This is a genomic window from Streptomyces sp. NBC_01233 (assembly GCF_035989305.1).
Taxonomy (GTDB): domain Bacteria; phylum Actinomycetota; class Actinomycetes; order Streptomycetales; family Streptomycetaceae; genus Streptomyces.
The window spans coordinates 951,977-1,008,203 of the sequence record NZ_CP108514.1 but is presented as its reverse complement, the minus strand read 5'-3'; the positions used below and the strand labels follow the sequence as shown (position 1 = coordinate 1,008,203).

Annotated in this window: 52 protein-coding genes and 2 pseudogenes (2 of these 54 cut by a window edge); 30 read left to right on the top strand and 24 right to left on the bottom strand. The window is 73.2% G+C overall.

The window, feature by feature from the left end:
• On the bottom strand, positions 1-863 hold the 5' portion of the coding sequence (locus OG332_RS05090) for an MFS transporter (protein ID WP_327412295.1). The gene continues 400 nt to the left of window position 1, outside the view; only the first 863 of its 1,263 coding nucleotides appear in the window; it begins with the start codon at positions 861-863; its stop codon lies beyond the left edge, outside the window.
• A gap of 153 nt (positions 864-1,016) precedes the next feature.
• Between OG332_RS05090 and OG332_RS05085 the strand changes: the two genes are divergently transcribed.
• Together OG332_RS05085 and OG332_RS05080 are read left to right on the top strand one after the other, a co-directional pair.
• A complete protein-coding gene (locus tag OG332_RS05085) occupies positions 1,017-2,636 on the top strand; it encodes an IS1634 family transposase (protein WP_327412294.1) in 1,620 nt (539 codons plus the stop codon).
• Between the two features lie 90 nt (positions 2,637-2,726).
• Complete coding sequence (locus OG332_RS05080) at positions 2,727-4,307, top strand: IS1182 family transposase (RefSeq protein WP_327412293.1); 1,581 nt, start codon at positions 2,727-2,729, stop codon at positions 4,305-4,307.
• A 60-nt stretch (positions 4,308-4,367) separates the two neighbouring features.
• Here the strand turns inward: OG332_RS05080 and OG332_RS05075 are convergent, their stop codons facing one another.
• From OG332_RS05075 to OG332_RS05065, 3 genes are all read right to left on the bottom strand, one after another.
• Complete coding sequence (locus OG332_RS05075) at positions 4,368-4,958, bottom strand: RICIN domain-containing protein (protein ID WP_327412292.1); 591 nt, start codon at positions 4,956-4,958, stop codon at positions 4,368-4,370.
• Between the two features lie 169 nt (positions 4,959-5,127).
• Complete coding sequence (locus OG332_RS05070) at positions 5,128-7,944, bottom strand: helix-turn-helix transcriptional regulator (protein ID WP_327412291.1); 2,817 nt, start codon at positions 7,942-7,944, stop codon at positions 5,128-5,130.
• Positions 7,945-8,151: 207 nt separating this feature from the next.
• Positions 8,152-8,880: an SIR2 family NAD-dependent protein deacylase gene (locus tag OG332_RS05065; RefSeq protein WP_327412290.1), complete on the bottom strand. Its 729-nt coding sequence runs from the start codon at positions 8,878-8,880 to the stop codon at positions 8,152-8,154.
• A 163-nt stretch (positions 8,881-9,043) separates the two neighbouring features.
• Here OG332_RS05065 and OG332_RS05060 point away from each other — a divergent pair, with 163 nt between their 5' ends.
• Genes OG332_RS05060 through OG332_RS05050 form a run of 3 tightly spaced genes read left to right on the top strand, consistent with a single transcriptional unit; the run spans position 9,044 to position 11,340 of the window.
• Positions 9,044-9,484, top strand: a complete 441-nt coding sequence (locus OG332_RS05060) for a hypothetical protein (protein ID WP_327412289.1) — start codon at positions 9,044-9,046, stop codon at positions 9,482-9,484.
• A 42-nt stretch (positions 9,485-9,526) separates the two neighbouring features.
• Positions 9,527-10,453 (top strand): ATP-grasp domain-containing protein, encoded by a 927-nt coding sequence (locus tag OG332_RS05055; protein WP_442816110.1) that lies wholly within the window; start codon positions 9,527-9,529, stop codon positions 10,451-10,453.
• Positions 10,450-11,340, top strand: a complete 891-nt coding sequence (locus tag OG332_RS05050) for a GNAT family N-acetyltransferase (RefSeq protein ID WP_327412288.1) — start codon at positions 10,450-10,452, stop codon at positions 11,338-11,340. The genes OG332_RS05055 and OG332_RS05050 overlap by 4 nt, the downstream gene beginning before the upstream one ends.
• A 101-nt stretch (positions 11,341-11,441) precedes the next feature.
• Here OG332_RS05050 and OG332_RS05045 read toward each other — a convergent pair whose 3' ends face one another.
• Positions 11,442-11,885, bottom strand: coding sequence for an SSI family serine proteinase inhibitor (locus tag OG332_RS05045; protein ID WP_319732430.1), 444 nt, complete (start codon positions 11,883-11,885; stop codon positions 11,442-11,444).
• A 327-nt stretch (positions 11,886-12,212) separates the two neighbouring features.
• Between OG332_RS05045 and OG332_RS05040 the strand changes: the two genes are divergently transcribed.
• Both OG332_RS05040 and OG332_RS05035 read left to right on the top strand, forming a co-directional pair.
• Complete coding sequence (locus OG332_RS05040; RefSeq protein ID WP_327412287.1) at positions 12,213-12,950, top strand: ABC transporter ATP-binding protein; 738 nt, start codon at positions 12,213-12,215, stop codon at positions 12,948-12,950.
• Positions 12,944-14,687 (top strand): annotated as a pseudogene (locus OG332_RS05035) (ABC transporter permease). The gene OG332_RS05040 and the pseudogene OG332_RS05035 overlap by 7 nt, the downstream one beginning before the upstream one ends.
• 24 nt (positions 14,688-14,711) lie before the next feature.
• On the opposite strand, the gene OG332_RS05030 reads toward OG332_RS05035, so the two are convergent.
• From OG332_RS05030 to OG332_RS05010, 5 genes are all read right to left on the bottom strand, one after another.
• Positions 14,712-15,377: a DUF4190 domain-containing protein gene (locus tag OG332_RS05030; RefSeq protein ID WP_327412286.1), complete on the bottom strand. Its 666-nt coding sequence runs from the start codon at positions 15,375-15,377 to the stop codon at positions 14,712-14,714.
• A 321-nt stretch (positions 15,378-15,698) separates the two neighbouring features.
• Positions 15,699-16,496, bottom strand: coding sequence for a hypothetical protein (locus OG332_RS05025; RefSeq protein WP_327412285.1), 798 nt, complete (start codon positions 16,494-16,496; stop codon positions 15,699-15,701).
• A 119-nt stretch (positions 16,497-16,615) separates the two neighbouring features.
• Complete coding sequence (locus tag OG332_RS05020; RefSeq protein WP_327412284.1) at positions 16,616-17,077, bottom strand: Crp/Fnr family transcriptional regulator; 462 nt, start codon at positions 17,075-17,077, stop codon at positions 16,616-16,618.
• Between the two features lie 143 nt (positions 17,078-17,220).
• Complete coding sequence (locus OG332_RS05015; protein WP_327412283.1) at positions 17,221-17,523, bottom strand: hypothetical protein; 303 nt, start codon at positions 17,521-17,523, stop codon at positions 17,221-17,223.
• Positions 17,524-17,636: 113 nt separating this feature from the next.
• On the bottom strand, positions 17,637-19,121 hold the full coding sequence (locus OG332_RS05010) for an MFS transporter (protein ID WP_327412282.1): 1,485 nt from the start codon (positions 19,119-19,121) through the stop codon (positions 17,637-17,639).
• Between the two features lie 102 nt (positions 19,122-19,223).
• Here OG332_RS05010 and OG332_RS05005 point away from each other — a divergent pair, with 102 nt between their 5' ends.
• The 3 genes from OG332_RS05005 to OG332_RS04995 all read left to right on the top strand — a co-directional run bounded on the left by OG332_RS05005 (position 19,224) and on the right by OG332_RS04995 (position 23,814).
• Positions 19,224-19,823 carry a helix-turn-helix domain-containing protein gene (locus OG332_RS05005; RefSeq protein WP_327419119.1) on the top strand — a complete coding sequence of 200 codons (600 nt, stop codon included), beginning with the start codon at positions 19,224-19,226 and terminating at the stop codon, positions 19,821-19,823.
• 185 nt (positions 19,824-20,008) lie between these two features.
• Complete coding sequence (locus OG332_RS05000; protein WP_327412281.1) at positions 20,009-22,741, top strand: DNRLRE domain-containing protein; 2,733 nt, start codon at positions 20,009-20,011, stop codon at positions 22,739-22,741.
• Positions 22,742-22,902: 161 nt separating this feature from the next.
• Positions 22,903-23,814 carry a YihY/virulence factor BrkB family protein gene (locus OG332_RS04995; protein WP_327412280.1) on the top strand — a complete coding sequence of 304 codons (912 nt, stop codon included), beginning with the start codon at positions 22,903-22,905 and terminating at the stop codon, positions 23,812-23,814.
• Here the strand turns inward: OG332_RS04995 and OG332_RS04990 are convergent.
• Positions 23,808-24,104 (bottom strand): hypothetical protein, encoded by a 297-nt coding sequence (locus tag OG332_RS04990; protein WP_327412279.1) that lies wholly within the window; start codon positions 24,102-24,104, stop codon positions 23,808-23,810. The genes OG332_RS04995 and OG332_RS04990 overlap by 7 nt on opposite strands.
• A 135-nt stretch (positions 24,105-24,239) precedes the next feature.
• On the bottom strand, positions 24,240-24,761 hold the full coding sequence (locus OG332_RS04985; protein ID WP_327412278.1) for a lamin tail domain-containing protein: 522 nt from the start codon (positions 24,759-24,761) through the stop codon (positions 24,240-24,242).
• Between the two features lie 670 nt (positions 24,762-25,431).
• Here OG332_RS04985 and OG332_RS04980 point away from each other — a divergent pair.
• The 6 genes from OG332_RS04980 (at position 25,432) to OG332_RS04955 (ending at position 33,503) form a co-directional block, all read left to right on the top strand.
• Entirely contained in the window at positions 25,432-26,916 is a 1,485-nt protein-coding gene (locus tag OG332_RS04980; protein ID WP_327412277.1) for an aldehyde dehydrogenase family protein, read from the top strand.
• A gap of 72 nt (positions 26,917-26,988) precedes the next feature.
• A complete protein-coding gene (locus tag OG332_RS04975) occupies positions 26,989-28,515 on the top strand; it encodes a GMC family oxidoreductase (RefSeq protein ID WP_442816333.1) in 1,527 nt (508 codons plus the stop codon).
• On the top strand, positions 28,512-29,627 hold the full coding sequence (locus tag OG332_RS04970; protein WP_327412276.1) for a quaternary amine ABC transporter ATP-binding protein: 1,116 nt from the start codon (positions 28,512-28,514) through the stop codon (positions 29,625-29,627). The genes OG332_RS04975 and OG332_RS04970 overlap by 4 nt, the downstream gene beginning before the upstream one ends.
• Positions 29,628-29,856: 229 nt before the next feature.
• Positions 29,857-31,743, top strand: coding sequence for an ABC transporter permease subunit (locus OG332_RS04965; protein WP_442816332.1), 1,887 nt, complete (start codon positions 29,857-29,859; stop codon positions 31,741-31,743).
• A gap of 115 nt (positions 31,744-31,858) precedes the next feature.
• Positions 31,859-32,740: an ABC transporter substrate-binding protein gene (locus tag OG332_RS04960; protein ID WP_327419116.1), complete on the top strand. Its 882-nt coding sequence runs from the start codon at positions 31,859-31,861 to the stop codon at positions 32,738-32,740.
• A gap of 553 nt (positions 32,741-33,293) precedes the next feature.
• Positions 33,294-33,503, top strand: coding sequence for a hypothetical protein (locus OG332_RS04955; RefSeq protein WP_327412275.1), 210 nt, complete (start codon positions 33,294-33,296; stop codon positions 33,501-33,503).
• Positions 33,504-33,732: 229 nt separating this feature from the next.
• On the opposite strand, the gene OG332_RS04950 is transcribed toward OG332_RS04955, so the two are convergent.
• Entirely contained in the window at positions 33,733-34,158 is a 426-nt protein-coding gene (locus OG332_RS04950; protein WP_327412274.1) for an STAS domain-containing protein, read from the bottom strand.
• A gap of 188 nt (positions 34,159-34,346) precedes the next feature.
• On the opposite strand from OG332_RS04950, the gene OG332_RS04945 reads away from it, so the two are divergent.
• The gene (locus OG332_RS04945; RefSeq protein ID WP_327412273.1) at positions 34,347-35,540 is read left to right on the top strand and encodes a winged helix DNA-binding domain-containing protein; all 1,194 of its coding nucleotides are present in this window, start codon (positions 34,347-34,349) and stop codon (positions 35,538-35,540) included.
• A 228-nt stretch (positions 35,541-35,768) separates the two neighbouring features.
• On the opposite strand, the gene OG332_RS04940 is transcribed toward OG332_RS04945, so the two are convergent.
• Together OG332_RS04940 and OG332_RS04935 are read right to left on the bottom strand one after the other, a co-directional pair.
• Entirely contained in the window at positions 35,769-35,984 is a 216-nt protein-coding gene (locus OG332_RS04940) for a DUF6243 family protein (RefSeq protein WP_327412272.1), read from the bottom strand.
• Positions 35,985-36,480: 496 nt separating this feature from the next.
• Positions 36,481-37,083, bottom strand: a complete 603-nt coding sequence (locus OG332_RS04935; RefSeq protein ID WP_327412271.1) for a TIGR03086 family metal-binding protein — start codon at positions 37,081-37,083, stop codon at positions 36,481-36,483.
• Positions 37,084-37,222: 139 nt separating this feature from the next.
• Here OG332_RS04935 and OG332_RS04930 point away from each other — a divergent pair, with 139 nt between their 5' ends.
• On the top strand, positions 37,223-37,945 hold the full coding sequence (locus OG332_RS04930; protein ID WP_327419577.1) for a hypothetical protein: 723 nt from the start codon (positions 37,223-37,225) through the stop codon (positions 37,943-37,945).
• On the opposite strand, the pseudogene OG332_RS04925 reads toward OG332_RS04930, so the two are convergent.
• Positions 37,875-38,099: pseudogene (locus OG332_RS04925) on the bottom strand (histidine phosphatase family protein); the annotation flags it as partial. The gene OG332_RS04930 and the pseudogene OG332_RS04925 sit on opposite strands and share 71 nt — an antisense overlap.
• 213 nt (positions 38,100-38,312) lie before the next feature.
• On the opposite strand from OG332_RS04925, the gene OG332_RS04920 reads away from it, so the two are divergent.
• Positions 38,313-39,059 (top strand): class I SAM-dependent DNA methyltransferase, encoded by a 747-nt coding sequence (locus tag OG332_RS04920; RefSeq protein ID WP_327412270.1) that lies wholly within the window; start codon positions 38,313-38,315, stop codon positions 39,057-39,059.
• 47 nt (positions 39,060-39,106) lie between these two features.
• Here the strand turns inward: OG332_RS04920 and OG332_RS04915 are convergent, their stop codons facing one another.
• Complete coding sequence (locus OG332_RS04915; RefSeq protein ID WP_442816109.1) at positions 39,107-39,295, bottom strand: hypothetical protein; 189 nt, start codon at positions 39,293-39,295, stop codon at positions 39,107-39,109.
• Between the two features lie 352 nt (positions 39,296-39,647).
• Between OG332_RS04915 and OG332_RS04910 the strand changes: the two genes are divergently transcribed.
• The 3 genes from OG332_RS04910 (at position 39,648) to OG332_RS04900 (ending at position 42,716) form a co-directional block, all read left to right on the top strand.
• Positions 39,648-40,298: a hypothetical protein gene (locus OG332_RS04910; protein WP_327412269.1), complete on the top strand. Its 651-nt coding sequence runs from the start codon at positions 39,648-39,650 to the stop codon at positions 40,296-40,298.
• Between the two features lie 166 nt (positions 40,299-40,464).
• Positions 40,465-42,072, top strand: a complete 1,608-nt coding sequence (locus tag OG332_RS04905) for a phospholipase (RefSeq protein ID WP_327412268.1) — start codon at positions 40,465-40,467, stop codon at positions 42,070-42,072.
• Positions 42,073-42,323: 251 nt separating this feature from the next.
• Complete coding sequence (locus OG332_RS04900) at positions 42,324-42,716, top strand: hypothetical protein (RefSeq protein WP_327412267.1); 393 nt, start codon at positions 42,324-42,326, stop codon at positions 42,714-42,716.
• A gap of 99 nt (positions 42,717-42,815) precedes the next feature.
• Here OG332_RS04900 and OG332_RS04895 read toward each other — a convergent pair whose 3' ends face one another.
• Positions 42,816-43,226, bottom strand: coding sequence for a DUF3224 domain-containing protein (locus OG332_RS04895; RefSeq protein ID WP_327412266.1), 411 nt, complete (start codon positions 43,224-43,226; stop codon positions 42,816-42,818).
• A 115-nt stretch (positions 43,227-43,341) separates the two neighbouring features.
• Between OG332_RS04895 and OG332_RS04890 the strand changes: the two genes are divergently transcribed.
• Positions 43,342-44,316, top strand: a complete 975-nt coding sequence (locus OG332_RS04890; protein WP_327412265.1) for a helix-turn-helix transcriptional regulator — start codon at positions 43,342-43,344, stop codon at positions 44,314-44,316.
• Positions 44,317-44,325: 9 nt separating this feature from the next.
• Entirely contained in the window at positions 44,326-44,829 is a 504-nt protein-coding gene (locus tag OG332_RS04885; protein ID WP_442816108.1) for a GNAT family N-acetyltransferase, read from the top strand.
• Between the two features lie 236 nt (positions 44,830-45,065).
• On the opposite strand, the gene OG332_RS04880 is transcribed toward OG332_RS04885, so the two are convergent.
• Positions 45,066-46,418, bottom strand: coding sequence for a hypothetical protein (locus tag OG332_RS04880; protein WP_327412264.1), 1,353 nt, complete (start codon positions 46,416-46,418; stop codon positions 45,066-45,068).
• Between the two features lie 9 nt (positions 46,419-46,427).
• Positions 46,428-46,889 (bottom strand): hypothetical protein, encoded by a 462-nt coding sequence (locus tag OG332_RS04875; RefSeq protein WP_327412263.1) that lies wholly within the window; start codon positions 46,887-46,889, stop codon positions 46,428-46,430.
• 164 nt (positions 46,890-47,053) lie between these two features.
• Between OG332_RS04875 and OG332_RS04870 the strand changes: the two genes are divergently transcribed.
• Entirely contained in the window at positions 47,054-47,350 is a 297-nt protein-coding gene (locus OG332_RS04870; RefSeq protein ID WP_327412262.1) for a hypothetical protein, read from the top strand.
• 12 nt (positions 47,351-47,362) lie between these two features.
• Here OG332_RS04870 and OG332_RS04865 read toward each other — a convergent pair whose 3' ends face one another.
• Together OG332_RS04865 and OG332_RS04860 are read right to left on the bottom strand one after the other, a co-directional pair.
• On the bottom strand, positions 47,363-48,202 hold the full coding sequence (locus OG332_RS04865; RefSeq protein WP_327412261.1) for a MerR family transcriptional regulator: 840 nt from the start codon (positions 48,200-48,202) through the stop codon (positions 47,363-47,365).
• Between the two features lie 65 nt (positions 48,203-48,267).
• Positions 48,268-48,696, bottom strand: a complete 429-nt coding sequence (locus tag OG332_RS04860; RefSeq protein WP_327412260.1) for a hypothetical protein — start codon at positions 48,694-48,696, stop codon at positions 48,268-48,270.
• A 423-nt stretch (positions 48,697-49,119) separates the two neighbouring features.
• Between OG332_RS04860 and OG332_RS04855 the strand changes: the two genes are divergently transcribed.
• Complete coding sequence (locus OG332_RS04855; protein ID WP_327412259.1) at positions 49,120-49,575, top strand: hypothetical protein; 456 nt, start codon at positions 49,120-49,122, stop codon at positions 49,573-49,575.
• A 264-nt stretch (positions 49,576-49,839) separates the two neighbouring features.
• Complete coding sequence (locus OG332_RS04850; protein WP_327412258.1) at positions 49,840-50,580, top strand: peptidoglycan-binding domain-containing protein; 741 nt, start codon at positions 49,840-49,842, stop codon at positions 50,578-50,580.
• Positions 50,581-50,623: 43 nt separating this feature from the next.
• On the opposite strand, the gene OG332_RS04845 is transcribed toward OG332_RS04850, so the two are convergent.
• Complete coding sequence (locus OG332_RS04845; protein ID WP_327412257.1) at positions 50,624-51,370, bottom strand: SDR family NAD(P)-dependent oxidoreductase; 747 nt, start codon at positions 51,368-51,370, stop codon at positions 50,624-50,626.
• A gap of 206 nt (positions 51,371-51,576) precedes the next feature.
• On the opposite strand from OG332_RS04845, the gene OG332_RS04840 reads away from it, so the two are divergent.
• From OG332_RS04840 to OG332_RS04830, 3 genes are all read left to right on the top strand, one after another.
• The gene (locus OG332_RS04840) at positions 51,577-52,653 is read left to right on the top strand and encodes an RNA ligase (ATP) (RefSeq protein ID WP_327412256.1); all 1,077 of its coding nucleotides are present in this window, start codon (positions 51,577-51,579) and stop codon (positions 52,651-52,653) included.
• Between the two features lie 27 nt (positions 52,654-52,680).
• On the top strand, positions 52,681-53,277 hold the full coding sequence (locus tag OG332_RS04835; RefSeq protein WP_327412255.1) for an HD domain-containing protein: 597 nt from the start codon (positions 52,681-52,683) through the stop codon (positions 53,275-53,277).
• 282 nt (positions 53,278-53,559) lie between these two features.
• The gene (locus OG332_RS04830; protein ID WP_327419114.1) at positions 53,560-54,477 is read left to right on the top strand and encodes an NADP-dependent oxidoreductase; all 918 of its coding nucleotides are present in this window, start codon (positions 53,560-53,562) and stop codon (positions 54,475-54,477) included.
• On the opposite strand, the gene OG332_RS04825 is transcribed toward OG332_RS04830, so the two are convergent.
• Positions 54,444-56,227, bottom strand: partial view of a poly(A) polymerase gene (locus tag OG332_RS04825; protein WP_327412254.1) — the 3' portion only. It continues 1,141 nt past the right edge of the window; only the last 1,784 of its 2,925 coding nucleotides appear in the window; its start codon lies off the right edge, out of view — the gene reads right to left on this strand; its stop codon occupies positions 54,444-54,446. The genes OG332_RS04830 and OG332_RS04825 overlap by 34 nt on opposite strands.

Below are 56,227 nucleotides of genomic sequence, written 5' to 3'. Positions count from 1 at the left end.
AGCGCGGCCAGCAGGAACACGGCCGCCGTGCCCACCGGCAGCAGCGGAAAGTACGCGGCGGACAGGTCGAGCCGGCGCTGGAGCAACAAGTAGAGGAAGGCGTCGCCGACGGTGAACAGGCCGAGCACGGCGGCCGTCAGGCACAGCCGCCGCAGGCCGGAGAGCCGTAGCAGGGTGCGTACGGGGGGCAGCGCGGCCCGGGGCGCGGCCGGGGCGGGAGCAGGGGCGGGTGCGGGGGCCTCCCGTACGAAGAGCGCGAGCAGCACCACCCCCAGCACGGCGACGCAGCAGCTCACGGTGAACACGGCCTCGTACCCGTCCACCGCCACCCACAGCACCCCGAACGCGGCCAGCGGCCCCAGCAGCGCCCCCGCCGTGTCCAGCGCGCGGTGCACCCCGAAGGCGCGGCCCTGCTCCTCCGGCGGCACGGACAGCGAGATCAGCGCGTCGCGCGGGGCGGTGCGCAGGCCCTTGCCGGTCCGGTCGGCGGCCAGCACCGCGGCGACCGACCAGGGGGTGGTGACGGCGAGCAGGGCGGCCTTGCACACGGCGGAGAGCGCGTAGCCGGTGCCCGCGACGAGCTTGCGGCGGTGGGTGCGGTCGGCGATCCGGCCGCCCGCGAGGCGCAGCAGCGCGGTGGCGCCCTGGTGAAGCCCGTCCAGGGCGCCGAACGCGAGCGGGGACATGCCGAGTCCGGCCATCAGGTACAGCGGCAGGACCGCGGTGACCATCTCCGCGGAGACGTCCGTGACCAGGCTGACCAGTCCGAGCGCGAACACCGTGCCGGGAACGGCCCGCAGGGGGCCCTTCGGAGCCGGGGTGTCCCCGGCGATGTCCGCGGCCCGGCTGGTCGACAGGTACACGGATGCCTCCTCGGAGCGGCTAGATCCGTACTTCGCGGGTGGCTGAGTCAGGTGGAGTTGGTGTCTGGCCGTGTCCGGTCCGGGGGTGGCTGTGTTGATCCGGGTGTGACGAAGTCTTCCCGGTCCCCACGGCTGCGGACGGTGCGCCCGCGCATGGAATGTGTGGTCACCTCCGTGGTGGAGAAGCGTCTGGGCGCTCTGCCTGTCGCTGCCGAGTTTCTGCGCCGGCTTGATGTGGCCGGGACCGTCGACCGGCTGTGCCCGGGCCGCGACATCGCCCATGTGACGCACGGCCAGGTCATCGAGGTGCTGGTGGCCAACCGGCTGACCGCACCCGCACCCCTGTGGCGGGTGGACCGCTGGGCCCGGGAGTGGGCGGTGGAAGAAGTATTCGGAATTGAGGCGGAACTGCTCAACGACGACCGTCTGGGCCGGGCCCTGGACGCCATCGCCCCGCGGCTGAGAGAGCTCACCGACAGCATCGGGGCCCAGGCGATCGGCGAGTTCGGCATCGATGTGTCCACGTTCCACTGGGACATGACATCCATGTCGCTCTACGGCGCCTACCCGGCCGATGACCAGGACGAGGAGTATCCCCGCATCAGACACGGCCATCCCAAGGACCGCCGCTACGACCTCAAGCAGATCCAGACCGGCCTGGCGGTGACCGGCGACGGCGGTATCCCCCTGCTGTCCCGCGTCATCGACGGCGGAGCCGCGGAGATCTCCCAGATCACCGGCACCATGAACGCTCTGCGCGCGATGGCCGGACCGAAGAAGTTCCTGCTGATCGCCGACTCCAAGCTGATCTCATACGGCAACGTCACCGCCCTGATCGGGGCCGGGACCGATTTCATCGCCCCGGCCCCCGCTTCCAGGGTCGACGACGCCGTCTACGCCGCCCTCGACCTCGAGACGGCCACCGTCGTGGACTACACCCCCGCCCGCGACGAGAACACCCCCGCCGCAGCGCGTGAGACCTACCGGGTCCTGGAAGACATCCACCTTGTGACCGGGCCCCGCAAGAGCGATCCCCCGCTCCAGGTACGCCGGATCCTGGTGCACTCCACCGGCAACGCCAAAGGCCAGCAGCGGGCCCGCGAGAAACGCCTGGCCAAGGCCCGCGAAGACCTCGACAAGCTCCAGCACTCTGCCGGCGGCCGCTACTACAGCACCGCAGAGAAGATCGCCGCACGCCTCGGCGTGATCACCCGCACCCGCCGGGTCTCCGGCTGCCTGCACACCGAGATCACCACCGACGAAACCGGACGGCCCGCCCTGTCCTGGCACTTCGATCAGGACGTGCTCCAGGCCGAAGCCGCCGTCGACGGCTGGTACGCGCTGCTGGCCACCCTCACCCCCGAACAGGCCGATCCCGGCGAAGTACTACGCCGCCACAAAGGCCAGGGCACCGTCGAGCGCCGATACAGCGACTTCAAGGGCCCCCTGGCCGTCACCCCTGTCTTCGTGCAGGACAACAAACGCGTCGCCGCACTGATCACAGTGATCTGCCTGGCCCTGCTGCTGTTCTGCCTGATCGAACGCCAGGTCCGCCGAGCCCTCGGCGGCGACCAGAAGATGCAGGGGCTCTACCCCGGCAACCAGAGGGTGCGGCCCACCGGCCGGATGATCCTCTACCACCTGTCCGACCTGCGGCTACGGGTCGGCAGCGCCACCGACCCACCCGTCATCGCCATCACCCGGGGCATCCAGCTCCACCTCCTCGACCTCCTCGGCCTGGAACCCACACATCCCCGCTGGCCAGAGACCTGAACGAACTACCCGCGAAGTACAGAGCTAGAAGATCACTGAAAATCTGGGTTCTGGCCTCGCGTGTGCTGACGCGGGGCCAGACTGCTGTGTATGCAGGGGGAATGGGATGGCGAGAGCGTCGGCGAGGACGTGTGGGAGACCTGCCGGGAGTTGATCCCGGCCGGGGGTGTGTTCGCGTTCCTGGCCGAGCACCGCGGGGTGCTGTTCCCCGGGTCGATGTTCGCGGACATGTACCCGTCCACGAACGGGCGGCCGTCGCTGCCGCCGCAGGTCCTGGCCGTGACGGTGGTGCTGCAGAGCCTGCACGGGCTCTCCGACTTCGAGGTCGTTCAGGAACTGCGCTGTGACCTGCGGTGGAAGGCCGCCTGCGGGCTCGGCTTGCACGACACTGCGTTCGATCCGTCCCTTCTGACCTACTTCCGCCGCCGCCTGCAGCGCTCCAGTGACCCGAACCGGCTGTTCCACAAGGTCAGAGAGGTCATCGCGGCCACCGGCGTCCTCAAAGGCAAGCAGCGCCGTGCCCTGGACTCCACCGTGTTGGATGACGCGGTCGCCACCCAGGACACCGTCACCCAGCTCATCGCCGCGATCCGCAGGGTCATCCGCGAGGTCCCCCACGCCGAGCGGACCGCCGCGACCTGGTGCACCGCCCACGACTACACCGACCCCGGCAAGCCGAAGATCGCGTGGAACGACGAGCAGGCCCGCACCCGCCTGGTCGACGCCCTGGTCACCGACGCACTGAACCTGCTGGGCCGCCTGCCCGAGCAGGAACTCGGGGAAGCCGCGGCGAACGCCGTCGGGCTGCTGGCCCTGGTCGCGGGCCAGGACGTGGAGCCCGCCGACGACTCCGACGGCCGCGACGGGCGCTGGCGCATCGCCCGGGGCACCGTCCGCGACCGCACCGTGTCCACGGTCGACCCCGAAGCCCGTCACATCCACAAGAACCGGACCCGCCACCAGGAAGGATTCCGCGCCCACGTGGCCTTCGAGCCCGAGGCGGGAGTGTTCACCGAGGTCGCGCTGACCGCCGGCAGCGGGGCCGGCAACCACGAGGCAGCCGTCGCCCGCGACCTCCTCGCCGACGAGGACGCGCCGGTCACCGCCCTGGGCGATGCCGCCTACGGCACCGGCGACCTGCGCGAACACCTCCAGGACCTGGGCCACGACCTGGTCCTGAAGCCCCCACCGCTCAAACCGGCGGTCCCCGGCGGGTTCACCGCCGATGAGTTCACCGTCGACACCGAACAGGGACACGTCACCTGCCCCGCCGGACACACCGCACGGCTCGGCCGGCCACTGGCCAACGGCGCACGCCAGGCCCAGTTCAAGAAACTGTGCGCCACCTGCCCGCTCAAGGACCGCTGCACCCGCTCCAAGACCGGCCGTGTCTTCAGCGTCCACGCCCAGTACGACCTGCTCAAAGCCGCCCGCGACCAGGCCGCCACCGACCCCCACTGGCAGGCCGAGTACCGCCGATGGCGACCACCGGTCGAGCGTGCCATCGCCTGGCTCGTCGCCAAAGGCAACCGCCGCGTCCCCTACCGAGGCGTCATCAAGAACAACACCTGGCTCCACAACCGCGCCGCCGCCCTCAACCTCCGCCGCCTGATCAACCTCGGACTCACCCGCACAGGCGGCACCTGGACGATCACCCCGGCCACCGCATAACGCGAGGAGCCACCCAGCCCAACACCGGACGGCCCCTCAGACAAGATTTTCAGGAGCGTTCTAGACGCACTCCCACAGGGCGGCCTGCGTGCCGGAGGACGTGCTGGCGCCGGGCATGTCCAGGCACATCCAGGTGGGGGCACCGCTCGGGGTGGTTCCGCTGATCCACCAGCCGGGGTTGCCGTCGATGTTGTCCGTGTCCCACCACTTCTGGTTCAGGCCGCCGTTGCAGTCCCACTGGATGATCTTGGCGCCCTTGCGCGCCGTGCCCCCCGAGATGTCGAGGCACTTGCCGGAGTTGGCGTTGCGCAGCTGAATGAACGTGCCGCCGTCGGTGACCTCCGACTTCCACAACTGCTCGCTCGCGGTTCCGCATTCGGCCTGGACCACCGGAGCGCCGCTGTCGTTCGAGCCGCCCTTCACCTTCAGGCACATGCCGCTGTGGACATTGGCGATCTCGTAGCGGCTGCCCCGCTTGCGCAGCTGCCACAGCTCGTTCGGAGCCAGCATGACCCCCAGGTCCGAGGCGGTCTGCGCCGTGGGAACGGTGGCGGGGCGGGCCTCGGCGACAGCCTGGGGGGCCGACATCCCCGCCACGGCGATCAGGGCGACCAGACCCGAGCGGACGGACGTGCGCATCGTGGAATTCATGCTCGGTACCTTTCGTGCACGGCTCCGTCGAGGGTGCGGCGGGCGCCGATCGGATGGAGGTGGCGCCGGACCGCGGGGGCCGGTCCGGCGCGGTGCCCACTCTGTCCGCCGGCCGAGTCCGAGCGCATCGTGGAAGACCACGAACACGGTGTTCCGCGCGTTCTCGTGGTCAGTCCCGTGGCCCGTCCCCGGCGGTGTCCGTTCCGGCCAGGCCGGCCGCAAGCTGGCTGCGGCGGGTCACCTTCAACTTCCGGTAGGAGCTGGTGAGATGGGTTTCCACCGTGCGTCGGGACAGGTGGAGCGCCTCGCCGATCTGCGCGTTCGTGTGCCCCTCGGCGGCGAGGTCGACGACGCGCCGTTCCGCTCCGGTCAGTGCGCTCGGGCCGGTCCGGGCCCGTGTCGTGGTGCGGGCGTTCGCGCCGCGCAGCGCGGCACTCGTCGCGCGCAGCAGTCGGCCCGTCGGCACGGTTGCCGGGTCGGTGCTCCTGTCGCCCGGACCGTTTCCGACCCCCGGACCGTCTCCGGCACCCGCGGGGGACAGCAGCCGGGCCGCCTCGGAGTCGGCGACGCGCAGATCGTCCCGGCCCCTGCGGCCGAGCCTCGCCTCGATGCGCGCCCGGCCGAGGTCGAGCAGGGTCTCGATGCGTTCCACCGGCGCGGGTGCTCCCTCCAGCAGGGCGGCCGCCTCGGTGAGGGACTCCAGGCCCTGCCGGCCGCCGACGGCCGCGGCGTGGGCCCGGAGCGCCCTGCCGACCGTACGAGGGGTGCCCCAGCGGCGTGCGTGGCCCAGTTCCTCCTCGGCCAGCTCCCGTGCCTCGCCCGCCCGGCCGAGACGGACCAGGGCGAGGGCTGCGCCGGAACGCCACGGTGTGGCCACGGGGCTGACGAAGTCGCGGGCGCTCTGGCCGGTGCCGCAGGCGAGGTGGTCGTCGAGCGCGGCCTGCCACCGTCCCTCGAAGCCGTGGAGCAGGGCGCGCGCGTAGCGCAGTTCGTTCCACTCCCAGGAGCTGTCCGCGGTGGTCTCGTCGGGTGTGGAGAGGAGCTGCCAGGCCTGGTCGCGCAGGCCGAGCTCGTACCGGGCGAGCGCCACCATGGAGACCAGGTGGGGTGCGCGGATGCCGCGTCCGGTGCAGGTGTGTGCCAGGAGGGTGTTCTCGGCGACGACGCTCCGGAAGTCACCCGCCCACAGTGCGGCTTCCGCCCGGGCGCTGAGCAGGCATTGAAGGCCCGCGTCGGTCAGGTCCGGAGGTACCGGCGGCACGGGCAGCCCCTGCTGGGCGAGGGCCCGGGCGTCGTCCAGCCGGTCGGCCCACTGCAGCAGGGTGGCGGCGCTGCCGAGCCAGGCGGTGCGCAGTCGCGGATGGACCGGTGCCCCGGCCAGCCGGGGCCGGATCCGGGCGAGGACCTCGGCCGAGGAGAGGAGCCCGGCACCGGTCTCGTACTCGGTGATCAGACCGCAGACCAGCGGTTCGACGGCGGGCGGGGCCGTGGGAGCGAGGGTGCGCAGGCCCGCGATGGCATCGCGCCAGGCGACCGCGTCGTGCGAGGAGATGAGGGCGGTGACCGTCTGCAGAACGTGCACCAGCTCGTCGTCGTCGGTGCCGCTGCTCGCCCGGTGCAGGACCCGCAGCGCGCTGTCCGTGCGCCCGCGGGCTGCGAGGGCCGCACCGAGAGCGGGTGCCGCGGCGGCGCGTTCCCGGCGGTCGGGGTGCAGGTCGAGGCCCGCGCGGAGCCTGCGGATGCCTGCCGCGGCGCTGTGCGGGAACTCCAGTGATCCGAGGCGCAGCGTGAGGTCGGCGTGCCGGTCCCGGGCCAGCGGCGGCTGCGTCCGCAGGGCGTGGCGCAGCAGTGCGGCGGCCTCTTCGCTGTGGCCCGCCCGCACGGCGTCGTCGGCCGCCTCTTCGAGGCAGCGTGCCATCCACTGCGCGCGCGGGCGCTCCAGGTGCAGCAGGTGGGCGGCGACGGCCGCGGCGGGGGCGCCGCGGTCGTGGAGCAGCCGGGCGGCACGGGTGTGCAGGGCGGCCAGTTCGGTGGGGTCGGCCGCGTCCAGTACGGCTTCGAGGGCGAGCGGGTGCGAGAGCAGCCGGGCCAGCAGCGGCGCGCAGGGCGCGGCCGCGTGGCGGGCCGGGCAGAGCGCCAAGGCCTCCTGGAGCAGGGCGGAACCGGTGGCGGGAGAGCACTGGGCGGTGATGGCGAGGGCCAGGGCGATGTGGCGGGGTTCGTCGTCGGCGCGGTGCCGGATCCAGCGGGCGAGCGCGTCGCGGTAGCGGGCGGGAGGGGCACCGCCCGGCCGGTCCGAGGTGTGCCCGGCTCCTGGGTCGGGGGAGTGGGCGGAACCGGCCAGGTCGGCGAGGAGTGCCTGCACGAGTGCGGGGTTGCCCGCGGTCGCGTCCCGGCACGTGGCACGCTGTTCGGGAGCCAGCCCGCGCTCGCGCGCGAGCCGTGTGACGGCGTCCCGCCCGAGCGGGGGAAGCGGGTGGCACACGCCCGTGGTCCGGGGCAGCCAGGTGACGTCGGAGTGCTCACGGCATTCGGTCGCCAGCAGCAGGATCGGAAGCCCGGCGATCCGGCGCGCCAGGTAGCCGATCCAGCGGCGTGACACCGGGTCCGCGCAGTGCAGGTCGTCGACGGCCAGCAGCACGGGCCGGACCGCCGCGGTCCGGGTCAGCAGGTCCAGGAGCCGGTGGAAGACTACTTGCTCCTGCTCGGCGGCGGGGTCGGTGAAGGGAATGCCGTCGGCGCCGGGGAACACCTGGCGTACGAGGGCGAAGGGGAAAGCGGTCTCCTCGGGCGAGCAGCGCGCCGACAGCACCCGTATGCCGTTGTCGGAACCCGCCCGGCGGACGACGGTGTCGAGCACGGCGCTCCGGCCCCGGCCGGGCGGCGCGGCCAGCATCAGCCAGCTGCCTCTCCCGGCGCGCGCCCGGTCAGCGGCGGCGGCCGCGGCCAGGAGCACGTCGTCGCGTTCGACCAGTACGTGTGTCACTTCCGCCCTCCCACCCCTGTGCGGACGGCTGCGTCCCGTCCGTGAAGGCCCGGAGGGCCCGTAGGGAATCATGGAGGGACGGGGTGCGAGAAGTGGGATGATCTTCGGTCAGATTTGCCTGAAAGGGCATTATTGGGGCCATCTCGGCCAAGCGGGCAGTGGATTGACCGAATCCGATGGCGAGGCGGACCAGGTGGCCGGCACGGATCAGCTCGCGGTGATCCTCGCCAGCAGCGCGGGCAGGGCGGTGCCGATCGGCTCGCGGACGACCTCGTCGGCCAGGGAGTCGTACGGGGTCTCCTCCGCGTTCACGATGATCAGCCGGGCCCCGGCCTCGGCGGCCGTCCCGGCCAGTGACGCGGCGGGCTGCACCTGCAGGGTGGATCCGACGGCGATGAAGACCTGGCACCCCTTGGCCACGGCCATCGCCTGCCCCAGCACCACGGGGTCGAGCCGCTGCCCGAACATCACGGTCGCCGCCTTCAGGATCCCGCCGCACGCCAGACAGGCGGGATCCGGTTCCCCGGCGGCGACCCGGGCCAGCGCCCCGTCCATGCCGGACCGCGCGTGACAGGCCGTGCACACCACCGACCGGGCCGTGCCGTGCAGCTCGAACACCTTGCGCGCGGGCATCCCGGCGAGCTGGTGCAGCCCGTCCACGTTCTGGGTGATGACCCGGACGGGGGTGCCGCCGCGTTCGAGCTCGGCCACGGCCAGGTGCGCGGCGTTCGGCCGCGCCCCGAGTGCACCGAGCTCGGCCCGCATCAGCCAGGACCGGCGCCGGATCTCCGGATCGGCCATGTAGTACGCGTAGGTCACGAGCTTCTCGGCGTCCGGCTCCCGGCGCCACAGGCCCTGCGGCCCACGGTAGTCCGGAATGCCGGAGTCGGTGGACATCCCGGCCCCGCTGAACACTGCGACAAGCGGCTTCCCCATGCTCCGACCCTACGTACCGGCGCCGGGCGGCCGCGACCCCATTACCGCGCCCCGGCCGTGAGGGCGCCGGAGGGTCGTTTCTGCGGTGAATCCCGCCCCCCACAGGAGTGAGATCCGCGCGGCTCCCTCCCGGTGCAGCGGCCAGCCGGGTACAAAACCGGACATGATGCTCAAGCCGCACAGCCTTGGCGCCCTGCTGCTGACCCTGCTCGCGCTGCCGGCCCTGTCGTCCGGCCCCGCCCACGCCGTGCCGGCCCCGTCCGTCGCACCCGCGAGTGCGGAGGGGCACACGGCCGATCAGATCAGCCGCTTCCTCGCCACCTTCTACGGCGCCCACGGCCCCTCCCCGCACGACCGCGAGCAGTACGTCTCGCAGATCCTCAAGGACAGACAGCAGGTGAATGCGGACTCCGACGTCCTGCTCTGCTCCCAGAACGCGCCGCAGAACATCGGCATCGGCCCGGTCACCGTCGCCCAGGCGGCCGGCGTCGGCTGGGCCACCGTCACCACCCACTGGGCCGGCGGGGTCACCGACACCTTCACCGCGTACGTCCGCCTCGACTTCAAGCCCATCCGGCTCGACGACGTGATCTGCGCGGGCTGAAATCCGTACGGTGATCCGCGGGGCCGTCCGTAGGGTGGGCGCATGCCGACGACGACCGCGACCACCACCGTCCTCTACTGCCGCGACCCGCTGAACGAGCGCCGGGCCGACGCCCACTTCGCGGGCGGAGGCCCGGCAGCTGCGCGCCGTCGGCGGCACGGCCCTGCTCGTCGACCACGATGCGCTGCTCGCCGGGGACCCCGAGCGGGCGGTGGCGCGGGTGCCGAGGGGACGGGAGCCGTCTGGTACCGCGGCTGGATGCTCCCCGTGGGGCGGTACGCCGAACTGGACGCCGCCCTGCACCGGCGCGGCGCCGAACTCGCCGTCACCCCCGAGGCGTACCGGCGGGCGCACGAACTCCCCGGCTGGTACGGGACCTTCGCCGGCCTCACCCCGGTCAGCGGCTGGCTGCCCGCCGCGCCCGGAGAGGTCCCGGACCCGCAGCGGCTCGCGGCCCTCGCCGCCGGGCTGCCGCCGGGGTCCGCCGTCGTCAAGGACTACGTGAAGTCCCGCAAGCACGAGTGGGCCGAGGCCTGTTACGTGCCCGACCTCGCCGACCCGGCCGCCCTGCACCGGGTGGCCGCACGCTTCGTCGAACTCCAGGACGAGTTCCTGGCGGGCGGGGTGGTGCTGAGGGCCTTCGAGACCTTCGTCGCGCCGCAGGGGGCGGCCGCGGAGGTGCGCGTGTGGTGGCGGGACGGGGTGCCCGGGCTGGTCACCGCCCACCCCGACAGTGCGGTCGCCGAGGTCCCCGAGCCGGTACGGGCGGCCGTCGAAGCGCTGGGCTGCCCCTTCGTGACCACCGACCTCGCGCTGCGCGCGGACGGGGTCTGGCGGGTCGTCGAAGTGGGCGACGGACAGGTCAGCGACCTCCACCGGGAGGTCGATCTCACCGCGTTCGTACAGCTGTTGACGACCGATCAGGCACTCCTGTGCACACCGTCCGCATCTGGTACAACACCGGCATGACGGGATTCGAGATCACCGGCGCGAGCGCCGCCGACATGGAACTGATGCGCGGCTGGGCCGAGGAGGAGGGCTGGAACCCGGGGGACTCGGACCGGTTCGCGTTCGCGGTGGCCGACCCGGAGGGCTTCCTCGTCGGCCGGCTCGACGGCGAACCGGTGGCCTGCATCTCCGCCGTCCGCTACGGGGCCGGCTTCGGCTTCATCGGCCTCTACATCGCCCGCCCGGCCTTCCGCGGCCAGGGCTACGGCATCCGCCTGTGGCACGCCGGTATGGAACGCCTCGACGGCCGGCTCGTGGGCCTGGACGGGGTCGTCGCCCAGCAGGGCAACTACCGCAAGTCCGGCTTCCTTCCGGCCTGGAACAACGTCCGCTACGAGGGTGTCCCCGAGGGGTACGGCGACGGCGGGGCCGAGAACGAGACCGGCGCCGGGGTCGGCGCCGGGGCCGACGCCGGGGTCACGATCGTGGACGCGGCCTCGCTGCCCTTCGCTCTGCTCGCCGCCTACGACCGGCGGTTCTTCCCCGAACCGCGCCCCGCCTTCCTGTCCGCCTGGACCGGGCTGCCCGGCCGGACGGCACTGGCCGCCGTCCGCGACGGTCGGATCGAAGGCCTCGGGGTGATCCGCCCGTGCAGCGCCGCCCACCGGATCGGCCCGCTCTACGCGGCCGACCCGGCGGTGGCGGCCGCCCTGCTGCGGCGGCTCGCCCGGCACGCGCCCGCAGGTGTGGTCTCCGTGGACGCGCCGGACGCGAACCCGCAGGCCACGGCACTCCTCGCGGGCCTCGGCCTGGACCCGGTCTTCGAGACCGCCCGGATGTACACCGGCCCGGCCCCGGACCTCGCCCTGGCCGAGCTCTTCGGGGTGACCAGCCTCGAACTGGGCTGAGATCGGGGGCGGTCGACCCCGTCACCCCCCGGTCCGCGCATGGCCCCCGTGAGCCGGACGGCGGTCGCACGGCGCCGCCCGGCCCGTCGTGTCACGGGGGGTCAGAAGTCGAACAGCACGCCCGTGGTGTTCCGGAAGCCGCACGGATTGGCGAAGGTGTAGGTGTAGCTGAGCCGGCGGCCCTGCCACACCCCGTCGGCCGTCACCGTCATCGGGTTCCACTCCCTGGTACACACCGCGTCGGCGGCCGGGGCCGCGAGCGGGTCCAGCCGGGAACCGTTCGCGCGTAACTCGGCGCACGCGGCGACCGGGTTCGGGTGCGTCCCGCCCGGCGTCGGCGCACAGACGAGCGTCACCGCACGCAGCACCGTGCCGCTGTCGGCGTCCTGCCCCGCCGTCACGCCGAGCACGAGCGCGGACGGCGCGTACAGGCTCTCCGTGCCGGCCGGCGCGGCCCCGGCCGTACCCGGCCAGGCCAGTGCGGTGAGCGCGGTGAGCGCCATGGCGGCGGAACCGAGCCCGAGACCCCTTGCGATGGACCGCATTTCGAACACTCCCTTGGGTTGGCGTTTCGGATAGCGGACAGAGTCTTGCCCACGCGGGCCGTGAACGCCCGTTCGCACCCCCATTTCTCGTCACGCATCGTGTACGGATGAGTGCAGACCGCAGCGGTGCGAGCGAGCTGACCTGTGGGGGAGCGGACCGCCGAATCGGCCGAACACCGACCGGGAAACGCCCCCGAAACCTTTGACCGACCCGGCGCGATCGGCCCGGACGCGGTCGGGAACCCCTCCGGGGGTAGGGCTGGCCCCACCCCCGGAACACCCTCCAGGCCCGCTGTGCCGGACCGCCCGGGACGGTTGAGTCGAGGCATGGAAAACGACGCGATCCAACTCAGGGACGTCAGCCGGGTCCACGGGACCGGCGATCAGGCGGTCACCGCCCTCGACCAGGTCTCCCTCGACTTCCCCCAGGGCACCTTCACCGCCGTCATGGGCCCGTCCGGCTCCGGCAAGTCCACCCTGTTGCAGTGCGCCGCCGGACTCGACCGGCCCACCTCGGGCACCGTCACCATCGGCGGCACCGAACTCGGCGGACTGAGCGAGACCCGGCTGACCCTGCTGCGCCGGGACCGGATCGGCTTCGTCTTCCAGGCCTTCAACCTGCTGCCCGCCCTGACCGCCGAGCAGAACGTGGCCCTGCCGCTGCGCCTCGCCGGCCGCCGCCCCGCCAAGGCCGAGGTCCGAGAGGTCCTGGCCCGGGTGGGCCTGGGCGAACGGGCCCGGCACCGGCCCGCCCAGCTGTCCGGCGGTCAGCAGCAGCGCGTGGCCCTGGCCCGCGCCCTCATCACCCGCCCCGACGTGCTCTTCGGCGACGAGCCCACCGGCGCCCTGGACTCGCGGACCGGCCGCGAGGTGCTCACCCTGCTCCGGGCCATGGTCGACACCGACCGCCAGACGGTCGTCGTGGTCACCCACGACCCCGTGGCCGCCTCCTACGCGGACCGTGTCGTCTTCCTCGCCGACGGCCGCCTGAACGGCGAACTGTCCGGCGCGAGCGCCCCGGACATCGCCGCCCACATGACCAGGCTGGAGGCCGCACCGTGCTGAGCATCGCCCTGCGCACCGCGCGCACCCGCTGGGTCACCTTCGTCGGGAGCTTCGTCGCACTGGCCCTCGGCGTCGGCCTGATCGCCACCATGGGCCTCGCGATCGCCGCGACCCTGGACGCCCCGCAGCGCCTGCCCGAACGGTTCGCCCAGGCCCCCGTCGTCGTCAAGGGCGACGACCTCCTCCGCGTCCCGACCCCGAACGGAGAACGCAGCCGCAAACTCGCCCACCCCAAGCCCGTCGCCCCCGACCTCGCACAGCGGCCGGCCGCCCTCGGCCGGACCGCCGAGGACCGGTCCTTCCCCGTCCGCGCCGACGGCGCGCCGGAGCAACTCGTCGGCCACCCCTGGTCGGTCGCCGCCTTCGCCCCGTACGCCCTCACCGCGGGCCGCGCCCCGCACTGCGACGAGGACCACGACCCCGGGCCGCTGGATCCTCGGCGCCGCACTGCTGCTGGCCGGTCTCGGCACCCTCGCGCACGCGCTGCTCACCGACCCGTCGGACCTGCTCCACCGCAAGACGTACACCACCCGCCCGATGCTGTTCATCGTCGCCTTCGCGCTGCTGGCCCCGGTGCTCGTCCGGCCACTGGCCCGGTTGATCGCCTGGCTTCCGGCCCAACTGCCGGACGCCGGCGGGATGCTGATCCGGGAGAACGCGGCCGCGGGCATCCGGCGCACGGCGGCCGTCGCCGCCCCCGTCCTCGTCACCGTCGCCCTCGCCGGGTCCCTGCTCGGCACGACCGCCACCCTGGGCGAGGCCAAGGCCGCCGAGGTCCGGCAGCAGACCAGCGCCGACTTCGTCATCACGGGCGGGGCGGCCGGCTTCGACCGGGCGGCCGTCGAACGGATCCGGGCCGTGCCCGGGACCGAGGTCTCCGCCACCGCCCCGACCACGGTCCACGCGCTGGAGGAGGGCGTGGCGCTGATCCGCTCCGACGCCCGCGCCGCCGACCCGAAGGCCCTGGCCCGGACGGCCGAACCGCCCCTCGTCGCGGGCAGGCTGAGCGACCTCGACGACGACTCCGTCATCGTCACGGAGGAGTGGGAGCGGCACACCGTCGGATCGCGCGTCGACGTGTGGCTCGGCGACGGCACCCGCAAGAACCTGCGGATCGCCGCCGTGATGAGCATCGGCACCGGCAACAACGGGGCCTACCTCACCCCGGCCAACGCCCCCGGGGCGCAGGTGGACCGGATCGACGTACGGCTCGCCCCGGGCGCGGACGCCGCGGCGGTGGGGTCCGCGCTGGCCGAGGCGGCGCGGCGGTCCGGGGGCCGGGCCCTGACCAAGGACCAGTGGGTGGCCGCCAGTCACCCCGACACCAAGCGCACCACCCGGCTGGGCTTCCTGCTGGTCATCGGCATCGCCCTGCTCTACACCGGCATCGCACTCGCCAACACCCTCGTGATGGCCACCACCGGCCGGGCCCGCGAACTCGCGGCACTGCGCCTGGCCGGCGCCACCCGGTGGCAGGTGCTCCGCCTGGTGGCGGGGGAGTCCCTGCTGGTCGTCCTCGTCGGCGCGGTCGTCGGCTCCCTCGTCGCCGTCCTGAACCTGGCCGGAATCCGGTGGGCCCTCGGGCTCCTGGACGTCCCGAGCGGCATCGTGATCCCGTGGGACGTCCTCGGCGCGACGGTCGGCGCCTGCGCGGCCGTCGCGGTCGTCTCGGCCGTCACCCCGGCCGCGCTGGTCCTGCGGCGCCGGCCGGCCGAGTCGGCCGGCGCACGGGACTAGGCCGATCGGGCCGGAGGCAGCGGCTCAGGAACCGGCGGAGCGGATCGAGCCCGTGCTCGCGCCGCTGGGGTCGCCCACGAAGCAGGTGACCTCGCGGTCGCCGAACGTCCAGGTGCTGGGCTGCGGGTAGTAGTAGAAGACCTCCAGCTTGTCCGAGACCTTCGCGTTCTTGCCCACGTAGTCGGTGAGCGCCGTACCGGAGCACTTCTCCTCGGCGATCTTGACGACCTTCTCCGTGCCCGGGTAAGCGCCGTCGTCCAGGTTGAGGACGGCGTACGCCTCACCCTCGTGAGCCTGGTCGCACGGCACGATGCTCACCGAGTAGCCGGCCTGGCCGCCGTCCTCGTCCTGGTACTCCGCCAGATCGCCGCCCGTGTTGAAGCAGTCCCCCTTGCGGATGTCCTGCACCTTGCTGGAGCCCGATCCGGTGACCTGGCCAGTGGTGTCGCGCTTCGGCGGGGTGTCGTCCAGCGCCCCGGTCAGCCCGAGGACCAGCAGGACCCCGTAGAACGCGATGGCCAGGCTGTGGATGACGATGGCCGCGACGGCCAGGCCCTTGCCCTTCTCACCCCGGTTGCGGATCTGGGAGAGGGCGATGATGCCGAGGATCAGCGGGACCAGCGGCAGCCCGCAGAGGATCGACATGGCGAACGCGACGATGGCCAGCGTGTTGGTCTTCTGCGACATCATCGGCGGCTGTCCCGGCCAGCCCTGCGGGCCACCGTACGGCCCGGGTTGCGCCGGCTGCCCGTACGGTCCCGACGGCGGGTACGGCTGAGGGGACGACGGCGGCTGCGGTGGTATGGACATGCGTGCGGAGCTCCTTGCTCAGAGGGTGAGACGCAACCAACAGCCAGGCGGTGACATCGCGGCCGGCGACGGGCGGCACGGATCGGATCACACCGACACATACCCGCCCCTGGTTTTATGTCGTCCCTACGCTACCGCCCTGAGCCAGGGGGAGTTGCCGTGGGGTCGGTCCCGAAAGCCCGACGCGACGGGCGGCCAGGCTCAGTTCTGCGACTGGAGTGCCTTCGTCAGGAGCCCGCCGGCCACGATCAGGGCCACACCGAGCCACCACACGTTGCCGTCGAAGACGAGGACGGCGATCCCGATCGGCACCAGCAACCCGGCCAGGGGCAGCAGCAGCCCTGCCAGGCGGAGCGGTTCGGGGCCCTGGCCACTCGCCTCGCGCGCGGCGCGGGCCCGGACCACGTCCGGGTACCAGACGGTGAAGCGGACCGCGGCGACGATGGCCAGGATCTGGATGATCCAGCCGGTCCAGATGTTGTCCGGGTTGTGCAGGACCAGGTCGCCGTACGCGCCCGCGACGGCCGCCACCAGGAAGGCGAGTCCCCACACCGCCGTGATCACGTAGTTGGTCCGGACGAAGCCGGGGGTGTGCCACAGGGCCGGATCGACCTGCTCGCGGGCGTACTGGATGGTGAAGGGCATCCCCACGGCCATGGAGCCGAAGGCGATCACGGCGAGGGTGATGTTCGCGACCTCGCCCGCGTACGTCTCCAGCCAGCGCAGGGTGCCCTCGCTCGCCAGGGCGCCGATGACGGTCAGCGCGGCGAAGAACACCACGTCGGCCACTTCCAGCAGCTTCCAGGAGCTGCCCCGGTTGACCACGTGGCTCACGACGACCAGGGTGACGGCCGCCGCCAGGGCGATCCCGACCGCGAGCTCGAAGCGTCCCGGTCCGACCAGCAGGGAGAAGACGATCCACGGAGCCATCCCGACGACCGGGTTCTCCAGGAATCCGGACACCGGTCCGCTGCCCGTGCCGTGAGCCTCGCTTCGCACCCTTCCATCGTGCGCGGGCGCCCGTCGACCGGCCATTCGGGACCGGACCGCCGCACCGGGACGCCGGCACCGCCGACGGCGAGGTCCGATGCCGAGGTCCGGTGGCCCGAACGGCCGGTCTAGCCGGTGGCGCTCAGACGCGGGGCGTACAGATCGAGCAGCCGGATGCGGGTCTGCTGCAGGCGCATCGCGAGTACGCGCCCGACCCAGTGCCCGATCGCGGACCCGAAGGCGGGATCGGCGTCCATCATCATCCGCACGGCCGCGGCGTCGAACTCGTACGCGCGCACCGGCGTCATCGCCTCCGCACCGAGCTGCCACACGTACGGCGGGAACAGCCAGGACCAGCCCACCAGCTCACCGGGGCCGAGGTTCTCCACGGCCGCGGGCCGGCGGCCGGCCACGGGAACCTCCAGGGTCACCGTGCCGGAGCGCACGATCCAGAAGGATTCCGCGCGGTTGCCTTCGTCGAAGATCCGCGCGTTCTCAGGGAAATTGACCTCACGGGCCTGGGACATCAGCCGTCCGCGGTGCTCCGTGGACAGGACGGCAGCGATGCGGATGGGGGAAGGTGTGCTCACGACGGCCTCCGATCACGAACGACCCCCCGGCGACGCTCCTGCTCTCCCAGTGTCGCCGACGCCCGCCCGATCCCGGCCGGCCCGGACCGTCTTTCTTCCGGGCCGTATGCAGAACCCGCTCCTCCGGGACCGGAAGAGACGGCCTACTCCTCGGCATTCGCCTCCAGGCAGGCCAGTTCCATGGCGTCCAGCACCGCCTCGTGGCTGCGCCCGCTGAGCTCGGCGACGTTCTCGATCTGGGCCGTCGCCCAGGCCGCCAGCGTCATCACCAGCACCCGGAGCCCGTCCGTGCCGTGCTCGGCCAGAATGGCGTCGGCGACGACCATGGCGTCCTCCGGGACCTGCTCGGGCGGCTCCAGGCCCGCGAGGCCGCGCAGCATGGTGAGGGTGCGGCGGGAGATCTCCGGTGTCATCCCCGCCAGCCGCATGTCCTCGTCTTCGTCCATCCGCCCCACCTCCGGTGCCGTGCCCATCACCTCAGGGCACGGTAGAGGCGCGCGGGCCCGCGCGGGGCCGTTTCCACAGGGTGACCCTGCGTGACTCCCGGCGGGGCGGGCTTTCAGCACCCGCCCCGCGGCCCGTCCTCCTTCGGGCGCCCCGCCAGGGCGACGGCGAGTGCGAGGAGGACCAGTACCGCCGCGACCGCGAACGTGACCCGCATGCCGGTGGCGACGGCCTGCGGGCCCGCGGTGGTGACGTCGGTCGTCGCCGACGCGAGCGCGAACACGGCGCCCATGACGGACGCACCGGTGACGAGCCCGAGGTTGCGCGAGAGGTTGAGCATGCCGGAGACGACGCCCCGCTGATCGGGCCGGACGTCCGCCATGACGGCGGTGTTGTTGGCCGTCTGGAACACCGCGTACCCGGCGGTGACGACCGCGAGGGGCGCGACGTAGCCGAGCACGCCTGAGGTCTCCCGGGTCAAGGACAGGGCGAGGGCACCGGCCGCCGTCGCGGTGAGTCCGGCGGCGGTCGTGCGCGGGGCGCCGAAGCGGTCCACGATGCGGCCGGCCGGCACCCCGGTCAGCGCGGCGACGAGTGGACCGGTCGACAGCACCAGCCCGACGAGGACCGCGTCGAGCCCGAGCGTCCGGGAGAGGTAGAACGGCCCGACCACCAGCGTCGCCATCACCACCGTCGAGACGAGCGCGCTCGTGGTGAGGCCCGCGCGCAGCACGGGATCACGGAACACCGTCCCCCGGATCAGCGGTGACGCCGCTCGCGCCTCGGTGCGTACGAACAGGGCGACGCCCAGGGCGGCGGCCAGCAGCAGGGCGAGGTTGACCGGGCCGAACCGGCCGTGGCCGATGGTCACGGCCAGTGCGTAGGCCGCGAGCGTGAGCGCGAGCAGGAGGGTCCCCAGCCGGTCGAAGCGGGGCCGGGCGGCCCCGCTCCTCTGCCGGTCGACGGGCAGGTGGCGGTGGGCGAGGACGAACGTCAGGACGCCCAGCGGCACGTTGACGAAGAAGATCGCCCGCCAGCCGGGACCGGCGATCAGGGCGCCGCCCAGCGAAGGGCCCAGAGCGGTGCCGACCGCGGACATCGTGCCGAGCAGCCCCATGGCGCTGCCGGTCCGCGCCTTCGGGACCGCCTCCCCGACGAAGGCCATCGTGAGGGCCATCATGACGGCCGCGCCGAGCCCCTGCACCGCCCGCGCGGCGATCAGCAGCCAGAGCGTGGGCGCGGCGCCGCAGGCGACCGAGGCCGCGGTGAAGAGCAGGATCCCGCCCAGGAGCAGCCGGCGGCGGCCGACCAGGTCACCGAGCCGGCCGACGCCGACGATGAGGGTGGTGATGGCGAGCAGGTAGGCGAGGACGATCCACTGGACCTGCTGGAACGAGGCCGAGAACGCCTGCGCCAGGGTCGGCAGGCCGACGTTCGCGATGCTGGTGCCGAGTGAGGACAGCAGCATCGAGAGCGACAGGCCGGCCAGCACCCAACGGACCGCCGGCGCCCGCCGCCCGGCGTCGGCCGTGGCCTCGGGGGCGGTGGCGGTGTCCGCCTGCTGTACGTGTCCGGGTCCGGAATCACTGTGTGGGCTCATGCCGGGGAGCGTGTGCGGCCCGGCACCGCAGCGGCAAACCTTGTTGCCGTTTCCGGGACGGCGGAGTGGAATGGGCACATGGAGAACGACCGCAACGGCCACATGGAGAACGACCGCACGGACAAGCCGGCGCCCCACCAGGCGGTCCTCGACGAGGTCGCCCCACGGCTCCGACGGCTGCGCGCCCAGCGAGGCCTCACCCTGGCCGCGCTCTCCGAGACGACCGGCATCTCGAAGAGCACCCTCTCCCGGCTGGAGTCCGGACAGCGCCGCCCCAGCCTGGAGCTGCTGCTTCCGCTCGCCAGTGCGTACCGCGTGCCGCTGGACGACCTGGTGGGCGCCCCCGAGGTGGGTGACCCCCGGGTGAGGCTGACGCCCCGCGCCATGCCGAACGGCGGTACGGCCGTCCCGCTCACCCGGAGCATGGGCCCCCTGCAGGCCTTCAAGATGCTGATCCCCGACCGGGGCGCCGAGCCGGATCCGCGTACGCACGAGGGCTACGAGTGGCTGTACGTGCTCGACGGCCGGCTGCGGCTCGTCCTCGCCGACCACGACCTCGTCCTCGGCCCCGGCGAGGCCGCCGAGTTCGACACCCGGCTGCCCCACTGGTTCACCAGCGCGGACGGGCGGCCCGTGGAGATCCTCAGCCTCTTCGGGCGGCAGGGGGAGCGGATGCACGTCCGCGCCAAGCCCCGCGCCTGACGGCGGGGCCCGAGCGGAGGTACCGGCGCGATGTGGCATCCGATGTGCCAAGTGGGATGAACCGAGCGCGGAATCGCCCTAGGGTTCGCCCGTACGCATGGTTGTGGACTGCTGTTCGGCGGCTTCCGGCCATGACTCACCCGGCCGCGCCACACGGCCGCACCGCACACCGAACTGGGGGGTTCATGCGTAGAACCAGAAGGCTGGCGGCCGCTCTCGCCCTGTTCCTGGCCGGAACCGGCGCAGGGCTGGGCCTCGGCCTCGTCCCCCAAGCGGCGGCCGTCACCCCGCCCGTCGCCTTCACCGCCGACCCGCTGTCGACCTGGCAGCCCAACGGTGTCGTCTGGGCCCTCGCCGAGGCGGGCGGCCAGGTCTTCGCCGGCGGCACCTTCTCCACCGTGCGCCCGCCCGCGGGCGGCGCTGGCAGCGAGCAGCCGGCCGTGAACTTCGTGGCGCTCGACGCCGCGACCGGCGCCCCGACCTCCTGCAAACTGTCCTTCACCGTCGCCTCCGGCACCGCCACGGTCCGCGCGCTCGCCCTCTCCCCGGACAAGACGACCCTGTACGCGGGCGGCTACTTCGGCGCCGTCAACGGCACGGCCGTGTCCAGCCTCGCCGCCATCGACGTGGCGAGCTGCACGGTGAAGGCCGGCTTCCGCCCGGCCTTCGCGGCCACCGTCCGCGCCCTCGCCGTCACCGGCGACACCGTCTACGCGGGCGGTGACTTCCTCAGCGTCGCCGGCCGACCGCGCGAACGCTTCGGCGCCGTCGGCGCGGCCGACGGGGCACTCAAGCCCTTCACCGCCGACGCCGACGAGCCCGGGCGCGCCGTCGAGGTCACCCCGGACGGCAACAGCGTGGTCCTCGGCGGAGACTTCTTCACCGTCAACGGCGCCAACACGCACGCGCTGGCCGTCGTCGACGCGACGAGCGGGGCGCTCACCAAGACGTACGCCGGTTTCATCGAGACCAACTCCGTCGTCAAGGACATCGCCACCGATGCGACCGGTTTCTACACCGCCAACGAGGGGACGGGCGGAGGCGTCTTCGACGGCCGGATCGCGCTCAACCTCGGTGACTTCGGCCAGCGCTGGCGCGACACCTGCCTCGGCGCCACCCAGGCCGTGCTGCCGTACCAGAGCGTGCTCTACAGCGCCTCGCACGCACACGACTGCTCCAGCGTCGGCGAGTTCCCCGACGGCCAGCGCCACCACCTGCTCGCCCAGCCCACCAGCGGCACCGGCAAGCTGGGCTGGGCCCCCGACACCAACGACGGCATCGGCGAGGGCATCGGCCCGCGCGTGATGACGGTCGGCTCCAAGGGCGGCGTCCAGTACCTGTGGGTCGGCGGGGAGTTCACCACCGTCAACGGGGCGGCGCAGCAGAGCCTGACGCGCTTCGCCTCCACCGGGGACACGGGCGCGCCCACCGTGCCCGTCGCGAGCGCGGTCAGCTTCAAGCCCGGCGAGGTCCAGGTGCGCTGGCGCACCAGCCTCGACCTGGACGACAGCGCCCTGACCTACAGGATCTACCGCAACGGCGCGGCCACGCCGATCGCCACGGTCACCGCCGACTCGCTGTTCTTCAAGCGCCCGCAGGCCTCCTGGACCGACACCACCGCGGCGGCCGGCCAGTCCTACACGTACCGGGTGACGGCCACCGACGCGGCCGGCAACACCAGCGCGCCGTCCTCGACGGCGAGCGTGACCGTCCCGGCCCAAGTGGACGGCTACCCCCACCAGGTCCGCGCCGACGGAGCCCAGCAGTACTGGCGCTACGACGAGTCGGCCCTGCCCTTCGTCGCCGACTCCTCGGCCGCCGGCAACCAGAGCGGCGTGCACCTGAACGCCCCGGCCCTGCGGCAGGCGCCCGGCGCGGTCTCCGGCGCGAGCACGGCGATCGGCTTCAACGGCACGGACACCCGGGTGTACGCGGACAAGCGACAGACGGTGGGCAGCACCTACACCATCGAGACCTGGTTTAAGACGAACACCACCCGGGGCGGCAAGCTCCTCGGCTTCGGGAACAACCAGGCACGCGGCAGCAATCAGTACGACAAGCACATCTACATGACCAACGACGGCCGGCTGGTCTACGGCGTCTACACCGGAGCCACCCGCACCGTCACCACCAGCGGCGCGTACAACGACAACCAGTGGCACCACGTCGTCGCGAGCCAGGGCCCCGGCGGGATGACCCTGTACGTGGACGGCGTCCAGAAGGGCACCCTGAACGTCACCACGCACGAGAACTTCTCCGGCTACTGGCACGCCGGCGGCGACAGCCTCGGCGGCTGGCCCGACCGCCCGACGAGCGAGTACTGGGCGGGCCGGCTCGACGAGACCGCCGTCTACCCGACCGTCCTGAGCGCAGCGCAGGTGCAGAACCACTACGCCCTCGCCACCGCCCCGGCCGACTCGGTCGTCCAGGTCACCGCCGCGGAGGACACGTACGCCAACGCGGGCGCGCCCGCCACCAACTACGGGACCTCGGGCTCGCTCGCGGTGCGCGGCACCTCCTTCTACGCGAGCTACCTGCGCTTCGACCTGCCCGCCGCACCCGCGGGCACGGCCTTGAAGTCGGCGACCCTCAGCGTGAAGACCAGCACCATGAGCGGCGCCGGTACGACGGACACCGTCTCGGTCGTCCCGGTCACCGGGTCGTGGAGCGAGGGCGGGACCACGTACAACAACCGCCCCGCCCTGGGCAGCCCGGCGCTGGGCAGCTTCGCGGGCATCCCGGACGGCAGCGCGGTGCACACCACCGCGCTCACCACCGCGACCGTCGCGGCGGCGCTCGGCGGCGAATACGGCCTGGCACTGAGCAGCACCGGTGCGGACGCCCTGTGGCTGTGGTCCTCCGAGGCGCAGGCCAACGAGGGCACACCGCAGCTGACACTGACGTTCGGCGCACCATGACCTGAACACTGGCCGAAAGCGAGGGAGCGCGGGCCGTCGTGGCCCGCGCCCCTTTGCCGGTGAGGGGCCGGGTCGAAGTACGCCGACTCCCGCCGCACCGGACCGCGGATGCGCGGACCTCACGGGCGCATGGGCCCGGGCCCGCAGGGCACCTGCACGGCGTGACCGACATCCCCCGCACCGCACCACGTCGAGGCGGTCCTCCCGCCACCGCCACTGCCACCGCCCTCGCGGCGCGCACCCGCGCCGCACTGCGGAGTACAGCCGTCCGCGTCTGGACGGACCATCTCGCCGACCACGCCGCCGCCCTCACCTACTACGCACTACTGGCGCTGCTGCCCGCGCTCGTCATCGCCGTCTCCCTCGTGGGGCTGCTGGGCGGGGCGACGAGGGACCGGCTGATCGCAGACCTCACCGCGTACGCGCCTGCGCAATCGGCGCAGGTGCTCCGTGACGCGCTGGGCGGCCTCTCGGCCGAACACTCGTCGATGTGGGCCCTGCTGTTCAGCGGTGTGGTGAGTGCGCTGTGGTCGGCGTGCAGTTACCTGGCGGTCTTCCGCCGCGCCCTGCACACGATGCACCGGGTGCCCGATACGCGACGTCCGCTTCGTGCGGCCCACACGCTGCTCATCAATGCCGCGCTGCTGCTGTCCCTGCTCGTCGTCGGCGCCGCGGGGCTGGTCATGTCCGGGCCGCCGGCCCGATGGGCCGCACGGGCCGCCGGAGGAGGCCCGGACACCATCGCGCTCCTGCGCTGGCCCCTGCTCCTCGTGGTCGTCACCCTCCTGGTGCTGGTGCTCTTCCGCACCGGCCCGTCCCAGAGCCGGGGCGCCCGTCAGGGCCTGCCCGGCGGCATACTGGCGGCCCTGCTCTGGCTGGCCGCCTCGGGGCTCTTCACGCTCTACACGGAGCTGGACACGTACGGCCGTCTCTACGGTTCGCTGGCCGGCATCGTGGTCTTCGTCGTCTGGCTCTGGTTCGCCAATCTGGCGCTGCTCACCGGGGCCCAGTTCAACGCCGAACGGTCACGGGGGGCCGGCGGCCCGCGCGGCATCCGGCAGCGGGCTCAGTAGTCGGCGGTGATCCATCGCAAGAGGGCCGCGTTGGTCGTGTCGTCGAGTGCGGACAGGGTGTGGATGGCTTCCAGGTCACCGGGGGTGGGTGGAACGCCGGCGGTGGTCAGCGCGGCGTGGAGTTCCAAGCGCCGCCGGTCCGAGGGCTGCAGGGGCCGGGTTCGGCGTGGACCGGTCGGCCGCGCCCCACTGGGCACGGCGTCGACCGTGTCGGCGCCGGGGAAGCGGTAGGGGTCGAGGGCTGGCTGAGGGACCGTGACCGCTGACGGGGGACACTGCCAGGACTCCACGTGAACCTCCAGGTGTGGACGGATGCGCTGCTGCGATTCGGGCGGGGGGCGGTTCGGGCGGTCGGGCGGGCCCGGGTGTGGGGGGTGGCGTGCCGCGGCTGGTTGCCGCGGCACGCGTTGTGGGTGGCCGGCAGTTCACAGTTCCCGATGCCGTGGCTGCCGGTCCGGGTCAGCGGCGGTGGTTGTCGTGGTGTCCGCGGCGGCCCCAGCTCTCGGTGTCGATGACGCGTCCGCGGTCGTCGGGAGGGTGGCGGTGTCGCGCTCGTCCCAGATCTGGTGGCGGCGGTCCTGGTAGACGTCGCGGTGGGTGTCGCGTCCGTCGCCGGTGTGGACCTTGACGCTGGAGTGGCCGTCCAGGCGCAGGTGGTTGAAGCGGTAGCGGTTGCCGTCCTGGTCGGTGAGGGTGAATCCGCGGAGGTTGACGGCGTTGCGGCCGGTGTTCTTCACCTCGACCCATTCGCGGTTCAGGGCGCGGTTGTCGCGGCCGCGGCCGCGGCTTTCGTGCTGGACGTCGCCGATGACGATCGAGGCGTGCCGGCCGTGGTGGCCGTGCCGGTCGTCGTCGTGGGCCGCGGCCGGGACGGCGGCCGCGCCGACCAGGGCGCCGGCGGCCAGGGCCGCGGCGAGAAGGCGGCGGGTGGCGAGAGAAGCAGACATGCAGATGGCTCCTTGAACAGTCAGCCCGACCCGGCGTTGTACGAGCCGGGCGGGCTCCGTGCGGTTCCCGGCGTCCTGCCGAGGAGTCACACTCTGGCCCGGACCATCGCCAACCGCCACAACTCGTGATGTGTGTTTCTCAATGCGGACATGTCCGTAACTCTCGCTTGTAAGAGGCAAGTGTCAAGGTCTGGTTGACGGAAACGGGGCAGGGCGGGGCGCGGCCCTTGCATTGGTCGAAGCAAGGGGGATTCGGCCACATAACCAGTTCATTCACGCCATGCCCCGCGCTGTGCGCCGAATGGATTTAGCGTCCTGTAACAGGCGCTCCTGCCGTTTCCTCGCACGCGGATGCGCACTTCCGCTCTGGCGTGCGACTGCTGGTGACGTTGCCGCTTCTGCGGCCCGCGAGAGTGCCGGCAATGCGCAGGGTCGGTCGCGGCGGTCGACCCGAGCAGGGGGTTGACCGCCGCGCGCCGCGCTGACGCAGCCGTCGCTCCCAAGGAGCGTAAATGCCCATATTTGTCCCCTATTTCTCGGGGGCGACCGGGAGTGACTCCCGTCACTTCCGGTGACGTACGGGACATGGCTTCCGCAGACCGGGGCAAGCGCGCACGAGCAGCACCACCGCGGGTAGGCCGCGGTGCCGGAATCGGAGGTACAGCGCGTCGTGTCCGAACAGACGACCATCCACATCGCCGGGACCTGGCGTTCCGCGGTATCAGGAGCCACCCGAGAGGTCCTCGACCCGGCGGACGCCACGGTCCTCGCCGTCGTCGCCGAGGGCGGCATCGCGGACACCGACGCGGCCGTCAGTGCCGCCCGCGCGGCCTTCGACGGCGGGGAGTGGCCCCAGACCCCCGTCCTGGAGCGGGCCGCGCTCCTGCGCCGCACCGCCGACCTGCTCCACCGCGACCGCGAACGCCTCGGGCTGCTGGAGAGCCGCGACGCGGGCAAGACCCTGGAAGAGGGCCGCGTGGACGTGGACTGCGTCGCAGACGCCTTCCGCTACTTCGCCGACCTCGTCGCCGGCGAGAGCCCCGGCCGGGTGGTCGACGCCGGTACCCCCGACGTCCACAGCGTCGTCGTCCACGAGCCCGTCGGGGTCTGTGCCCTGATCACCCCGTGGAACTACCCGCTCCTCCAAGCCTCCTGGAAGATCGCCCCTGCCCTCGCCGCGGGCAACACCTTCGTGCTCAAGCCCAGCGAGATCACCCCGCTGTCCACGGTGGCCCTCATCGGCCTGCTGGCGGAGGCCGGACTGCCGACCGGCGTCGCGAACCTGGTCACCGGACCCGGCGACCCCGTCGGCGCGCGCCTCTCCGCCCACCCCGACGTCGACCTCGTCTCCTTCACCGGCGGTCTCGCCAGCGGTACGAAGGTGATGCGTGCGGCCGCCGACTCCGTCAAGAAGGTCGCCCTCGAACTCGGCGGCAAGAACCCCAACGTCGTCTTCGCCGACGCCTGCACCACCGAGGAGGGCTTCGACACCGCCGTCGACCAGGCCCTCAACGCCGCCTTCATGCACAGCGGCCAGGTCTGCTCCGCCGGTTCCCGGCTCATCGTCGAGGAGAGCGTCGCCGAGCGCTTCGTCGCCGAACTCGCCCGCAGGGCCGACCGGATCCGCCTCGGCCGCGGCACCGACCCGGGCGTGGAGTGCGGACCGCTGGTGTCCGCCGGCCAGCGCGAACGCACCGAGGAGTACGTGGCCTCCGCCCTCTCCGAGGGAGCCGTGCTCTGCTCCGGAGGCAAGCGGCCCGACGGGCCCGGGTACTTCTACCGGCCGACCGTGCTGGACCGCTGCCACCGGGGGATGCGCGTCGTACGGGAAGAGGTCTTCGGGCCGGTCCTGACCGTCGAGACCTTCCGCACCGAGGCCGAGGCCGTCGCACTCGCCAACGACACCGAGTACGGCCTCGCCGGCGCGGTGTGGACCTCCGACCCGGGCCGCGGCCGTCGCGTGGCGGGCCGGCTGCGCCACGGCACCGTCTGGATCAACGACTTCCACCCCTACCTCCCGCAAGCCGAGTGGGGCGGTTTCGGCAAGTCCGGCACCGGGCGGGAACTGGGCCCGTCGGGCCTGGCCGAGTACCGCGAGACCAAGCACGTGTACCAGAACCTCGCCCCGCGCCCCGTGCGCTGGTTCGCGGGCTGAAGGAGGAGCAGAGCCGTGACCATCCCCACCCCCACGCATACGTACACCCCCGCCCCCGCGGAGCAGCAGCAGGTGCAGGAGTACGACTACGTCGTCGTCGGCGGCGGCACCGCCGGCTCGGTGATCGCCTCCCGCCTGACCGAGGACCCGGACGTCACCGTCGCCGTCATCGAGGGCGGCCCCAGCGACGTCGACCGCCCCGACGTGCTCACCCTGCGCCGCTGGATGGGCCTGCTCGGCGGCGAGCTCGACTACGACTACCCGACCACCGAGCAGCCCCGCGGCAATTCGCACATCCGCCACAGCCGCGCCCGCGTCCTCGGCGGCTGCTCGTCGCACAACACCCTGATCGCCTTCAAACCGCTCCCGTCCGACTGGGACGAGTGGGAGCAGTCGGGAGCCGAGGGCTGGGGCGCGGCCGCCATGGACCCGTACTTCGACAGGCTCCTCAACAACATCGTCCCGGTGGCCGAGAAGGACCGCAACGCCATCGCGCGCGACTTCGTCGACTCCGCGCAGACCGCCCTGGGCGTGCCGCGCATCGAGGGGTTCAACCGGAAGCCCTTCCACGAGGGCGCCGGCTTCTTCGACCTCGCCTACCACCCCGAGGACAACAAGCGCTCCTCCGCGTCGGTGGCCTACCTCCACCCCGTCATGGACGAACGCCCCAACCTCCGGATCCTCCTGGAGACCTGGGCCCACCGCCTGGAACTCGACGGCACCCGGGCGCGCGGAGTCCGCGTACGGGCCGCGGACGGCACGCAGTCCCTGGTCACCGCACGCCGCGAGGTCCTGGTGTGCGCCGGCGCCGTGGACACCCCGCGGCTGCTGCTGCACTCGGGCATCGGCCCGCGCGCGGACCTGGAGGCCCTCGGCATCCCGCCGGTGCACGACCTGCCCGGGGTCGGGGAGAACCTGCTCGACCACCCCGAGTCGGTGATCGTCTGGGAGACCGACGGCCCGATACCGGAGAACTCCGCGATGGACAGCGACGCGGGCCTGTTCGTCCGGCGCGACCCCGACTCCGCGGGGCCCGACCTGATGTTCCACTTCTACCAGGTCCCCTTCACCGACAACCCCGAGCGCATCGGCTACGAGCGCCCCGCGCACGGAGTGTCGATGACCCCCAACATCCCCAAGCCGCGCAGCCGCGGCCGGCTCTACCTGACCAGCGCGGACCCCGAGGTGAAACCGGCCCTGGACTTCCGCTACTTCACGGACGAGGACGACTACGACGGCCGGACCCTGGTGGACGGCATCAAGATCGCCCGCGAGATCGCCGCGACGCAGCCGCTCGCCGGCTGGCTGGGTCGCGAGGTGTGCCCCGGCCCGGAGATCACCGGCGACGAGGAGCTGAGCGCGTACGCCCGCTCCGTCGCGCACACCGTCTACCACCCGGCCGGCACCTGCCGGATGGGTGCCGCCGACGACCCTGCGGCCGTCGTGGGCCCGGACCTGAAGATCCGCGGGCTCGAGGGGATCCGCATCGCGGACGCCTCCGTCTTCCCGACGATGCCCGCGGTCAACCCGATGATCGGAGTGCTCATGGTCGGCGAAAAGGCTGCCGAACTGCTCGCCCGGGACGGTGGTAACCGATGACCACCCCCGCCGCATCCGCTACCCCCGCCGCCTCCGCCGGCCCCGCCACCGATCCGGCCGCGTCCCCCGTCTTCTCCGTGGACGGCCTCTGGAAGGTCTTCGGTCCCGACAAGGCCGCCGCGAAGGTCCCCGGCTCCGCCGACTCCGACCTGTCCGCCGCCGAACTGCGCGAGCGCACCGGCTGCACCGCCGCCGTCCGCGATGTCACCTTCGACGTCCGCAAGGGCGAGGTCTTCGTCGTGATGGGCCTGTCCGGCTCCGGCAAGTCCACCCTCGTACGCTGTCTGACCCGGCTCATCGAGCCCACCGCCGGAAGCCTGGCCATCGACGGCGAGGACGTCCTCGCCATGGACGCCACCCGGCTGCGCGCCCTGCGCCGCCACCGCGCCGCCATGGTCTTCCAGCACTTCGGCCTGCTCCCGCACCGCACCGTCCTCGACAACGTGGCGTACGGACTGGAGATCCAGGGAGTCGGCCGCGGCGACCGCCGGCACAAGGCCGCCGAGCTCGTCGCCAAGGTCGGCCTCGAAGGACTGGAGGACCGGCGCCCCGGCCAGCTCTCGGGCGGCCAGCAGCAGCGCGTCGGCCTGGCCCGCGCCCTCGCCGCCGACCCCGAAGTGCTCCTGTTCGACGAGCCGTTCAGCGCCCTCGACCCCCTCATCCGGCGCGAGATGCAGGAGGAGGTCGCCCGCCTCCACCACGAAGAGGGCCGCACCATGGTCTTCATCACCCACGACCTCGCCGAGGCCCTGCGCCTGGGCGACCGGATCGCGCTGATGCGCGACGGCCGCATCGTCCAGCTCGGCACGCCCGAGGAGATCGTCGGCTCGCCCGCCGACGACTACGTACGGGACTTCGTCCGCGACGTCCCGCGCGAACAGGTGCTCACCGTCCGCACCGCGATGCGCCCCGCCGCTGCCGGCGAGGCCGAACAGGGACCCGCGCTGGCCCCCGCCACCACCGTGGCCGAGGCCATCCAAGCCGTCGCCCTCAGCGGCGGTCCGGCCCGCGTGGTCGACCGCGGCCGCTGCCTGGGCGTCGTGGACGACGCGGGGCTGCTCGCCGTCGTGGCCGGGCTCCCGGCCGCAGCCGGACGGGGGGTGGCGGCATGACCTGCCCGGCCCGTCCCCAGGTCCCCGTTCCCGACGCCCGGAGGTGGTGCGCGTGACCGCGACCCCGACCCACACCCCGCCCGACCCCCGCGGCGCCGCCCCCGCGCAGGCCCCGCGGACCTCCGGACGGTCCGCCGGCCCGCGTCCCTCCCGCACCGCGCCCGCTCCGCGGGACCGCCCCCGCAGAGCCCTGCCCGGCCTCGCCGGGCGCCGCGGACTCCTCCTCCCGATGGGCGTCGCCGCCGCCCTGCTGATCCCGCTCGCCGTGGCCTTCCCGGGCGCCGGCAGCTGGCCCGCGGCCCTGGCCGTCGACCTGTCCGGCCCGCTCGGCCGCGCCGGCGACTGGATCATCGACCACCGCGACAGCCACTGGCTGTTCCTCTACTTCTTCGGCCACGTCAGCAACGCCGTCGTGGTGTCCGTCCGCGCCGTGTACGTGGTTCTCCTCGCCGCCGGATGGACCGGGGTCACCGCCCTGGCCGCCCTGGTCGCCTGGCGACTCGCCGGCATCCGGCTCGCCCTGACCTGCGCCGCCGCCTTCGCCGCCTGCGGACTGCTCGGCATGTGGGTGCCGACCATGCAGACCCTCGCGCTGATGGTCGTCGCCGTCGCCGCCTCCGTCGTACTCGGCGCCCTGCTGGGCCTCGCCGCGGGGCTCTCCCCGCGCGCCGACCGCATGCTGCGCCCCGTACTCGACACCATGCAGATCCTGCCGGCCTTCGCGTACCTGCTGCCGATGGTGCTGGTCTTCGGCATCGGCGTGCCCGCCGCCGTCCTCGCCACCGTGGTCTACGCCGCCCCGCCCATGGCCCGCCTCACCGCCCTCGGCCTGCGCGAAGCGGACGCGGGCGTCATGGAAGCCGCCGCCTCGCTCGGCGCCACCGGCCGCCAGCGGCTGCTGACAGCCCGTCTCCCGCTCGCGCGCCGACAGCTCCTGCTCGGCGTCAACCAGGCCATCATGACGGGCCTGTCCATGGCCGTCATCGCCTCCGTGATCGGCGCCGGCGGCCTCGGCGACCGCGTCTACCAGGCCCTCGCCTCCGTGGACGTCGGCGCGGCCCTGGCCGCCGACATCCCGATCGTGCTGCTCGCCGTGGTACTGGACCGCACCGCCGACGCCGCCGGCCGCCGCATCGGCGCCGACCCCGTACCCGCTCACGAACAGCACCTGCTGCGCCGGGTGTTCTCCGGCTGGTACGGCCGCCTGCTCACCCTCCTCGCGGCCGTGGCCGCCGCGGTCGCCGGCCGCATCGCCGGCAGCTCCCTGTGGCCCGAGTCCTGGACCGTCTCCCTGGCCGCCCCCGTGAACGCGGCCGTCGCCTGGATGACCGACCACCTCTACTCCGGCGTACCCGTCGTCGGCGGCACCGCCGACTGGGCCGCCCGTTTCACCGGCTGGATCCTCGACCCGCTGCGCAGCGGGCTCCAAGCCGCTCCCTGGTGGCTGCTCCTGCTCGTGGCCTGTGCGCTCGCCCTCCTGGCCGGCACCTGGCGCACCGCACTCACCGCGGTCCTCGCCCTGGGCGCCGTCGGAGTGCTCGGTGTGTGGGAAGCCTCCCTGGACACGCTCTCCCAGGTCCTGGCCGCCGTGGCGGTCACGCTCGTACTCGGCTTCGCGATCGCCGTGGGCGCGGCCCGCAGCGTCCGGGCCGAGCGGCTGCTGAGGCCCGTCCTCGACGTGTGCCAGACCCTGCCGCAGTTCGTCTACCTCATTCCCGTGGTCGCGCTGTTCGGCGTCGGCCGCGCACCCGCCGCCGCGGCCGCGGTGGTGTACGCGCTCCCGGCCGTCGTCCGGATCACCGTCCAGGGCCTGCGCGAGGTGGACCCCACCGTCGTGGAATCCGCCCGCTCGCTCGGCGCGACCCGCTCACAGTTGCTGCGACAGGTCCAACTGCCCCTGGCCCGGCCTGCGTTGCTCCTGGCCGTCAACCAGGCCGTGGTACTGGTCCTCGCCGTCGTCATCATCGGCGGCCTGGTCGGCGGCGGCGCGCTCGGCTACGACGTCGTCCTCGGCCTCGCGCAGGGCGACCTGGCCACCGGCCTGGTGGCCGGCGCCGCGATCGTCTGCCTCGGCCTGCTCCTCGACCGCGTCACCCAGCCTTCGAAGGAGGCCTGACATGCGCGACGCACACCACCGGGCCCTCGGCCCGCTTCTCGGCCGCCGGCGCAGCGCGGCCGTCCTCGCCGCCGCGACCGGACTCGCCGTCCTCACCGGCTGCGGGGCCGCCGACATGACCCGCCAGTCCTCCCCGTACGCCGCCGCACAGGGCGCGAAGACCGTCACCCTCTCCGTCCAGTCGTGGGTCGGCGCCCAGGCGAACACCGCCGTCGCCGCCTACCTCCTCGAACACGAGCTGGGCTACCGGGTGGACACCGTCCAGGTCGACGAGGTCCCCGCGTGGGACGCCCTCAGCCAGGGCCGCGTCGACGCCATCCTGGAGGACTGGGGCCACCCCGAACAGGAGAAGCGGTACGTAGAGGGCAAGAAGACCATCACCCCCGGCGGGGACCTGGGAGTGACGGGCCACATCAGCTGGTTCGTGCCCACGTACTTCGCCGAGGCCCACCCCGACGTCACCGACTGGAAGAACCTCGACAAGTACGCCGACCAGCTCCGCACCCCCGAGAGCCGCGGCAAGGGCCAACTGATGGACGGCTCCCCGTCCTACATCACGAACGACAAGGCACTGGTGAAGAACCTGGGCCTGGACTTCGAAGTGGTCTTCGCCGGCTCCGAGGCGGCCCAGATCACCCAGATCAAGCAGTTCGCCAAGGAGCACAAGCCCTTCCTGACGTACTGGTACGAGCCGCAATGGCTCTTCGAACGCGTCCCGATGACCGAGGTGAAGCTCCCCGAGTACACCGAGGGCTGCGCGGACGATCCGCAGAAGGTGGCCTGCGCCTACCCGCACACACCGCTGCAGAAGTACCTGAACACGCGCTTCGCGGAGTCGGGCGGAAAGGCGGCCGACTTCCTGAAGAAGCTCCACTGGACCAAGGCGCAGCAGAACGAGGTGTCCCTGATGATCGCCGAGGAGAAGCTGTCGCCGGAGCAGGCGGCGAAGAAGTGGGTGGAGCGCAACGAGAACGTGTGGAAGCCCTGGGTGCAGTGACGACCCCTCCGCGCCCTCTCCCCTCCCGGGCGGGAGGAGGTGAGGGCGCGGGGACGCCCACCAGCCGGACCGTACTGCCGGTCCGCGGAGCCGCATGGCACGGCCCGCGGCGGGATGCGGTGGACGGGCGTTACGGCGCCCGTCATGAGGTCACTTGCAGGGCGCGGCTCGATGAGGCAGGCGTCTGGCGTGCGGTGTTCGGCAACGAGAGCCGCGAGCCGTACGTCTTCTTGTTGGAGCCTCTCCCTGAGCGGCCGGACACCCTGGACATGCCCGTCGCCTGCTTCACCGACAACAGGGGCACACGATGGCGCCCGGATACGCACGGCGATCTGCACGAGGTGCATCGGCGCTCCTGAAGCGGTGCGGGCAATGTGAGCGGCATGAAAGACAGTTCTGACTCTGTTCCTGCGGATGTCGGCGACCGCCAGGGGACTTCGCCGGCGGGTCGATCCAAGCCAAACATCACTCAACGTGTTTATCACGCCTCACATGGGAAACGCTGAGTAGCTACAAGAGAATTGGGTCAAGGCGAAAGGCGGGAATCATGTCCGTGAGCATCGGAATCATCCTCGTCGTGGTGACGGCGGTCATCGCTGCGATCACGCTCGCCCCGGCGGTGGCGCCCGAGGAATCCGACCAAGGCGCAGCCCGGTCCCGTGATGAGGACGCACGCAGGACCGGTCGGAGCCGGCGTCGCCCCCGCCGGCTGCGCCACATCCCACCGCAGCAGACCGGGGACCGCAGGCGAAGCTTCGGCTGACCGGAGGCAATTGCCCAGCCCGCAGGGGGACCCGCGGCCATCGCGGGCCCCCCTGACCGGGGTTACGCCATCGCGCCGAAGACCGGGGGCGCCAGGGGGCAGTGGATCAGGGTTCTGGGAGGTGTGATCGGAGGTGGCTGGGTAGGGCGGCGGTTCCGCGGCTCACAGCGGTCCCCGTACAGCAGGAGGACTGCCGCGAGCATCGGAGTGCAGGTCAGGAGTATGAACGTCATAACGTCGCCTGCGCCGTCAGTGAGACGACAGTCTGGGCCGGCTGCTGCGTCGCCGCGGCGGCCGCGTGCAGGAGGCGTTCCACGGCCCGGGAGCGGTTCGCGAGCCTGAGGCGGCGTCCGTGCCGGGGCCACCATTCGAGGACGGCCAGGAAGGCGGAGTCGGCGAAGGTGACGCGGGAGGCGTCCAGTACCAGGCCGGTGTAGCCGTCGTCGGCCGCCGAGGCCAGGAGCGTCCGCAGCGGGGCGGCACTGAAGTGGTCGATCTCCCCGCTGAGGCCGACGACCAGAGTGGCGCCGAGGGTGGTGCAGGAGTGGACGACTATGCCGCAGGGCGCGGTGTCAGCGCCCGAGTCGTGCACGGTGGGAAGGGCCAGGGGCGCGAGAGCGGCGGGCAGTATCGGGGCGGTGTTTGAGGTACTCACATCCCCATCAACGCTTCCCACCCGGTGCCGGGAAACGAGCCACGCGATCCTTTCACCCCATGTGACCAGTAGCGATCCCCGACAGGAGGAAAGACTCCACCCGGATGAGGCGTCAGGCGCCCCGCCGCGCGGCGGCATTCGGTGCGCTGCCGGCCCCGGTCCTGCCCGGCGAGACGTAGCGTGGCCCCATGCAGTCGATCCCGGTGTCCTGGACCGCCGCGAACGCCCGCCGGATGGACCGGCAAGGACTCCTCACCCCTGCCACGACCGCCGGTACCTCGCCCGCCGACATCGCCGGGCGGATGCTCGGCGCACACGCCCAGGTGATGTCCGCGGCGGAACTCTCCATCGCGCTGCGCCTGGACGGCGCGACCCGCACCGACGTACGCGACGCGCTGACCGGCGGACCCGGTCCGGCCCGCGGGCAGGGCCCGGGAGGGCGACCGGCCGCGCTGGTCAAGACCTTCGGGCCGCGCGGCACCATCCATCTGCTGCCTGCCCAGGACCTGCCCTGGTGGACCGGGGCCCTCTCCGCTCTGCCCGCCCGCCCCAGCACCTTGAGCCCAGAAGCCCGGATGACGGCGGCCCAGACGGACGAGGTGCTCGCAGCGATCGCCGACGCGCTCACCGGCGCCGAACTGACGGTGGACGAGCTCACCGAGGCGATCGTGGCACGGACCGGTTCCTGGGCCGCGGACCCGGTCATGCCCGCCTTCCAGACGCTGTGGCCGCGCTGGCGCCAGGTCACGCACACCGCCGCGCAGCGCGGAGTGCTGGCGTTCGGCCGCGATCGGGGCCGCAAGGTCACGTACACCAATCCCGACTGCGCCCCTGCCTCTCCCGCCCGCTCGCTGCACGAGCTGGTGAACCGCTACCTGCGCGCCTACGGACCCGCCACCGCCGAAGACTTCGCCGCCTGGCTCGCCGCCCCCAAGGGCTGGGCCGCCGCGCTCTTCGCCTCCCTCGCCGAGAAGGACCGCATCGAGGCCGTGGCCTGTGCGCCCGGCCGCGCATGGGTCGCCGCCGGCGACACCGCCTTCCCGGACGAACCCGCGCGTGGCCTGAGACTGCTGCCCTACTTCGACGCGTACGTCGTCGCCTGCCGCCCCCGCGAACTGTTCTTCTCCGGCTCTGCGGCCACCCGGGCCCTGGCCGGCGGCCAGGCCGGCAACTACCCCGTCCTCCTGGTCGACGGCACGGTCGCCGGTGTCTGGCACCAGCGACGTACGGGCCGCCGCATCGCGCTCACCGTGGAACCGGTGGCCCGACTGAACGCGGCCAACCGCCGTGCACTGGACGAACAGGTGGCACGTACGGGCGCCCTGTTCGAGGGAACTGCGCACCTCACGCTCGGCAAGGTCACGGTGGGACCCCACGCCTGACCCGCACTGCCCCTCTCATGGTCCGGCATGGGTGGTGGCCCGACGGACGGGCGGGAGTCTGCTTCCATCAGTGGGCGCAGTGACCTGCGGGACGGCCCTCAGATGCGGTGTCGCCCGGGCTGGGCACGGTAACGCGCTGAGCTGCTGGTGCGGCTCGGCGTGGTGGCGGTGACGGGGCTGCCGAATCTGCGGCTGCCCCGTGCGGTGCCGCCCTGCGGCGGCTGTGCGTCAGCTCTGTGCGGTGTCGTCGCCCGCCTGCCCGGCGCCCTCAGCTGCGCCGGCCTTCTCGCGCATCTTGCGCACCAGCTCCGCCTTCTGGTCGGCTGCACCCCGGCGGTCGAGGTTGCGGTGCGGACCGTTGTTCTGCCGTTCGGCGCGGGACAGCTTCTTGCGCTGGCCGCCGCCCTGACCCACGGGGTTGTTGATGTTCTTGCTGTCGGTCACGGGTTCTCCCGGTGGTGATGTGAAGTGATCTACGGATTCATCGGTGGGGGACGGGTGCGGTGATGTCGAAGGACGTCAGCAGGGGCCCCTCACGCTCTCACTCGTAAATCTGTGTCTGGAAGAACATGACAAAGACGTTACCCGGTCCCGTCGGCCCCGCGCGCCAGGCTTTTCGCCGCCCCGGCGTCGGCCTGGCCTTCGGCGAGCGCCCGGGGGCAGCCGTCTCCCTCCGGGAATCCCACCATCGCCAGCACCCGCCAGCACCCGCCAGCACCCGCCAGTGGTCGCCGCCCGCCCGAGGCAGGTCCAGATGCGCGCTACTGGGCCGCCGCGGGCGGTGAGGGCCTGGGCCGCTCGTGCGGCGGGTTCACCGGCAAGCTGCACCTGAGCGCCGACGTGCGTTGCCGCCCGCCTCCGCACGGGCTCGTGCGGAGGCGGGCGGCCACCCGTGTTCGACGAGCAGCGGTACAAGAAGCGCCACACACGATGGCCTCTGTCATGGGGACGTCGGAGGCGTCCAACCCGGATCGCGCCCGCTCAGCCCGACTGCCCGGTCCAGTAGCGGGGCGTCGTCGGGTACAGGCACGACGGGGCCGAAGATGCCCCCGCCGCGGCTCTCGTCCTCGGCGGCCGCCAGGAGGAACGCATGCGAGGCGCGCAGCGCGGCCTGGTCCGGTGCGTACTCCTGGCCGGTGGCCCGGGCCAGGTCCCAGCCATGAACAACCAGTTCGTCGGCAGCCACCGCACCCGCGATTTCACCGGGTAGGTCCACGCCGCCCGCGCGGGTCATACCGGTCCAGGCGGCAGGATCCCTCCAGGCCTCGGCCAGCTCGCCGAGGACCCGGGGCAGTTCCTCGCGCCAGTCGGCGGGCAGGGAGGACGCGGCCGGGTCGGGAGCCGTGTCGGTCGTGGGGCCCAGGTCCTTGCGGGCGGCGTCGCGGAAGGCGACGGCGAGGCCCGTGAGGTGATGCAGCAGGACGCTGACCGCGTACTCGGGGCAGGGCGTCGGGTCGGCGAGCCGGGCGTCCGGTACACCTGCCGCGAGACGGGCCACGATCCGGGCCTGTGGTCCGAGGTCGAGAGTCGTCGGATGCGTCATCTGCCGCTCCTTCGGGGCGATGGGTCTGAAGGGTAGACCGGCGGCGGAGCCCATACTCATCGCGACGCGGACCGAATGTTCACCCGGCGCGTACTGATCCCGGATCGACCGTGTCAGTGGCTGGTGACAGGATCCAGGGGTGCTGATCAAGGGATACGACGACGGCCCTCTGGTTGCGGGCGAGTCACTGCTGACGCGCCGCGGCTTCTGGTCGAACTACCTCCTGGAGATGTGCGCCGATGGGTCGAGTGCCGCGCATCCTGTCCCGGAGTGGTTCGGCGATGACGGCGCCGATACCGATGCCATGTCCGAGGTCCTCTTCGATCCCGAACGCTGGCCCGTGTTCCGGGTGCCGGCCGAAGACGGTTCCGGAGCTGTGGTGATCTTCCGCAACATGGTCGGCGAGTACGGCATCGACTACCTCCTCACCCGTCCAGGCGGGGCTCACGCCCAGCAGATCGCCAGCTGGGAAGGAGACCTCTCGGGGACCGGGCTGACCTGGCACGAACTGGTCCGCCTCGCCGATACCCCGCCCCCCGGCGCCGAAGGCGTCGAGGACACGGCCGCCCGCCTCCTGCTGGTCCTTCCCCTCCTGACGGATCCGGACGTGCCGGAGGAAGCGCCGGCAAGGCTCGGCTCCGCCCTGACTTCGGCCGGGGTGCCGCGGAACGCCGCCCCTCACACCGTGGAGCACCTGCTCACCCGCCTGACGAGAGGATCGCGACACGATCCCACATGGGGGTCGCCGCTGAGCGGCAGCCAGGAGACGGGCCGACGCCGCTGCTCCAGCATGGATCGGGCTTGGCGCCGGTCAGGCCGGCCAGCTCGGCCGTCCGCATGGCGCGGCTCAGCGGGCTGCTGAGGACGGCGACGAGACGGCGGCGGGCCAGCCTCGGAGCAAGAGCCCTGGCCGCAGCCTCGCCCACGCCGGTCAGCGGAACGTCGGTCCGGCCCGCGTGCTGTCCCGACAGGCTCCACTCGGTCTGGCCGTGCCTGATCACGATCAGCTCACCCATAGCCGCGCACGCTATCTGATCTTGTGGCATGCCGAGACGGCTTCACTCGGCCGAAGCCACGGGAAGTCGACGACGAGCTGTGGGCGGTGCACGCTGCGCCGAGGAGAACGACCGCACCACTGCCGTGACCGTGCGCCCCGAACCGTGTGATCGGAGCCGGTGGAAGGTAAATGCGTCGACAGTGCCCCTCGGTACCCGGCAAAGTGGCCGCCCGTGACGAGCAGTGAGCTGTGGACCCGTGCGACCGCCGACCGCTACGACGCCGAGGAGGCCGAGACGTCCTCGGCCGCCGTCCTCGGACCGACTCTCGCCTTCCTCGCCGAGCTCGTCGGAGACGGCCGGGCGCTGGAGTTCGCCATCGGGACCGGACGAGTGGGCGTCCCGCTCCGGGAACGCGGCGTGCCGGTCGTGGGCATCGAACTGTCCGAGCACATGGCAGCGGTGCTGCGGCGCAAGATCGACGAGGACATGCTCCCGGTAGTCATCGGGGACATGGCCACCACCGTCGTTCCCGGCGAGTTCACCCTGGTCTATCTCGTCTACAACACCATCACGAACCTGCTCACGCAGGACGAGCAGGTCGAGTGCTTCCGCAACGCCGCACGTCACCTGTCGCCCGGCGGCCGGTTCGTCATCGAGCTCGGCGTGCCGCCGCTGCGCTTCCTGCCGCCCGGGCAGGTCGCGGTGCCCTTCGACGTCTCCGAAGGGCATCTCGGCTTCGACACCTTCGACCTCGTCGAGCAGATTCTCGTCTCGCACCACTTCACCCGCGACGGCGACGACGACGACGGCCGCTACCGCCGCGACAACTCCCGGCACCGCTACGCCTGGCCGGCAGAGCTCGACCTGATGGCACGGATCGCCGGGCTCGAGCTGGAACGTCGCGTCGCGGGCTGGGACGGGGCGCCGTTCACCCAGGACTGTGCGAAGCACATCTCCGTGTGGCGCAAGCCAACCTGACGTCGGCCGCCGGGCCGTCAACGCAAGCCGTTCCAGTCCTGACACTCCTACCGGGAGAGGGCGAGGAAGGCTTCGTGGATGTCATCGCGTATCTCCCAGCGGATCCGCAGGCGGCGGAAGCGGTGCACGTGGGCGAATGCTCGCTCCACGACCCGGCGTTGGGCGCCGAGTCCCGCGTCATGCCTGGTGCCCCGGCGGGCGATCAGCGGCTTTACGTCGAGATCCCGGACGTTCACCGTCGCGTGATCGCAGCCAGGGGCGTCCCGCAGTCATTCGTTCATCGCGGCGATCAACACGGTCGGGTCGTGGCGGAGAGCCTGAGGATCTGCGCCGGCCGGCCCTTCCGGGCGAGTGCCGCCCTGCACAATGTGGGGTGTCCTTGCGCCCCGATCTGCATCCGGCCCGCCTGTCCGTCCACGACAGTCGGCCCTTCGCCCACCGTCCGGAACTCCTCGACGAGCAGCTGTTCTGGTGGGAGCACCTGAGCGCGTGTCTGCGGGGCAGGGCGCCCCGCTCCTGGCTCGGGCCCTACGCCCGGTCGCCTCCCGGGCCTTCGCACGTCGGTTGTGGGCCGCAGAGGACGGGCCCGTGTTCACCGTTCCCGTGGCGGGCGGACTCCGCCTGCACGTCGTGTACGAGAACGCCGACGACGACGCCGGTGTCGACTACGTGGCTCACCACCCCGAATGGGACGACGCGGAAGTCCTCGCCCGCGATGCCGGCCACTGGCGGGGCCCGGGCCTGTCCTGGCCCGAGCTGGTCCGCACCGCCGACAACGGCCTGCCCGGCGGCACCACCACCGACCCCGGCACCCGGTTGCTCCTCCTGCTGCCCGCGCTCGGGGACACCGACCTGCCGGCGGACGCCGGGAAACGGCTCGCTGCCTGCCTGCGCGACCGCCTCGGCGCCGCACAGCCGGGCCGGCTCGCCGCGTCCGTGCTGCGCCACCAGGGGATGGCCGGCCCCGCCCGGTGGACCACCGGCACCCACGGGGTCCAGGCAGATGACGGCAAGCACTCCTTCCGCAATCCGGCCAACCGGGACGCGCTGCCCGACTGCCGACTCGCCCAGGTGTCCGCCGCCCTCGGCCCGGAGCCCGCGCGCCGAGGAGGCGACGGCCACGGTGAGCGCCGCCCCGATGGCTGCCGGGCCACTCCGCGTTCCGCCGCCGGCTGTCCCCGCCGGGTCGCGTACAACGCCTGGTTCGCCTCCCTGATGACGGACTCGCCGCCGCTCTGACCCGGGGGCCGGGCGGTCGGCGGGCGGTTCGGCTTCGGGTGGCCGGAACTCGCCCGAGGCGGGTGAACAGAGGGCTACGTGCTGGTAACTTGCGGGAGTTGATCAAGGTCGGAGGTGTGGCCGACCACGCTCCCGGCCAGAGCCACCCCCCAGTCAAGGAACCACATTGGCACGCACCGTCCGTACGACGGCCCTCGTCTCCACCTCGGCCCTCGCGCTCGGCTTCTCCCTCCTCGGCGCCACCGCCCCCGCGTCTGCCGCGGACGCGCCCACACCGCACCTGGACTCGGTCGAGCAGACCCTGCGTCAGGTCTCCCCGGGCCTGGAGGGCTCGGTATGGGAACGCACCTCCGGCAACCGGCTCGGCTCCTCCACCCCCGGCGGCGCCGACTGGCTCCTCCAGACGCCCGGCTGCTGGGGCGACGCCACGTGCACCGACCGGCCCGGATCCCGCCGTCTCCTGGAGAAGATGCGCCAGGACATCGCCGGCGCCCGGGAAACGGTGGACATATCGACGCTGGCGCCCTTCCCCAACGGCGGCTACCAGGAGGCGATCGTCGCGGGCCTCAGGGAATCCGCCCAGAAGGGCAACCGGCTGAAGGTGCGGATCCTGGTCGGCGCCGCGCCCATCTACCACTCCACGGTGATCCCGTCGTCGTACCGCGACGAACTGCTCGCGAAGCTCGGCCCCGCCGCCTCGGGCAACATCACGCTCAACGTGGCCTCGATGACCACCTCGAAGACCGCCTTCTCCTGGAACCACTCCAAGCTGGTCGTGGTGGACGGCAGTTCGGTGATCACCGGCGGCATCAACAGCTGGAAGGACGACTACCTCGAGACCTCCCACCCGGTGAGCGACGTCGACCTCGCGCTGTCCGGGCCCGCCGCGGGCTCCGCGGGACGCTACCTGGACTCCCTCTGGGACTGGACCTGCCGCAACAAGAGCAGCTGGAGCTCGGTCTGGTTCGCCGCCTCGCCCGGCGCGGACTGCATGCCCTCCCTGCCCCGGCCCGCCTCCCCGGAAGGCGGGGGGAACGTGCCCGCGCTCGCCGTCGGAGGGCTCGGCGTGGGCATCCGCCAGAGTGACCCCACCTCGGCCTTCCGCCCGGTCCTGCCCACGGCCGGCGACACCAGGTGCGGGATCGGGGTGTACGACAGGACGAACGCCGACCGGGACTACGACACCGTCAACCCGGAGGAGAGCGCCCTGCGCGCCCTGGTCTCCAGCGCGACCTCGCACATCGAGATCTCCCAGCAGGACGTGCACGCCACGTGCCCGCCGCTGCCCCGCTACGACGTACGCCTCTACGACGCCCTCGCCGCGAAGCTCGTCTCCGGGGTGAAGGTCCGCATCGTCGTGAGCGACCCGGCGAACCGCGGCACCATCGGCAGCGGCGGCTACTCGCAGATCAAGTCGCTCTCCGAGGTGAGCGACGCCCTGCGCGGCCGGGTGACGGCCCTGACCGGTGACGGCGGCCGGGCGCGGACGGCCCTGTGCGAGAACCTCCAGCTGGCGACGTTCCGTGCTTCCGATCAGCCGACCTGGGCGGACGGCAAGCCGTACGCCCAGCACCACAAGCTGGTCTCCGTCGACGGATCGGCCTTCTACATCGGCTCCAAGAACCTGTACCCGTCCTGGCTGCAGGACTTCGGTTACGTCGTAGAGAGCCCGGCGGCGGCCGGACAGCTGAAGAGCGACCTGCTGGACCCGCAGTGGCGGTACTCCCAGGCCACCGCGACGTACGACTACGCCCGCGGCCTCTGCCAGGGCTGACGGCCTTCCTGCGCCAGGGGGCATGGCCTCCTCCAGGTCTGCTCCGCAAGAACCACCCAGGGGGGCGACAGCACCCTGCGGCATGCCCCGGGCCGACGGTCAACGACCGTCGGCCCGGGGGTGTTTCAGGGATCCGGGGTCGTCCTGGCAGGTGCTACGATTCCCATAATTGAACACGTTCAATCGATGGGGGGCGCATGGACGCCGGAAGTGGTCCCGGGATCGGGCGGGTGTTGCGGAGGATGGGGCGCATGCTCGCGTTGTACTGCGGGGTGCACATGGCCGTGTGGCTCGTCGCGTACCCGGCGGCCGAGCCGGTCCTGGGCGTTACGGGCCCTTCCTTCGTGGACTTCGCGGGATTCGCCCTGGTGGTGCTGGGCACGGGCGGCGCCGTGACGATGCTGCTGGCGGTCTGTGCGGGCCTGGGGCACGTTCGGATGCCCGTGGATGCGTTCCGGGCCCGGCTGGGGCTGACGATGGCGGCGCTGACGCTGCCGCTCTGGGCCACGGTGCTGCTCAGCCCGATCGCCCTCGTCGAGACCCTGGTCGCGGGCATCTTCGCCCTGTTGATGCCGACGCCGCTGATCCCCGAGAACTGGGAGGCCCCGCCTACGCCGGCCCCCGTCCCCGAGGGGCCGGCGTAGGCGGGCAACGGGTCGGCGGACCACCCTGGCTGCGGCAGGTCGGGCGCGTTCTGCGGCACGACGGCGTGGCCCCGCCCGGGACCGTGCTGCGCCCGGTCCTCAGGTCAGGTCGTAGGTGAAGGAGTAGGCGACGGAGGAATCGCCGTGGCGGTAGGTGAAGCCTCCGGAGCCCGTCAGTCCGGCGAGGTCTCCGGTGGCGGAGCCGGGGACCACCTCGAAGTGGCAGACGGTGCCGCCGGCATCGAAGGTGCCGCGTTCCTCCAGGACGAAGCCGCCCTTGCGGCCGTCGACGCTGCCGGTCAGCAGTTCCATGCCGCTGTAGCTGCCGACGTTCTCCCCCGTGTAGGCGATCGTGTAGTCGCACGCGGTCTCGGCGGCCTCGATCCCACCGGTGAAGGCATTGGTGACACGGGCATGGGCGAGCCGCGGGACGGCCTCCGTGGATCCGACGGGGTTCTCCTCCCAGTTGGCGAAGGTGAAGCGGCCACCGGTCTCTACGGGCGTGGGCATGGCTTTCCTCTCGGCCGGCCGGGACGGTCTGCTCCGCCCGGCGGTTCATCAGGCTGTGCCCAGGCTGGCAGCCGTACCTGACACCTTCTGTCAGGTACGGCGGACAATGGGATCCATGCGCGCCGACCGGCTCCTCTCCCTGCTCCTGCTGCTACAGAACCGCGGCCGGATGACCGCGCCCGAGCTCGCCGCCGAGCTGGAGGTGTCCTTGCGCACGGTCTACCGGGACGTCGAGGCCCTCGGCGCCTCCGGCGTCCCCGTCCTCGCCGACCGCGGACCGGCCGGCGGGTACCGGCTGGCCGAGGGCTACCGCACCCGCCTCACCGGTCTCACCGACGCCCAGGCCGGCTCCCTCTTCCTGGCCGGCGCCCCCGGACCCGCACAGGAACTCGGCCTCGGCGCCGACCTGGCCGCCGCCCAGCTGAAGCTCCAGGCCGCGCTGCCCGCCGCACTCGCCGGACGGGCCCGGCGGGTCCAGGACCGCTTCCACCTCGACGCGCCCGCCTGGTTCCGGGAGGCCGACCCCGTCCCGCACCTCGCGCAGATCGCCCAGGCCGTGTGGGACCAGCGCGTCCTGCGCACCCACTACCGCCGCTGGCGCGGCGAGGTGCGGCGCGAGCTGCACCCGCTCGGACTCGTCCTCAAGGGCGGCATCTGGTACCTGGTGGCCGGGGTCGAGGACGCCGTACGGACCTACCGGGTCGCCCGGTTCCTGGCCGTGGACACCGCGGCGGAGGGCTTCGAACGGCCCGCCGGTTTCGAACTCGCCGCGTACTGGCAGGAGTCCACCAGCCGCCTGGACGCCGTACTCCACCAGCAGACCGCGGAGCTGCGCCTGTCCCCGCGCGGACAGCGGCTGCTGCCCATGCAGTTCGGGGCGGCGGGCAGCCGGGCACTCGCCGACGCCGGGCCGACCGACGCGGACGGCTGGGTCCGGGTGCTCCTGCCCGTCGAGTCGGAGGCGATCGCCGTCGGCGACCTGCTCCGGTTGGGCGGGGAGGCCGAGGTGCTCGGCCCGCCCGAACTGCGCCGCGCCCTCGCCGAAACGGTGGCCACGCTGGCCGGACGCTACGCCCGACCCGCGACGTAAGGTGGCGTCGTGATCGAACGGCCGGGGCTGGGGGGAGCGCACGTGAAGGTCGAGCTGCGGAAGACGGTGGACAGCGATCTCGGTGTGTTCTGGGTGCAGTTGACGGACCCGGGGCTCCAGTACATGGCGGCGATCACCAGGAAGTACCACTACGATCGGGGCCTCTTCGACGCGCACTGGGCGAAGGTGCGCCACGACCCCGAGGTGACGCTGCGTACGGTGCTGGCCGACCGGGTGGTGGTCGGGCACGCCGCCGTCTTCGGGCCGCCCGAGGAGCGCGAGGTGACGTACGTGATCGGCCGCGAGCACTGGGGGCGGGGGATCGCCACCCGGGCGCTGGCCGAGCTGATCCGGCTGGAGGACACCCGCCCGCTGCATGCCGGGGCGGTGGCCGACAACGCGGGCTCGATCCGCGTGTTGGAGAAGTGCGGGTTCACCGTCACCGGCCGCGAGCGCGATTTCGCGCGGGCCCGTGGTGAAGAGGTGGACGTCGTCCTGCTCACCCTGAGCTGAGGCGCCCGGCCCGGCCGCCGCCGGACTCCCAGCGGACCTCGCCGTCCTGGCGCCGCCCGGTCGGGCGCAGCCCGCAGCCGGAATTCCACGGTCTCGCCCCGGCCGATACGGTCCGCCTGCGTGTCGAGCATGCCCATCGGGTGAGTGTCCCGGCGCGGGGCGTTCCCGGCCACCGGATTTCTCCCCGACCCGCTCAGCCCCGCCCGGGCGGCGGCCGTGCACGGCGGAAACGGGCCTCAGAAGGGGGGACAGTCGCTGTAGCCCACGGGCTCCGGCAACGGGACGGCGGGGCGCGGTGTTCGCAGCAGCGCGACGGCCTCCTCGACCCGGCCCAGCTCCACCAGCAGCGGGCCGAGGGCCTGTTGGTGTTCCAGCCGGTCCTCCTCCAGGAGGGCGACGGCCTCCTCCGGGCGTCCTGCGCCCGCCAGCAGGTGGGCCAGGTCTTCCAGCGCGTACCGGCTCCGGCCCTCCGGGTGCGCGAGGGACTCCCGCACCGCCTCGTCCAGCCCCCCGCAGGCCGCCAGGAGAGGTCCCCTCAGCCGGAACAGCTCCCACTCCTCCTTGCCCCGCCGGGCCTTGAGGGCGTCCAGGTGGGCGAGGCCCTCCTCGGCGCGGCCCTCGGCGGCGAACAGCCGGCACAGCAGGTCGACGGTGCAGTCCTCGGCGCTGTTCAGCGCGCGCACCACCTCGATGGCTTCGGCGCTCCGCCCGTGCCGGGCCAGCAGCTCCGCGAGCAGGGCCGGGGCGTACCACCAGTAGCGCTCCGCGTGCTCCCGGTACACCTCGACCGCGCCCGCCACGTCGCCGCGGGCCTCCAGGAACTCCGCCAGGTGACGGACGGCTCGGGGCCAGTCCTCGTCCGCCGCGTACGCGCGCAGCTCGTCGATCCGGCCGTGCCGCACCAGCAGTTCGGCCAGCGGGTCGCGGTTGTCGACCGGCGTGGAGTCGTAGGAGCGCAGCAGCGCGACGGCCTCGTCCGTACGGCCCTGCCGCTCGCGAACGGACGCCAGCAGCTTCACCGCGTGGAACGGCTCCCGGTACCGCTCGCCGCATTCCCGGCTGCCGCACCGCGCGCACGATGTCCCGGATGCGATGCGGGCCTCCAGCAGCGCCGCGACCTCCTCGCCCCGGCCCAGTCCGATGCCCACCTCGACGAGGGGCTCGGCCAGGAACCAGTCGGCGACGTGGGGGAGGAGCAGCTCGTAGGCCTCGTCGCCCTGTCCGTGCCGGGCCAGGAGGAGCGCCAGGTCGCGCAGCGCGAACCGTTCGCCGTCCCGGGCGAAGGGGCGGACGAGGGCGATGGCCTCCTCGCCCCGGCCCCCGGCGTCCAGCAGCCGGGCGGCCTCCGAGGCCGCCGTCCACCAGCCGGTACCGACGTACGGGGCCAGTACCGCGAGGGCCTCCTCCAGTCGGCCCCGGTCCGCGAGGAGACGCGCCCAGGCGTGGGCGCAGAACCAGTCGCCGTCCTCCGCCAGGGCCTGTGCGCGTACCAAGTCGGCGTGCCCGAGGGCGAGGAGACGGTCGACGAGATCCGGCGGCACGCACTCCTCGTGCATCCGGGTCCGGCGGTCGAGTTCGACGGAGTCCATGGCCGCAGCCTAAGGGGCGGCCACGGGGGGCTCCACCTCCAGGAAGCGGCGCCGGCGCGGGCCCCGGTAGAGGAGGCAGACCCAGCCCAGCCGTTCCAGCACGGCGGCGCAGGCCGTCAGCCGCTCCTGCTCCTCCTCGGCCGCGCCGCCGCCCGGGGGCCCGAGCCAGGTCACCTCGACCCGCCCGGGCTCCGGCGCGGCGGCGACGCGGTAGCCCGTGCGCGTACGCCGGCCCTGCGCGTCCACTGCCGACGGAGTGATCCCCGCAGCCTCCAGTACGAGGGCCACCGCGCGTGGCGGCTGCCGCACCTCCCACGGCGCGGGAACCGACGCGCCCGCCGAGCCGTTGACCAGACGACGGATCTGCAGCAGCCCCTCGTACGCCGTGCGCAGCTCCGCCTCCCGCCGGCCGGGCGGCACCTCCGGGCCGTCGCCGGTCGCGGCCTCGAAGCCCTGCCCGGGTACCGTCATCGCCCCACACCCTCCCCGTTCTCGTGCCCCGCCCGTCGAGCCCGTCGCAGCCGTCCGGCCGATGGGCCCGGTGGGGCCCGATGGGCACGTCTGAGTATGTTGCGCCCAACGGCCTGAGTATCCGCCCCGATTCCCCGCCGGGCCGCCGCTGGTCGAATGGGGTCATGACTTCCGACGCCCCGCGCAGCGCGACCGTCCGCCCGCGCATGCAGCACGTGACCACCGCAGGCTCGGCCCTGGTCGTGGTGCTGGTCCCGCTCGTCGTCGGCGTCCTGTTCGCCAAGGCGATGGCCGCCGACCCGATGACCCCGGTCAACGCCCTGATCGCGGGCGGCGGCCAGCGGGCCGCCCTGCCGCGGGGCGAGTGGAAGCGGCGCGGCCACAGCACCCTGCGCACGTTCCGTACGGTGCGGCGTGACACCGCGCGCCGGTGCGCCCACGTCTGCGGCCGTCGCCCTTGACGCCTCCGGGCGTCAGGGTGTGGCGAGGGGCTCCTGGAGTTCGGTGACCCACTGGTCCGGGTCCTGCGGGCAGGAGAGGGTCAGTTCCCGCGCGTACCCCGCCGAGCGGTGGCCGTGCGCGTCGATCCACCGGGCCAGGGCCTGCGAGGTCGGCAGTACGCCGTCCATCGAGCCCCGGTGCACCACGGTCGCGGCCCGCTCCACGCCGGGCAGCGTGACGATCCGCACCGCGCCCCCGAGATCCTCGGCGCGCACCGAGGCCGCCACCGGCAGACCGGCGTGGACCAGGACCGCCGTTCCGGAGTCCGCGCCCGGCGCGTCCTCGTAGTAGGCGGTGCCGGGACCGGTCGGCACGACCCCGGCCTCCTCGATCCGGCGGCACAGCTCGTCGTAGAGCGGCCCGATGACCGGCCCGATGTCCTGCGGTTCGTAACTCCCGGCCGTCCCGGTCAGCTCGGCGAGCCGGACGGGCGGAAGGCTCTTCACGACGATGTCGTCGGCAGGCATGGTTCCCTCGTTCTCGATGGTCCGGAGCCTCGCCTCGACCTGGACCAGCCGGGCCGCTGCGGCGGCCATGGCCGCCTCCAGCTCCACCCGCCGCAGCCGCAGCATGCCGCGCAGCTCCTCCGCGCCCACCCGCTCGCCGAGGATCGTCCCCACCTCGTCGAGGCTGAAGCCGAGTTCCTTGAGCGCGATGACACGGTTGAGGCGGGCGAGCTGCCCGGCCTCGTAGAAGCGGTAGCCGGTGAACGGGTCGACACGCGCCGGGCGCAGCAGTCCGAGGGCGTCGTAGTGACGCAGCATGCGGACCGACACCCGGCCGTGTTTGGCGAAGTCTCCGATGGTGAACATGACGTGCTCCACTACAAGGTCTGACACAGGGGGAGGGTCAAGCGTCGCACCCGGAGCGGAGACGGTCAGCGGCCGTACTGCCGCAGACACAGGTCGACCATGGACGGCGGTACGACCCCGTCCGCGGCCGCGCACAGCTCGTCCATGCGGGGCGGCGGGGCCGGCCGCCGGCGTGGATGCGGGTGCGCGGTCGCGGGCCCGGGCACACGGGCCCGCCGGGGCGGCGTCGCCTTGGCACGGGCCCGATCGGGGGACGGCGCGGGCTCCGGGCCGGGGTCCTGCTCCGGCTCCGGGGCCGCGTCCGGGTCGTGCCCGGCGGTCGTGGGCAGCTTCCCCAGGGGCAGCGCCAGAGGTGTGGGGAGCTCGGGCGCGTCGGCGGGCGGTACGGAACCGCGTACGGGGACCTGAGCCGCATCCTGCGGTGCGACGGAGACACAGCCGGCGCTCGCGAGGAGCGCGACGAGGGAGAGGGGCACGGCCCGGCGTAACTGCATCCGACCAGCTTGCCGCACGGTGCGGCCCGCCCGGTTCCCCGCCTCACGCGTCCGGGTGACACCGCCCCCGTGGTTGCCGTCGGGGCGTGTGGGAAATTGGAACGGCAGTGCGGGTGACGGGGGAGGCGCGACCTCCGGAACCCCGCGCCGCCGCGTCCTGCCCGCCGAACGCCCGTACGGAGTGCCCGTCCATGACCTCAGCCGCCGCGCCCGGCAACCCCACGCCGCCCCCGGATCCCACGGCCCGTCCCACACCCCCTCCCGCGGCCGCATCCCTGCCCGCGGCCCGGTCCGGACCGGGGAGCAGCTGCGACCGGGGGCGCGGATCCGCGCCGGGGCGCGGACCCGTGCCCGGGGCAGTTCGCCGCCTACACCTTCGTCCGGCCGATCCTGCAGGACGTATCCGGCATCGACGCCGGATACGTGAGCACGCTCCTGCTCGGCTACGGCGTCGCCGGTGTCGCGGGCAACTTCCTGGCCGGGGCGCGCGACGCGTACCGGACGCTGCTCGTGGTCAGCGCCTGCCTCACCGTGATCCTCGCGCTCATCGCGGTCCTCCCGGGACCCGTCGCCGGGACCACGCTGCTGCTCGCCTGGGGGCTCGCGTACGGCGGGGTCTCGGTGAGCGTGCAGGGCTGGATGACCAAGGCGGCCCCGGAGGCGCCCGAGGCGGCTTCCTCACTCATGGTGGCTGTGTTCAACCTCGCCATAGCCGCGGGCGCGCTGTTCGGAGGCCTCGCCGTCGACGGCATCGCCGCCCCCGCCGCCCCGCTCGGCGGAGCCGCCCTGATGCTCGCCGCCGCCTGCACCGTCTGGGCGACGGCGGTCCGCCGCACCGACAGACGGGATGAAAAGACGGATACCGGACACCCGGCTTGACCCGGACCCTGCCGGATGGACAGAGTGCGCCGATCAAGAGCCACCGCTTGAGCCGCACTTCGGAGATACGTCAGATGTCCATATTTGTATGCTCATCGCTCGTCCCGGCCGCGACCGGCGGTTCTCCGGCACTCGGCACCCGCGGCGTCCCCGCCGCCGGTGTGCCCCTGGCTCCCGCCGCCCGGCGGCGCAGAGCCTGACCGGCCGGGTGGGGGCCGGCGCCGCACCGCCGCGCCGGCCCCCGTCCCTGCCGGGGAGACCACCATGTCCCAGCACCCTGATGAGAGCGGGCTCGTCCCCGACGACCACCTGCTCGTACGCCCGTACGTCGCCTCCTCGGGCCGACCGCCGCTGTCGACGGCGTCCGCCTGGCCGCAGACCGGACCCCTCGCCTTCCCCGGACCGGCGCGCGGCCCACAGGCCGATGGCCCCGACGCACTCCCCGCCCCGGCGCGCGCCGATGCCCGCGACGCCGTTCGCGATGCCGCGGCCTCCGGGAGCCGCAGCCGGCTTCCGCTGGCCGTGGGCAGCCTGCTCGCGCTCGGCGTGGTCGGCGCCCTGGTGCTCCTGCTGAGCGGGCCCGAGCCGGAACCGCCCCGGGCCGGCCCGCCGCCCGAGCTGTCCCTGCCGGCGCTCCCGGCAGGCAGCCCGGACGCCGACGTCACCGGGGAACCCCGGACGACCGCGTCCGCACGGTCCGGGGCGCCCTCGGCCGCCCCGACGACGGAACCTCCCACGACCGCGGGCGAGGACGCGGATCCCTCGTCGAGCGCGTCGCCGCCGCGACCGTCGGCCGGCTACGTGACCCTGCGGATGGGGGACAAGGGGCCGGAGGTCAGCGCCCTGCAGGAGATGCTCTACGGGCAGGGGTTCACGTACGTCTCCGTCACCGGCGTCTACGACGGCCAGACCAAGCGCGGTGTCAGCCAGCTCCAGCGCGACCGGTCCGTCAAGGGAGACCCGCAGGGCGTCTACGGCCCCGCCACACAGGCGGCGATGAGCTAGCCGCCGCCGGGCCCCTGCCGGGCCTCCGGCGGCCTCCGGGGGATCAGCGGCCGCCGGAGACCCGCAGCACGGTTCCCGTCGTGTACGAGGCCTCCGGGGACAGCAGCCAGGCGATGGCCCCGGCGATCTCCTCGGGCCGGCCGGGCCGCCCGAGCGGGATCCCGGCCGCCGCCCGCGCCGGGCGGTCGGGATCACCCATCGCCGCGTGCATGCCGGTCTCGATGATGCCGGGCGCCACGGCGTTGACCCGGATCCCGTCCGGGCCGAGTTCCTTGGCGAGGCCCACGGTCAGCGCGTCGGTGGCCGCCTTGGTCGCCGCGTAGTGCACGTAGTCCCCGGGGCTGCCGAGGGTGGCGGCCGCCGAGGAGACGTTCACGATCGCCCCGCCGCCCGACTCCGCCATGTCCCGGGCGGCCCGGCGGCAGCACAGCAGGTACCCGAGGAGGTTCACCTCGACCACCCGCCGCAGGTCCTCGGTCCGGGCGTCGGCGAGCCGGCCCAGCGGGCCGGTCACCCCGGCGTTGTTGACCAGGCCCGTCGGCGTGCCGAGTCCGGCGCCGGCGATGTCGAAGAGCCGCTCGACGGCGCAGTCCTCGGAGGTGTCGCCGCGTACGGTCACACAGCGGGCCCCGGTGGCCCGTACGCGCTCGGCGACGGCCTCGGCGGCCGCCTCGTCGCGGGCGTATCCCAGTGCCAGGTCGTGCCCGTCGGCGGCCAGCCGCAGAGCGGTCGCCGCACCGACGCCCCTGCTGCCGCCGGTGACGACGGTGACCGGACGGCGTCGTGCCACGGGAGCCTCCTGCGGACGGTGGAACAGGGATGTCGGAACAGCGGGTGTCGGAACAGCGGGTGTCGGAACAGAGCGCGCGGTGCGGCAGGCTAACACCGTGATATTCGCTGGACCAGCAAAAATGCTGACCGGAGAGTGATCGTCACCGACGCGCCGCCGCAGGACCGGCACGTCGTCCGTGTCCCTGACGACTGCAGGAGCCCTCCATGTCGACTTTGAGAGTCACCGCCGAAGAGCTGACCGTCCACGAGCACCCGAACGCCGACGCGCTGGAGCTGGCCCAAGTGGGCCTGTACCGCGCCGTGATCGCCAAGGGCGCCTACCGGACCGGCGAGTTCGCGCTCTACATACCCGAACAGGCCGTGCTGCCCGCCGGACTGATCGAGGAGCTCGGCCTCACCGGGCGGCTCGCCGGCGGCTCCGCCGACCGGGTCAAGGCGGTCCGGCTGCGCGGCGAACTCTCGCAGGGCCTGGTGTGCCGGCCGCGCGCGCTCGCCGACGTCGACCTCGTACAGGCGGCCAAGGAGGGCACGGACTTCGCGGAGCTGCTCGGCATCACCAAATGGTCCCCGCCCATCCCCACGACGATGAACGGCGACGTCGAAGCGGCCGCCGACCTGATGCCGTGGGTCGACATCGAGAACCTCCAGCGCTACCCGCACATCTTCGAGCCGGGCGAGCAGGTCGTCCTCACGGAGAAACTGCACGGCACCGCCTGCCTGTTCACGTACGTGGTCCAGGAGGAGCGGTCCATCGTCTCCTCCAAGGGCTTCGGCTCGAAGGGGCTGGCGCTCAAGGAGGACGAGCGCAACCTCTACTGGCGGGCCGTACGCGGCCACGGCGTGCCGGCCGTCGCGGCGGCCCTGGCCGCCCGGCTCGGCGCCACCCGGGTCGGGATCTTCGCCGAGGTGTACGGCGCGGGCGTCCAGGACCTGGCCTACGGGACCGACGTGCGCACCGCCGACACGCCACCCGGGTACGCCGTCTTCGACGTGTCCGCCGAAATCGACGGGCAGGTGCGCTGGCTGGACCCGGCCGCCGTCCTGACGGACGGGGAACTGCCGCTGGTGCCACGGCTGTACGAGGGCCCGTACGGCCTCGACACGGTGCTGGAGCTCGCGAGCGGCCGCGAAACCGTGTCCGGGCGGGCCGTGCACCTGCGCGAGGGCGTCGTGATCCGCCCGTCGGCGGAGCGCTACAGTCCGGTCGTCGGCGGCCGGGCCATCGCCAAGGCGGTCAGCCCGGCCTACCTGACCCGCAAGGGCGGCACCGAGTACGAGTGATCGTCCAGCCCTTCCTAGGATGATCCGATGTCCCGGACCGATGCCTTGTCGAGGGCGCTCGACACCCCGGGGGATCCGCCGCTGCGGCCCCTTCCGCCCACCGTGTCCGCACTGTTGCGCGAGCTGGCCGCCCCGCCCCGGCTGGCCGCACACCTGCGGCTCGTGCACGACGTCGCGTACGAGCTGGCCGACCGGCTGGCGGGGCACTGCCCGGGCCTGGCGTTCGACCGGGAGGCGGTGCTCTTCGGGGCGGCCACCCACGACATCGGGAAGACCGTGCACACGGCCGAACTCGGCGGGCCGGGCTCCGAGCACGAGCCGGCGGGGCGGGAACTGCTGCTGGCTCACGGGTTCACCGAGCAGCAGGCCCGGTTCGCCGCGACGCACGCCGCGTGGGGCGAAGACGGGGTGACCACCGAGGAGTTGCTGGTCAGCCTCGCGGACAAGGTGTGGAAGGGCAAGCGGGTCCAGGACCTGGAGGACCTCGTGGTGGGCCGCCTCGCCGGGGCGACCGGCGCCGAGCGCTGGGAGGCGTACTTGGAGCTGGACGGGGTGCTCGGGCGGATCGCCGAGGGGGCGGACGGGCGGCTCGACTTCCAGGCCGCCTTTCCGGTGCACGCGTGACCGGACCCGCCGGACCGGCTCCAAGCGACCGGACCCGGACCGGCCCCGGGTGACGGGCCCCGCCGGACCGGCCCGGCCCGACCGCCCAGGTGTGACCGGCCGCTCCTGACGGCGATGCCCGACCGGCCGTGCCGCTCCGCCGGCCCGGGACGCGCCGCGCCGCGTTCGCCCCGCATCGTGGGGTGGGCGCGGCGTGCATGGTGGGATGGACCGGGGGCGGGTCCACCAGCACACGGAGAGGTCGGGTACATGTCCCAGTCGGGCCGGAGCAGCCAGGAAACCATGCGGGCGATGGCGTACGAGACGTACGGCGGGACGGAGGTGCTCTCCGAGATCCGGCTGCCGGTGCCCAAGTGCGGCCCCGGCGAGGTGCTCGTCCGGGTGAAGTACGCCGCGGTCAACCCCGTCGACTGGAAGATCATGTCGGGCGGGCTCGACGCCCTGATGGACGTCGTCTACCCGGTGATCCCCGGCTGGGACGTGGCCGGCACCGTCGAGCGGGTCGGCATCGACGTCCCCGAGTACGCCGAGGGCGACGAGGTCATCGCCTACGCCCGCAAGGACTACGTGCACGGCGGCACCTTCGCCGAGTTCGTCACCGTGCCCGTACGCGCCCTCGCGCACAAGCCCTCCTCACTGAGCTGGGCCGAGGCCGCCGGGCTCCCGCTGGCCGGGCTCACCGCCTACCAGCTGCTCACCCGCCTCGGCACCGGCAAGGACGACACGGTCCTCATCCACGGCGCCGCGGGCGGTGTCGGCTCCCTCGGCGTGCAGATCGCCCGCGCGCTCGGTGCCCGCGTCATCGGCACCGCCTCCCCGCGCAACCACGACCGGGTGCGCGAACTCGGCGGCGAACCCGTCGAGTACGGAGACGGCCTCGCCGACCGTGTCCGCGCCCTCGTGCCCGACGGGCCCACCGTCGTCGCGGACTTCGTGGGCGGCGTCGGCGGTGTCACCCGGGAAGTGCTGCACGACGACGGCCGGCACGCCTCCATCGCCGACCCCAGCGTGCTCGGATCGGGCGGCGAGTGGATCTGGGTCCGCCCGGTCGGCAGCGACCTTGCCGAACTGGGCCGGCTCGCCGACAGCGGACAGCTGAAGGTGCCGGTCGCCAAGACCTTCCCGCTGGCCGAGCTGGCAGCGGCCTTCGAGCTGAGCCAGGGCGGTCACACGGCGGGGAAGATCGTCATCGAGGTCTGACGGCGCCCCCGCAGGCACGAGGCCGGGCCGGGCCAGGTCAGGTCCGGCACCTCGCCGCAGGCCGCCCGGGTGACCTCGACCCCCGGCAGGCCGGCCCGCCACGGGCCGCCCAGCGCGGCCAACGCCGCCGCGTCCGGCGGGGCGGAGCCGAGGCCGATCGCGTAGCGGGCGAGGCCCGCGCCGGACTCGAAGGGGCGCGGCCAGGCGTGCGCATCCGTGACACCGGCCTCCTCCAGGGCGCCGAGCAGCGCCCGCAACCGCCCCCGCACCCGGCCCAGGACCTCCTCGAACTCCCCGTCGGACGTGCGTACGGTCACCACCGCCCAGGCCGCGTGCCGGCGGTGCAGCGGCGGCGGGGTCACCACGGCCCGGCCGGCGCCGTCCGGCCCGGCCTCCAGCAGTTCCCAGGCCCGGTACAACTCCTGGACCAGCAGGTCCCGCAGGCCCGGTCCCACCTGGGCGGTGCAACTGCGCACCGGCTCCGAGGGCGTCAGCACCGTGACCGGATCCGGCCCGCCCGCCGTGGCCGCGGCCGACGGCGACAGCCCGACCGGCTCCCGCCAGTCCCAGGCGGCCCACCGGCCGAAGAACTCCCGCAGCAGGGCGTCCGGGGCCAGCGCCCCGGCCTCCTGGACCGTACGCGCCGCCAGGACCGCCCAGGCGAGCCCCGGCAGCCCGCCGAACGGGGCCGCGTCCAACCCGCGGGCCCGCGCCCACGCCTTCACCTCCCGCGCCAGCCGGGCGAAGGCGGCATGCTCCGCGCCCACCCGTTCCCGTACGCCATCCGCGTCGCTCACCGCGCTCAGCGCGACCGCGGCCGCCTCACCCAGCTCCGCCCGCCGTGCCACCGCGTGCGCGGGGTCCAGGCCGCCGGTGGCCACCGCCACCAGGTCCACGGACAGCGCCCCGACGCGGAACCGCAGACCCGGCACCCGCGCCCCGGTCACCTCGCGCAGCGGCCCGGCCTCCGGCAGGGCAGCAGCCAGCCGGTCCCGTACTCCGGTGACACCGGCCGCCCCGGGCAGCGCCGCCACCAGATCCAGGTCGGCACCCGGCAGCGCGCAGCCCATCCGGCGGGATCCGGCCAGGTGCACCTGCGCCCCGCCCAAGGCGGCCCGGACGCGGGCGAGGACCGACCCGGCGTGGCCGTGCGGCGCCACCGGGCCGGGCTCGCGGACGCGCTCGTGCCCGGGCTCCGGCTCCGGCTCCCAGCGCACCTCGCCCGTCCCCAGAGCCACCGTCGCCCGGACCCGCATCGGTCCGTCCCCTCGCCGCGAGAGCACCGCCAGCTCCCCGACCCGCGAGCAGACCCCTCCGCCGAGCCGGGCCGTGAACTCCGCGAGCGCCCGCTGGGGGTCCTGGCTGCGCCCCAGCGTCAGGTGCGGGGTGTACCCCTCGGCGCGCCCCCGGCAGCCCGGGAACCGCTCCGTCAGGGCGCGCCGAAGCTCCTGCCACGGCGCGTCGCCGGCCGCCGCCGGGTCCAGCCAGACGGTGGCGTCCTCGCGGTGCCCGAAGCTGTGCACGCCCTCCAGCCGTGCCTCGAAGGGCCCCGTCCCGGCGGCCACTTCGGCCAGCAGCGGCAGGGCCTCGTCGAAGGAGGACTCCGGCACGAAGCCGAAGAGCAGGTTCACGTGCGCGGGCCAGCGGGCGGCCTGCGGGTCGTGCTTGCGGCGCACCTCCCGCACCGCCTCCGGCAGCCGCGGCGGCAGCCACGCCACCGCCGTCCGAGCGGTCGCCGGTACGTCGAGCC

Excerpts from the sequence above, each read along its gene's own strand:
- OG332_RS05085 (WP_327412294.1), top strand. The coding sequence starts at position 1,017 with ATGGAATGTGTGGTCACCTCCGTGGTGGAGAAGCGTCTGGGCGCTCTG.
- OG332_RS05080 (WP_327412293.1), top strand. The coding sequence starts at position 2,727 with ATGCAGGGGGAATGGGATGGCGAGAGCGTCGGCGAGGACGTGTGGGAG.
- OG332_RS05075 (WP_327412292.1), bottom strand. The coding sequence starts at position 4,958 with ATGAATTCCACGATGCGCACGTCCGTCCGCTCGGGTCTGGTCGCCCTG.
- OG332_RS05065 (WP_327412290.1), bottom strand. The coding sequence starts at position 8,880 with ATGGGGAAGCCGCTTGTCGCAGTGTTCAGCGGGGCCGGGATGTCCACC.
- OG332_RS05060 (WP_327412289.1), top strand. The coding sequence starts at position 9,044 with ATGATGCTCAAGCCGCACAGCCTTGGCGCCCTGCTGCTGACCCTGCTC.
- OG332_RS05055 (WP_442816110.1), top strand. The coding sequence starts at position 9,527 with ATGCCGACGACGACCGCGACCACCACCGTCCTCTACTGCCGCGACCCG.
- OG332_RS05050 (WP_327412288.1), top strand. The coding sequence starts at position 10,450 with ATGACGGGATTCGAGATCACCGGCGCGAGCGCCGCCGACATGGAACTG.
- OG332_RS05045 (WP_319732430.1), bottom strand. The coding sequence starts at position 11,885 with ATGCGGTCCATCGCAAGGGGTCTCGGGCTCGGTTCCGCCGCCATGGCG.
- OG332_RS05040 (WP_327412287.1), top strand. The coding sequence starts at position 12,213 with ATGGAAAACGACGCGATCCAACTCAGGGACGTCAGCCGGGTCCACGGG.
- OG332_RS05030 (WP_327412286.1), bottom strand. The coding sequence starts at position 15,377 with ATGATGTCGCAGAAGACCAACACGCTGGCCATCGTCGCGTTCGCCATG.
- OG332_RS05015 (WP_327412283.1), bottom strand. The coding sequence starts at position 17,523 with ATGGACGAAGACGAGGACATGCGGCTGGCGGGGATGACACCGGAGATC.
- OG332_RS05010 (WP_327412282.1), bottom strand. The coding sequence starts at position 19,121 with ATGAGCCCACACAGTGATTCCGGACCCGGACACGTACAGCAGGCGGAC.
- OG332_RS05005 (WP_327419119.1), top strand. The coding sequence starts at position 19,224 with ATGGAGAACGACCGCACGGACAAGCCGGCGCCCCACCAGGCGGTCCTC.
- OG332_RS05000 (WP_327412281.1), top strand. The coding sequence starts at position 20,009 with ATGCGTAGAACCAGAAGGCTGGCGGCCGCTCTCGCCCTGTTCCTGGCC.
- OG332_RS04985 (WP_327412278.1), bottom strand. The coding sequence starts at position 24,761 with ATGTCTGCTTCTCTCGCCACCCGCCGCCTTCTCGCCGCGGCCCTGGCC.
- OG332_RS04970 (WP_327412276.1), top strand. The coding sequence starts at position 28,512 with ATGACCACCCCCGCCGCATCCGCTACCCCCGCCGCCTCCGCCGGCCCC.
- OG332_RS04965 (WP_442816332.1), top strand. The coding sequence starts at position 29,857 with ATGGGCGTCGCCGCCGCCCTGCTGATCCCGCTCGCCGTGGCCTTCCCG.
- OG332_RS04960 (WP_327419116.1), top strand. The coding sequence starts at position 31,859 with ATGACCCGCCAGTCCTCCCCGTACGCCGCCGCACAGGGCGCGAAGACC.
- OG332_RS04945 (WP_327412273.1), top strand. The coding sequence starts at position 34,347 with ATGCAGTCGATCCCGGTGTCCTGGACCGCCGCGAACGCCCGCCGGATG.
- OG332_RS04935 (WP_327412271.1), bottom strand. The coding sequence starts at position 37,083 with ATGACGCATCCGACGACTCTCGACCTCGGACCACAGGCCCGGATCGTG.
- OG332_RS04900 (WP_327412267.1), top strand. The coding sequence starts at position 42,324 with ATGCTCGCGTTGTACTGCGGGGTGCACATGGCCGTGTGGCTCGTCGCG.
- OG332_RS04895 (WP_327412266.1), bottom strand. The coding sequence starts at position 43,226 with ATGCCCACGCCCGTAGAGACCGGTGGCCGCTTCACCTTCGCCAACTGG.
- OG332_RS04890 (WP_327412265.1), top strand. The coding sequence starts at position 43,342 with ATGCGCGCCGACCGGCTCCTCTCCCTGCTCCTGCTGCTACAGAACCGC.
- OG332_RS04880 (WP_327412264.1), bottom strand. The coding sequence starts at position 46,418 with ATGGACTCCGTCGAACTCGACCGCCGGACCCGGATGCACGAGGAGTGC.
- OG332_RS04875 (WP_327412263.1), bottom strand. The coding sequence starts at position 46,889 with ATGACGGTACCCGGGCAGGGCTTCGAGGCCGCGACCGGCGACGGCCCG.
- OG332_RS04870 (WP_327412262.1), top strand. The coding sequence starts at position 47,054 with ATGACTTCCGACGCCCCGCGCAGCGCGACCGTCCGCCCGCGCATGCAG.
- OG332_RS04865 (WP_327412261.1), bottom strand. The coding sequence starts at position 48,202 with ATGTTCACCATCGGAGACTTCGCCAAACACGGCCGGGTGTCGGTCCGC.
- OG332_RS04860 (WP_327412260.1), bottom strand. The coding sequence starts at position 48,696 with ATGCAGTTACGCCGGGCCGTGCCCCTCTCCCTCGTCGCGCTCCTCGCG.
- OG332_RS04850 (WP_327412258.1), top strand. The coding sequence starts at position 49,840 with ATGTCCCAGCACCCTGATGAGAGCGGGCTCGTCCCCGACGACCACCTG.
- OG332_RS04840 (WP_327412256.1), top strand. The coding sequence starts at position 51,577 with ATGTCGACTTTGAGAGTCACCGCCGAAGAGCTGACCGTCCACGAGCAC.
- OG332_RS04835 (WP_327412255.1), top strand. The coding sequence starts at position 52,681 with ATGTCCCGGACCGATGCCTTGTCGAGGGCGCTCGACACCCCGGGGGAT.
- OG332_RS04830 (WP_327419114.1), top strand. The coding sequence starts at position 53,560 with ATGCGGGCGATGGCGTACGAGACGTACGGCGGGACGGAGGTGCTCTCC.